The 48,001-nt window shown below is 41.7% G+C and carries 33 protein-coding genes and 1 pseudogene; 15 read left to right on the forward strand and 19 right to left on the reverse strand.

The features are described 5' to 3' along the window. Window positions 1–66: 66 nt before the first annotated feature. Entirely contained in the window at window positions 67–1,206 is a 1,140-nt protein-coding gene (locus HWQ39_RS02325; RefSeq protein WP_292840993.1) for a hypothetical protein, read from the reverse strand. A gap of 68 nt (window positions 1,207–1,274) precedes the next feature. Then, on the reverse strand, window positions 1,275–4,820 hold the full coding sequence (locus HWQ39_RS02330) for a response regulator (protein WP_292840996.1): 3,546 nt from the start codon (window positions 4,818–4,820) through the stop codon (window positions 1,275–1,277). A gap of 1,321 nt (window positions 4,821–6,141) precedes the next feature. On the opposite strand from HWQ39_RS02330, the gene HWQ39_RS02335 reads away from it, so the two are divergent. Next, window positions 6,142–6,747 (forward strand): GNAT family N-acetyltransferase, encoded by a 606-nt coding sequence (locus tag HWQ39_RS02335; RefSeq protein WP_292840999.1) that lies wholly within the window; start codon window positions 6,142–6,144, stop codon window positions 6,745–6,747. Between the two features lie 938 nt (window positions 6,748–7,685). Next, complete coding sequence (locus tag HWQ39_RS02340) at window positions 7,686–8,240, forward strand: hypothetical protein (RefSeq protein ID WP_292841077.1); 555 nt, start codon at window positions 7,686–7,688, stop codon at window positions 8,238–8,240. 8 nt (window positions 8,241–8,248) lie between these two features. On the opposite strand, the gene HWQ39_RS02345 is transcribed toward HWQ39_RS02340, so the two are convergent. From HWQ39_RS02345 to HWQ39_RS02360, 4 genes are all read right to left on the reverse strand, one after another. After that, the gene (locus tag HWQ39_RS02345; protein WP_292841080.1) at window positions 8,249–9,397 is read right to left on the reverse strand and encodes a histidinol-phosphate transaminase; all 1,149 of its coding nucleotides are present in this window, start codon (window positions 9,395–9,397) and stop codon (window positions 8,249–8,251) included. 105 nt (window positions 9,398–9,502) lie between these two features. Then, window positions 9,503–10,138: a YqiA/YcfP family alpha/beta fold hydrolase gene (locus HWQ39_RS02350; RefSeq protein WP_292841002.1), complete on the reverse strand. Its 636-nt coding sequence runs from the start codon at window positions 10,136–10,138 to the stop codon at window positions 9,503–9,505. Window positions 10,139–10,215: 77 nt separating this feature from the next. Further along, window positions 10,216–11,592: a glutathione-disulfide reductase gene (gene gor / locus HWQ39_RS02355; protein WP_292841005.1), complete on the reverse strand. Its 1,377-nt coding sequence runs from the start codon at window positions 11,590–11,592 to the stop codon at window positions 10,216–10,218. A 232-nt stretch (window positions 11,593–11,824) separates the two neighbouring features. After that, window positions 11,825–13,171: a FecR family protein gene (locus HWQ39_RS02360; protein WP_292841008.1), complete on the reverse strand. Its 1,347-nt coding sequence runs from the start codon at window positions 13,169–13,171 to the stop codon at window positions 11,825–11,827. Window positions 13,172–13,972: 801 nt separating this feature from the next. Between HWQ39_RS02360 and HWQ39_RS02365 the strand changes: the two genes are divergently transcribed. Further along, the gene (locus tag HWQ39_RS02365) at window positions 13,973–15,148 is read left to right on the forward strand and encodes a hypothetical protein (protein WP_292841011.1); all 1,176 of its coding nucleotides are present in this window, start codon (window positions 13,973–13,975) and stop codon (window positions 15,146–15,148) included. A 165-nt stretch (window positions 15,149–15,313) separates the two neighbouring features. Here the strand turns inward: HWQ39_RS02365 and HWQ39_RS02370 are convergent, their stop codons facing one another. After that, window positions 15,314–16,135 (reverse strand): sulfurtransferase, encoded by an 822-nt coding sequence (locus HWQ39_RS02370; protein ID WP_292841014.1) that lies wholly within the window; start codon window positions 16,133–16,135, stop codon window positions 15,314–15,316. A 44-nt stretch (window positions 16,136–16,179) separates the two neighbouring features. Between HWQ39_RS02370 and HWQ39_RS02375 the strand changes: the two are divergent. The 5 genes and pseudogenes from HWQ39_RS02375 to HWQ39_RS02395 all read left to right on the forward strand — a co-directional run bounded on the left by HWQ39_RS02375 (window position 16,180) and on the right by HWQ39_RS02395 (window position 22,815). Continuing rightward, window positions 16,180–16,964: pseudogene (locus tag HWQ39_RS02375) on the forward strand (MnmC family methyltransferase). A gap of 656 nt (window positions 16,965–17,620) precedes the next feature. Next, complete coding sequence (locus tag HWQ39_RS02380; RefSeq protein ID WP_292841017.1) at window positions 17,621–18,850, forward strand: two-component system response regulator; 1,230 nt, start codon at window positions 17,621–17,623, stop codon at window positions 18,848–18,850. A gap of 200 nt (window positions 18,851–19,050) precedes the next feature. After that, a complete protein-coding gene (gene glmU, locus HWQ39_RS02385; protein ID WP_292841020.1) occupies window positions 19,051–20,400 on the forward strand; it encodes a bifunctional UDP-N-acetylglucosamine diphosphorylase/glucosamine-1-phosphate N-acetyltransferase GlmU in 1,350 nt (449 codons plus the stop codon). A gap of 396 nt (window positions 20,401–20,796) precedes the next feature. Continuing rightward, on the forward strand, window positions 20,797–21,759 hold the full coding sequence (locus HWQ39_RS02390) for an ABC transporter permease (protein ID WP_292841023.1): 963 nt from the start codon (window positions 20,797–20,799) through the stop codon (window positions 21,757–21,759). A 102-nt stretch (window positions 21,760–21,861) separates the two neighbouring features. Further along, complete coding sequence (locus HWQ39_RS02395) at window positions 21,862–22,815, forward strand: ABC transporter permease (RefSeq protein ID WP_292841026.1); 954 nt, start codon at window positions 21,862–21,864, stop codon at window positions 22,813–22,815. Window positions 22,816–22,987: 172 nt separating this feature from the next. Here HWQ39_RS02395 and HWQ39_RS02400 read toward each other — a convergent pair whose 3' ends face one another. The 5 genes from HWQ39_RS02400 to HWQ39_RS02420 all read right to left on the reverse strand — a co-directional run bounded on the left by HWQ39_RS02400 (window position 22,988) and on the right by HWQ39_RS02420 (window position 30,578). Then, on the reverse strand, window positions 22,988–24,733 hold the full coding sequence (locus tag HWQ39_RS02400; protein ID WP_292841029.1) for a peptide ABC transporter substrate-binding protein: 1,746 nt from the start codon (window positions 24,731–24,733) through the stop codon (window positions 22,988–22,990). Between the two features lie 258 nt (window positions 24,734–24,991). After that, window positions 24,992–25,597: a nitroreductase family protein gene (locus HWQ39_RS02405; protein ID WP_292841032.1), complete on the reverse strand. Its 606-nt coding sequence runs from the start codon at window positions 25,595–25,597 to the stop codon at window positions 24,992–24,994. Window positions 25,598–25,955: 358 nt separating this feature from the next. Then, complete coding sequence (locus HWQ39_RS02410; RefSeq protein WP_292841035.1) at window positions 25,956–26,909, reverse strand: isoaspartyl peptidase/L-asparaginase; 954 nt, start codon at window positions 26,907–26,909, stop codon at window positions 25,956–25,958. 169 nt (window positions 26,910–27,078) lie between these two features. Continuing rightward, window positions 27,079–27,234, reverse strand: a complete 156-nt coding sequence (locus HWQ39_RS02415) for a DUF2256 domain-containing protein (RefSeq protein WP_181932485.1) — start codon at window positions 27,232–27,234, stop codon at window positions 27,079–27,081. A gap of 422 nt (window positions 27,235–27,656) precedes the next feature. After that, entirely contained in the window at window positions 27,657–30,578 is a 2,922-nt protein-coding gene (locus tag HWQ39_RS02420; RefSeq protein WP_292841041.1) for a GAF domain-containing protein, read from the reverse strand. Between the two features lie 456 nt (window positions 30,579–31,034). On the opposite strand from HWQ39_RS02420, the gene HWQ39_RS02425 reads away from it, so the two are divergent. After that, entirely contained in the window at window positions 31,035–32,177 is a 1,143-nt protein-coding gene (locus tag HWQ39_RS02425) for a quinone-dependent dihydroorotate dehydrogenase (protein ID WP_292841044.1), read from the forward strand. Window positions 32,178–32,314: 137 nt separating this feature from the next. Here the strand turns inward: HWQ39_RS02425 and HWQ39_RS02430 are convergent, their stop codons facing one another. The 5 genes from HWQ39_RS02430 to HWQ39_RS02450 all read right to left on the reverse strand — a co-directional run bounded on the left by HWQ39_RS02430 (window position 32,315) and on the right by HWQ39_RS02450 (window position 38,435). After that, window positions 32,315–33,037 carry a hypothetical protein gene (locus HWQ39_RS02430; protein WP_292841047.1) on the reverse strand — a complete coding sequence of 241 codons (723 nt, stop codon included), beginning with the start codon at window positions 33,035–33,037 and terminating at the stop codon, window positions 32,315–32,317. A 302-nt stretch (window positions 33,038–33,339) separates the two neighbouring features. Then, on the reverse strand, window positions 33,340–36,303 hold the full coding sequence (locus tag HWQ39_RS02435) for a DUF3769 domain-containing protein (protein ID WP_292841050.1): 2,964 nt from the start codon (window positions 36,301–36,303) through the stop codon (window positions 33,340–33,342). 136 nt (window positions 36,304–36,439) lie between these two features. Then, window positions 36,440–36,556: a photosystem II reaction center protein I gene (locus HWQ39_RS02440; RefSeq protein WP_041566417.1), complete on the reverse strand. Its 117-nt coding sequence runs from the start codon at window positions 36,554–36,556 to the stop codon at window positions 36,440–36,442. Between the two features lie 349 nt (window positions 36,557–36,905). Next, entirely contained in the window at window positions 36,906–37,607 is a 702-nt protein-coding gene (locus HWQ39_RS02445) for an acyltransferase (protein WP_292841053.1), read from the reverse strand. A gap of 663 nt (window positions 37,608–38,270) precedes the next feature. Next, window positions 38,271–38,435, reverse strand: a complete 165-nt coding sequence (locus HWQ39_RS02450; protein ID WP_179063512.1) for a hypothetical protein — start codon at window positions 38,433–38,435, stop codon at window positions 38,271–38,273. 538 nt (window positions 38,436–38,973) lie between these two features. Between HWQ39_RS02450 and HWQ39_RS02455 the strand changes: the two genes are divergently transcribed. The 4 genes from HWQ39_RS02455 to HWQ39_RS02470 all read left to right on the forward strand — a co-directional run bounded on the left by HWQ39_RS02455 (window position 38,974) and on the right by HWQ39_RS02470 (window position 43,058). Next, window positions 38,974–39,297, forward strand: a complete 324-nt coding sequence (locus tag HWQ39_RS02455; protein WP_292841056.1) for a hypothetical protein — start codon at window positions 38,974–38,976, stop codon at window positions 39,295–39,297. A gap of 516 nt (window positions 39,298–39,813) precedes the next feature. Beyond that, a complete protein-coding gene (gene glgP / locus HWQ39_RS02460) occupies window positions 39,814–42,378 on the forward strand; it encodes an alpha-glucan family phosphorylase (RefSeq protein ID WP_292841059.1) in 2,565 nt (854 codons plus the stop codon). Window positions 42,379–42,508: 130 nt separating this feature from the next. Further along, window positions 42,509–42,784, forward strand: coding sequence for a hypothetical protein (locus HWQ39_RS02465; protein WP_292841062.1), 276 nt, complete (start codon window positions 42,509–42,511; stop codon window positions 42,782–42,784). Then, window positions 42,765–43,058 (forward strand): hypothetical protein, encoded by a 294-nt coding sequence (locus HWQ39_RS02470; protein ID WP_292841065.1) that lies wholly within the window; start codon window positions 42,765–42,767, stop codon window positions 43,056–43,058. The genes HWQ39_RS02465 and HWQ39_RS02470 overlap by 20 nt, the downstream gene beginning before the upstream one ends. A gap of 65 nt (window positions 43,059–43,123) precedes the next feature. Here HWQ39_RS02470 and HWQ39_RS02475 read toward each other — a convergent pair whose 3' ends face one another. Next, window positions 43,124–43,876, reverse strand: coding sequence for a DUF429 domain-containing protein (locus tag HWQ39_RS02475; RefSeq protein ID WP_292841083.1), 753 nt, complete (start codon window positions 43,874–43,876; stop codon window positions 43,124–43,126). A gap of 151 nt (window positions 43,877–44,027) precedes the next feature. Between HWQ39_RS02475 and HWQ39_RS02480 the strand changes: the two genes are divergently transcribed. After that, window positions 44,028–45,287 carry a glycosyltransferase family 4 protein gene (locus tag HWQ39_RS02480; RefSeq protein ID WP_292841068.1) on the forward strand — a complete coding sequence of 420 codons (1,260 nt, stop codon included), beginning with the start codon at window positions 44,028–44,030 and terminating at the stop codon, window positions 45,285–45,287. A 170-nt stretch (window positions 45,288–45,457) separates the two neighbouring features. Continuing rightward, window positions 45,458–46,324: a calcium-binding protein gene (locus HWQ39_RS02485; protein ID WP_292841071.1), complete on the forward strand. Its 867-nt coding sequence runs from the start codon at window positions 45,458–45,460 to the stop codon at window positions 46,322–46,324. A 135-nt stretch (window positions 46,325–46,459) separates the two neighbouring features. Here the strand turns inward: HWQ39_RS02485 and HWQ39_RS02490 are convergent, their stop codons facing one another. Beyond that, the gene (locus tag HWQ39_RS02490; RefSeq protein ID WP_292841074.1) at window positions 46,460–47,362 is read right to left on the reverse strand and encodes an XDD3 family exosortase-dependent surface protein; all 903 of its coding nucleotides are present in this window, start codon (window positions 47,360–47,362) and stop codon (window positions 46,460–46,462) included. Window positions 47,363–48,001: the final 639 nt, after the last annotated feature.

Genomic DNA, 48,001 nt, shown 5'->3' on the forward strand with positions numbered 1-48,001 from the left:
AATTTTGCATAGCCTTGAATGATAACGACAATTATTCTCATAATGAGAATTGCTGAGCATTCAGTTTTAATTGGCAGTTTGGATTGTGACTCTGATATACAGATTACTCAAGTCTGGTTTTTTGCCATTGTTATTGTGAGCAGGAAGAAAGTTTTCTGTTTTGAAAACTTCATTGAGGACTTTCTCGTATATGCTTTTTTCACTTTGCAGTGCTGCTGGTTGTATTTCTAGAACTACAGCCTGTTTAAAGTTACCATTGCGATCAATTATTAAGCTAGCCAAGAGCTGTGCTGGTTTAAGTCCAGAATTCTGGACAAGAAAACTTGAGTCTAATTGTTTTGTGTTACTTCCCTTGTATAAAGCGATAACGTCGGGTAAAGCATCTTGTCGAAATCCTCTTGATTGTATCAAGCTAATCACTTCATCTCTAGATAAAGGAGCTACTATTGCTACCGATGCTCCCCCAGTAGAAGCTGGTGGAGTTTCCCTAGTCGGAGCTGCTGGAGTTTCTCTGTTTTCAGGTTCCGAAACTGGCAGATTTGATGGAATAGTTGTTGGTAGCGGCGTTCCGTTCCCCAAGTTGATGGGTGGACGTGGTTTCCAAGGTAGATTACCGACCGCAACTGTCGGTGTCGGTCTAGGTGTGGATGTCGGTATCGGTCTAGGTGTGGATGTCGGCGTCGGTCTGGGTCTGGGTGTGGATGTCGGTCTAGGTGTAGATGTCGGTGTCGGTATGGGTGTAGATGTCGGTGTCGCTATGGGTGTAGATGTCGGTCTGGGTGTAGGAACTCTCTGTTGTCTAAAGGGTTGGCTATTAGGTTTAGAGGCGACCTTACGCCTCTTTCGCTGGGGATTATCCGCAGAATCTATTACGCCAAAATCTTCATTTCTGGGCGTAGTTCGTCCTGTTTGTAGTGGACGTGTTGCTGGTACAGACTTTTGAGGTGAAGATAGTGGCTTTGATGAAGCTATTTTGGCTGTTGATTGTGTTTCGGGAGCAATGTCTATCAATTCAATGGGAACAGCAGATTGACTTTGCTGGGGAAACCACAGACTAAAGGCATTAGATGAGCGCATCAGCCAGAACACCAGCAAGTGCAGAGAGACTGAACCGACAACAACAGCAATCCACAAACCTGGGGGATCAGTGTGTCGTCTCCAGACCTTGGCTGGAATTGGAGTTTTGTCTGCAACCGATGGTGTCATATTATATAAACTGGATATGATTAGGCACTCTTACTCATTGATAATGCTTTCAAATACCAGTCTAAATTTTAGCGATTAACCATTACCTCTGGTGTAACAGCGAAAGTCAAAACTGTTTCATCTACTCCTTTAAGTTCTAGCGGACTACCTTTAGTAATTTCTTCTTCCTGCAAATAATCTGCCACGGCAGCAGAAACCAGGATTGTACCGGGAACAGCGGCAGCTTGCAACCTGGCAGCGATATTTACACTTGGGCCAATAGCAGTATAATCGGCACGTTCCGCGCTACCAAACATCCCCACAACAGCAGTACCTTGGTGGATACCACACCGAAACTGGACACTAGTAAGTCTGTCACCATCGAATACACCTTGGTCTCGCCAGCGCTGATTCAAGTCAGCCAATGAGCGGTGCATTGCTCTGGCTGTATTGATGGCACGACGCACTTGTTCGTTGGGGGTTAGCTCTTCCGGCGCTCCGTATAAAGCTAAGATAGCATCTCCCATAAATTTATCTACAGTGCCGCCATTGCCAAATACAACCTTGGTCATGGCTTCTAAATATTCATTTAGCAATTCTGCAACTCGTCGGGATCTCAGAGTATTTGATAACTGTGTAAAACCCACGATGTCACTAAACAAAACTGTAATTAAGCGTGGTTCTGGGCGCAAATCTAACGTTAAATTTCCGGTTGCGGCTTTTTGCACCAATACAGCAGGCAAAAAGCGTTTTAGCACCGATTCTGTTAAATAAGTATTTAACTCCACAATTCGCCGTTCATTTTCTTTCAATGCCAAAAGATTCCGAACTTCCGCCAAAAGTTCCCGATCGTTAAATGGTTTTGCTAAATAAGCATCAGCCCCATGTTCTGTACCTTCGATGCGGGTTTCCTCGTCAACTTTTGCTGTCAGCAGAATGATTGGTATTCCTTTCAACTTCTCCTCATTGCGGATTAGCTGAATCATTTCAAGTCCGCTTACCAAGGGCATCATTAAGTCAGTCACAATCAAGCTGGGTATAATTTCCTTAGCTCTACTGTACCCTTCAGAACCGTTGCGAGCTGTTTGCACATGATAGCCGTTGCGGCGGAAAATCTCAGATACATAGGTTCGCAAATCTGGATTGTCATCTACAACTAAAATTGAGTGCTGAGTCTTATGTGCTGAGTCTTGAGTATCAATACTGGGGGGGAAGTTTATTGTAATATCTTCAATATTGTCTGTTGTTGACTCTACTAGTTCTAAATCAGCCAATTCTACGCTAGCGCGGCTCGTATTCAGTTCGGTAGGCGTTTCTAGTACTTGCTGTGGGGGTAAATGAGCATTTCCACTTACAAGCCATAAACTAAAGGTAGTGCCTTGACCGTAAACTGATTCCACGGTGACTTGACCACCATGTAATTCGACCAATTCTTTAACTAAAGCTAAACCTAAACCACTGCCTTCATAGGAGCGGTTTGCTGAACCTTCTGCTTGGCGGAAGCGCTCAAATAGGTGGGGAATTTGTTCTTTAACAATGCCAATTCCAGTATCTTGTACTTGCAAGACGCAGCGATCGCGCTCAGATTTTAGTCTGACACTAATCGTCCCACCTTCGGGAGTAAACTTCATGGCATTTGACAGGAGGTTGTAAACCACCTTGTCAAATTTTTCCATGTCCAAGTACACGGTAGAACATTCATCTAACTGGGTGATGAGATGCAGTCTCTTTTTCTCACAGTAGGGACGAAAAGATTCCACAATTTGGCTGACAAACTCCACTAAATCGCAGGGATGGAAGCTAGGCTGCATTCTCCCCGCATTCAGGCGTTGTAAATCCAGGAGTTGATTTACCAGTCGCAGCAGGCGACGGGAGTTACGCAGGGCGATCGCACATTGAGAGTAAGATAATCCTTCGCCAGCCGCTACCGCCGACTCTAAAGGCCCTTGAATCAAGGTGATCGGTGTGCGAAACTCATGGGAAATATTTTGAAAAAATTCGGTTTTTTGTTTGTCTAATTCCAGCAAGCGTTCAGCTTGTTGGCGAGTTTTTTGATACAAGTGTGACTGCTGCACAGCGATCGCTGCTTGAGCTGCTACTGCTTTCGCCAAATCGATATCAGATGGGAGCCATTGACGGACTTTTTTACCTTCATGTAACGTAATACTACCAATGCATTTACCATCAGCTAATAATGGTACAAACATTAGCGATCGCGCTGGCATTTTTAAAGGCAAATCAAAACCCCGCACGTCTGAGGGAGAATGGCTCACATTACCAATTACCACAGGTTCATGGGTCTGTAGCATTTGTTGGAGGATGGGATTCTCCTGTATGGATGCTTGAGAATAGGGTAATCTCTGAGTCGGTACGTGATTATTGCCACTTGAATGATTATCTGGGGCTGGCAAGCGTAAATTTTCTAGATGTTGAAAACTGTCATACAAGGCCACACACTCGACAAACTCATCTTCCTCAGTCCACAAAGACAGGACACAGCCATCAACTTGTAAAGCTTGTCCCAATTGCTGGGTGATGGCCGCAAAGATATCTTGCGGATCTAGGCTAGAGCGAATCGCGCTCGTAATCGTATTAATTAGGGCTTCTCGCTTGGCAAGGGCACGTACTTGTTCGTAAGCATAAGCTTGAGATAAAGCTAAGGCTGCCTGATCTGCTACGATCAAAACTAACTGCACCTCATCCTCGCCCCAAAACCGAGGCAGAAAACACTGGTGCAGTGCTAATACTGCCATCAGTTCTTGTTGGCAGATCAGTGGCACAATTAAACTAGAACGAATATTAGCAGCAGCAAAAGCTTCCCCACGCTCGTGCAGTTCGGCACTATTACCATGAATCCGCTCATCATCGATGGCATCGTGAATTACTTGGACTTCGCGGGTTTCCCACACCGTCTGAGCCAAAAGAGGCTGAGGGGAAACAAGAGGATGGGGAGCAGAAGAGATGCGGGGCAGAGGAGAAAGATTTAGTGCTACTTCCCCTCCGATCCCCTGCACCTCTGCTTCTTCAGAAAGAGGCTTCTGATAAATAAATCCTTTATCCGCCAACTGGTCATCTTGGAAGGGACGCAACAGACAGACATCCACCTCCAACATGTGACCCACTGTGTCTACAATTGCTTGCAAAATTTGTCTGTAGTCTAAAGCACTGCGAATCGTATTTGTAACGGTATTCAGCAGTGATTCTTGACGGAGTGTGCGGGTAAGTTCGCGGGTTCTGGCTTTGAGAACATTGTGGGTATCCAAAGCTTGGCGTACCACTGCTTTAAGTTCTTCAGCTTCCCACGGTTTAGTGACATATTTGAATACCTTACCAGCGTTGATTGCTTCCACCAAGTCTTCGACATCGGTGTAGCCAGTTAAAATAATCCGAATAATATCTGGATATTGAGTTGCTGTGAGGCTTAAAAATTCTGTACCGCTCATCATCGGCATCCGCTGATCGGAGATGATCACCGCGACCTCTCCCTCTTGAGCCAGCAGATCGAGGGCTGCAGGGCCAGAGGTTGCCCTTAGCACCTTATAGTCCCGATAGAAAGTGCGGTAAAGCAAGTCAAGGTTGTCTGGTTCATCATCGACAACCAAAATTTTAGGCTTACTGTTTGCTTGGGATTTCATGCACCGCTTTCCTGCTGCAACGGCAGTCGGATAAAGAATAATCTGATCAGGTAAGGATTTTTCTGAGTCAGGTGAGAGCAGAGCATTTCGACCAATAAGGCTGGTTGGCTACATGACTGCTGAGTGTAGAAGCAAATGCTGACAGTAATTCGTCTCAATGGCTTGTGCCGATTACTGTTTGCTTTGGTGCAGTGTAATTGCTTTCATAGTCTGTTTTAGTGTTACAGAGTCGATGCTTGCTTGCCAAATGTTCCTTCACCTCCTGTGAGCAATGTCTGATACCACACACAGCGCTCATAGCTAGCTTAAAAATCCAGATGAAGCTGCATATTAAGTTTTCCCTCCGCAGCAGTTGTACTAACACTTGCAGGTAAATTTTATTTATGATAATCATGATGGAGTCAGCAAAATCAACAACATAAGATTGAAAGCCAAAGTATACTATTAGACAAATACCTCTTTCTAATTTAGCAATCAGAACTATCATTCAGACAAGTTATAGTGGTTGGAGAGCTAGAGATTAGGGATTAGGGAACCTTAAGATTCTTGTACCAGTATATGTATAACCCATTCATATAATTTCGTAGCAAAGTAGTGTAAGTGTAGCAGCAAGTGCAAAAAAAGTTCAGTACTGCAACCAAGGGTAATTTGAAACCAGAGTTTAGCGATGGTGTACTTACTTAACAATTTTGTAGGTGCTGCCTACGGGCAAGTTATGCTATTTCTCTACCCACTCAGCCAAGGCTATATCACTTTACAGATTTTTTTGTGGTAATCAGTCTGATATCCTAGCTACCTAAAACAAGGGATGCACCAGAACCTACTGAATTTAAGTTTATAGATTTATGAAGCTGTAATTCCTAAGACTCTTTCAAAATGCAGGTTATAAGAGAAAGTAAGAATATGTTTGGCGATCGCTTAGTCGAACCGCAAAGGGCAGTGATTGTTGAAGGAAAGAAGTGAATGAAATGAAAACTCTCCTTCTTTACTAGAGGCTGCGCCAATGACAAGCTCAAAAAAAAGAATTGTATTGTATCGTAAGCGTTGCGTTAGCGACGTAGGAGCGTCGCAGAAAGTGCAGTAAGATACAAAGCAAAGCTTTCACAACCTAAGTTTTACGCTTTTAAGCGTGCTTTGCTCTTGCCTCCTGAAAAAACCTCAAACTAAAGTATAAAACTTTGTTTGATCCACAAGCAAAAGCTAATTAGCGATGTTGTGTCACTTCAATCTTCTGAGCAGCAATTAAGTTTTCATTTAGTTAAAATGGTGTTTTCGGATATTTGAGAAATTTTCTTAGAATAAAATCAATACTAAACTAGCCTTGAAATATCGGTTTTTTCACCCATACCACCAACAGCCAATCGATCCAGCTTCCTACCAATTCCAAATTCGGACGGCTACACCTGCTGATTTGATTGGTGTTGCCCAAATTATTACTGAAAGCTTTCACTCCCACAAGGGTATATGGGGATGGGCTTTTCCATTGCTACGTCTGGGTATTTACGAAGATTTAAGGCATCGCATGGCATCACCTCCGCCTCGTCATGTTTGTTTAGTCGCTTTTGAAGCTACTACTGGTGAGGCTAATAATTTAGTAGGAAGTGTGGAACTGGGTGTACGGTACAGTGATTCCTGGAGCCAGGTTGGCGTAGGTTTTCCTTACTTATCTAATTTAGCGGTTCACCCAAAATACCGTAGACATGGTGTGGCTTCAGGATTACTTACTAGCTGTGAAAAAGTTTCTCGCGAGTGGGGATTTAAAGACTTATATCTCCATGTTTTAGAAAATAACCATCAAGCAAGACAGCTTTATTTCAAGCTGGGATATCGGGTGCATAAAGTCGAATCTAATTGGAATACATTTTTATTAAGACGCTCAAACCAGATGCTTTTGCACAAGCACTTGAGTGCTGATTCCAGCATCTAAATATTGTTTTGGTAATTGTCAAGTTTTGTGTCGCAATTAATTCGGATAGAATTTGTAACTCATAACGGTAATTAAATACAAGATAACTAGGCTAAATATCTAGTACAGTATGCCCGAAATCCAGTCACTATCTCAATCAAACAGATAGCCAGTTACTCAGGCAATTTGTTAATGGTAGACAAATTTCTGCCATAATGTACTAAATAAAAACTCAGAAGCATGAATTGATAAATTGAATAAATAGCTTTTTTAATTCTTTTTAGGAAGAATATTCTCATCAGACTTGTTCCGAAAAATCTTATTGATTATTGAAAAAAATTCTATTTTTGGCAAAGATTTTTAACATTATAAAATATTAAGTTTTGCCTTTTGGGATTTATCGTTAACAAATATTTTGGCTCTTCAGTAATTGTTATGCTAGATACGTCTGTAAATTAACTTAAAACCCTTACTGGGTAATAATAACAGCCATCAGTCTTAGCGCTTGAGGCAAGATTTTTGAAATTGAAGCTATAACTCCCTGTAAGGCTTGATTTTCAAGGCAAGTGACACACTTTGAATTAAAAGTTCAGCATAATACGTACTGAAGAACCAATATTTTTAAGTATTCGATATAGATAAATAAATGGTTTACAATGGGGATATACGCGAAAATACGCTTAAAAAAATTATCAGTTCATCATAATAACTTTGTAATTAAGATATTCATCTTTATAAAAACTTTAAGAAAACACTCCTAGAGTTTACAGACAAATCTAGTTATATCTCATAAAATATAATCACTCAATTGCTTAAACAACGTCTATACACCGCTGTTTTGGTTAATTTGACTAAAAAACTCTTGATAATAAAAGACATTCAAAAACCTGATTTGACACAACACTTATTTAAGTTTTGAAGTGCATACTACCACCACATTCGTTGAAACTTTAAAAAACATGGATAGCGAACAGCATCAACGCTATCAGAAGTCTATGGTATCAACTTATTACCCTGAAACAAGTTTCCTTGATTCTATTGTCATGTCAGATGGAACTGAGCAGTCACAAGGCTCGGATATCCTTACACGTTTGCATAGCGGAGAAGTTTTTATCGTCAATAGTCGTAGGAGAAATGGATTACTACTCTTTAAACGCTACCATGCAGAGTTTGCTGGGCCTGGGGCTGCTGTGGGTGGGGATTACGATTGTGATTGCCAAAGGGCACTGCCTATAGGTAATCTGTCTTTATTAATTCCCGAATCTAATGAAGAACGTCAGAAAGCTTACTTGATTAGGCGACAGTGGATTCGATTAATCAAACAAATAACTGAAAATCCACTGCCTGGACAGCGTGTTCAGAAGATTCTTGATCAATTTGAACAATACTTTCCACCAGAAATAGTGGCTCTTTTACCGGATGTTGCCTTTGCTCTTTTGGTGGGTGTGCTGCCACAAACAGTAGGAATAGTGCGCCGTTTGGGCAGTGATATGAACAGCAGATCTAATTACTGAGTGAATTGCTAAGATTCCAAATTTGCCAAAACAGCTTGGACTCGATTTATGGTGCGGGCGTTTTCCTCTGTGGTTCCGACGGTAATTCGCAATCCTCCGCTAATGTGTCTCACGAGAGTACCCAGCGTCCTAAGTTTCTGGTGGAAAGTTTTTAATACAGCGTCTTGTGAACTAAAGCTATTTGGTTGAAGACGCAGGTAAATAAAGTTGGCAGCACTTGGGGTAATTTGTAGTTCTGGTTGCTGGGATAGAATTTCGATGAGTTTAGCTCGTTCGCTCAGAGTTTGAGGAATTGATTCCAGCAAGAGTGTACGGTTTTGTAAAGCAACTAATGCTGCTGCGATGGAAAAGCTGGGGAGATTGTAAGGTAAGCGAACTTTTTCTAAAATGGCGATCGCTTCTGTATGAGCAACGCAATAACCAACACGGAGAGATGCTAACCGGAAGGCTTTAGAAAAAGTACGTAATATTACCCAATTAGGATGCTGTGCTAATTCATCTACTAAGGTAGTTTGGCTGAATTCAAAATAAGCTTCATCAATTACTACCAAAATATGCTGTGGCAAACTTCTTAACCATGTCAACTCTGCCGCAGTTAAGCTGTTGGCAGTCGGCGAATTGGGATGCACTACGAAAACTACGCGAATGGGGGGATTTTGAGTTTGTTCGATCGCAGACTGTGCGGCGCTGATGTCAATTTCAAAATTTGTTTCATTTCTACCCACCGCCACTACAGGAATGCCTAAAGTTTGCGCCAAAATCCCGTACATCGAGAAAGTGGGATTGGCAACGAGAATTGAACCTTCTCCTCCTAGACAGGTGGCGATTAATAAAGAGCGGATAATTTCATCTGAACCATTACCAACAGAAATATTGGCAGCAGTAAACAAGGATGATGAGAGAGCGGCTGATTCATTGACATACTGTGCGATCGCATCTTTAAGTGTTTCATGTCCACCATCAGGATAACGATTTGTTTCAATTACTTGCTGATACGTCCACGCCAGCTTCTCTTTTAACTCAGGTGGTAAATCGTAGGGGCTTTCATTTGTATCTAGCCGATCAAACTGTGTGGTGACAGAATTGGCTGTATCGCTGCTGGGGTGAGGTTTATAGGCGGTGAATTGGGCTAAATCTGACCGGATGAAGGGAAGCATAGTTTTAGTCATTAGTCATTGGTCATTAGTCATTGGTCATTAGTAACTAACAAAGGACAAATGACTCAGAATATTAGTTATATGTGAGTCTAATATTCTACAGCTTTAAGCTAATTGGCAAAAGAGGTGAATTGCCTGCCAAATTTCTTCCATAACATTACCCAAGGCGTGGTCACTGTCGAGTTCGACTAACTCCACCCAAGGACGAGAACGCGCAAACTCACGACTAGCTTCGATTGGAATGACCTCATCCTTTTTGCCGTGCAAAATTAGCGTGGGGATAGGACGTTGCAAAAGTTTTTCTTGGTATTGGGCAGCATCTATGACGAAATCGTAACTTAAAGGAATTAATCGCTCTTCCCCGTAGTGGTAGACCATGATATATTTTTCTTGCTGCCAGCGCTGTACTTCTTCATCCCCTAGCTTGGGCAACCAATGGGATAAAAATCCAAAAGCTGGAGCTAGCAAAACTAAGCGTTGCACTTGTAAATTTTGCTGTCCCAAGTGGGCGGCGGTTAAACCACCCAAACTTGAGCCAATCAGTGTTACTGGTGTAGAATCATTGTTGAATTCTGCGGCAATTTGAGCGATTTGACGAGTGATTGTCAACTGGGAAAAATCGCCAGCATTGAGATCAGGAATTTTCAGCTTTGTGTGAATTTGAGTAAAGCGATCGCTTATATCCCGCGCTTTGGCAGAATGAGGACTAGAAGCAAAACCGTGAAGATAGATGTAGTGCAAGGCTGTAAATAGTTAGGAGTGAGGAGTTAGGAGTTAGGAATTTCTTTCTTCAACTCATAACTCATAACTCTTATGTATTACCGCATTGTGACAAATTCCTCTGCGGATGAGGGATGGATACCCACGGTGGCATCAAAGTCTTTTTTAGTTGCGCCCATCTTGACTGCGATCGCTACACCTTGGATAATTTCAGCTGCACCTTCACCTACCATGTGAGCGCCTAGAATTTTATCGGTGTTGCTATCAACCACCAACTTCATCATTGTCTTTTCTTGCTTACCAGTCAAACTATAGTACATGGGGCGAAAGCGAGTGCGAAAAACTTTTACGGCATCACCGAGTTTTTCTCGTGCTTCGGCTTCTGTCAACCCTACTGTCGCGGCTTCTGGGCTAGAAAATATGGCTGTAGGAACAGTTGCGTGACTGAATTCGCGGCGGTTATTCCCGAACTCGCTATCGGCAAAGGCGCGACCTTCGCCAATGGCCACGGGAGTTAAATTGATTCTGTCTGTGACATCACCAACAGCAAAAATATTCGGTTGACTAGTTTGACTATATTCATTAACTGCGATCGCATTTGTGGTATTGTACCCTGGCCCTTCCATAGAAGTAGCGACAACATCAACCCCAGCATTTTTTAAACCTAGTCCATCTACATTAGGAGTTCGACCAGTCGCCACTAAAAACACATCAGCAATTAGTGGTTTTTGGTCATCTCCTGATAAAGTCAGTTTCAACCCTTCTGGGACACGTTCAATTGCTTTCACCACATTATTCTTAATCAAGCGAATTCCGTGGTTCGTCATACCCTCTTCAATTTCTGTACGGACATCTTCATCAAACCCATTTAAAATCTTTTCACCTCTGGTAATTTGTGTCACATCCGAACCCAAACCGCGCATAATACAAGCAAATTCTGTGCCGATATAACCAGCGCCAATAATGACGATGTGTTTTGGTTGTTCTTTGAGATGAAAGATTTCGTTAGAGGTAATGCCATGTTCCATTCCTGGTAAATCTGGCTTGAGAGGACGCCCACCAACAGCAATTAAAATTTTGTCTGCTGTAATTTTACGTCCATCAACTTCTACAGTGTGGGAATCTACCAATGTGGCGCGACCAGAAATTAGTGCTACTCCGGCTTTTTCTAAGAAGCTGATGTGTAGTTGCGACAGTCGCCGAACTTCCTTATCAATAGATGTAATAAAATATTCCCAGTCAAACTCTACATTGCCCACTTTCCAGCCATAGCCTGAAGCTTCACTGAATAGTGCGGGAAAGTGAGAACCATAGACCATGAGTTTTTTGGGAACGCAACCGCGAATCACACAAGTGCCACCAACTAAATCATATTCAGCGATCGCTACTTTTGCGCCGTAGCTAGCCGCTCGTTTGGAAGCCGCCAAACCTCCCGAACCCGCACCAATTACAAACAGGTCGTAATCAAAAGTCATAAATTTATGTTCTCTCTAGCAAAAAGTTAGTTCCTGGGAGCTTACACACAGAATCTAATGGAACTATATAAGGATATCTGGTGAACCCTGTATAAGTCCTGTCCTTGATTTAATCTAGCGTTAGCAGATGCTATCTGGTCGTAGGGAATATCACTTTTTGCTTTAGTGGCTGTAGAGGCAAGAGTTAACACTTGTTATAATTCTGCCCCTAGTATTGGGTATAAATTTACTTTTATGTGGTTGGTCTTGTCGGTGTAGGTACTGGAGTTGGAGTAGGTATTGGAGTTGGTTCTACTGGAGTTGGAGTAGGTATTGGAGTTGGCTCTACTGGAGTTGGAGTAGGTATTGGAGTTGGCTCTACTGGAGTTGGAGTAGGTATTGGAGTTGGCTCTACTGGAGTTGGAGTAGGTATTGGAGTTGGTTCTACTGGAGTTGGAGTAGGTATTGGAGTTGGTTCTACTGGAGTTGGAGTAATTACTGGAGTTGGTGTAGGAACTACTGGAGTTGGTGTAGGAACTACTGGAGTTGGTATAGGAACTACTGGAGTTGGAGTGATTACTGGAGTTGGTGTAGAAACTACTGGAGTTATTAATGTATGCACCGGAGTTGGTGTAGAAACTACTGAAGTTGGTGTAGGAACTACGTTATTATTCTGGGTGCTTACATTGTTATTGTTACTATTTCTCCCAGATCGCCGCTGCTCAGTATTTGACAGGACTTGTCCTATATCCTTAAATAAATTTAATGGTGAATCATCTTTGATGGGGTCTACTGAGGAATTGTCTGTAATAATGTCGTCGCTAGAGGAAGTTGAAATACTACTAGTTAGGTCAGCAAAAGATGGGTTTTCAACCACTCCCTCACCTGTTATCGGCGTCTGTGCGTTCAAAGCTGCAACAGTTTCAGCTTGAACACTAGCGATCGCCGGGTCGGCTGTAGGTGTAAGATTTTGCTTAGTTAAATCAAGCCCCCGCACCATCTCGCTGGTTTCATAAAAATTTCTGAGATCAAAATCGTATAAACCCTGAAATTTGCCTTTAACTATAACTATCATCTGTCCTGCTTGCAGCACTTGAGTTTGAGAGGCTTCTTTATTAGAAACTTCAATGCCGCTATTGGTCAGGGCCCCCACAATTGTGGTATCTGTTTCTTGGTTGTAGCGTACAAATAATGCTGAACCACGAATTGCTGCTGCTGCACTTGGCGTTTGTATAAGTGTTTGTCCTCTTCCAGGTGGAATCAGTAGCAATGCAGTTCCGTTTGACAGTCTAAAGCTGCGAGTCTTTGGTAAAAATTGAAATATAGCCTGTTCCCCAACTCGTGCTAAAGAACCGTCGTTAAAGCGCAAGTCTGCTAAAGAAGCCCGACCGGTTGACAAACCATCACCAGGAGTCATTGCATCTGATTTGCGTGCAGGACGTTTCTTCTCTCTATTTCTAGGTATCAGTTGTACCAAGTTGCGGAGGTTCTGAATCTCTGCTCGCGTCAGAGGAGTTATGGCATTTACCTGATTTGGCAAAGGCAATACTGCAACTCCCCATAAAGCAATTACTAATAGTGGAAACGATTTATGAAACATAGTTTGAGAATTTGAGAACTTCAACTAGTACCAAAACAGCTAAAAGGATGTCTGAGAAGTATCAAATATTTCTTGATCCCCCCTAACCCCCTTAAAAATGGGGAATAAGAGTCTTAAAGTCCCCCTTTTTAAGGGGGATTTAGGGGGATCTCCAAGGGTTAGATGTATACAAAAAAACTTTTCAGACATCCTCTAAAGGTTTAAGCTAGTGCTAAATTGTTATGTAGCAATCCGATTTGATTTTTGAACTTATTTGTGTAGATAGGGAGTAGGGAATCAGGCTTTTTGAGTTGCACAGGGTTTTTTCAAAAATCAAATAGAAGTCTTAGAGAAAGTTTTTTTAAGTAAACTTATCTGGATTTGAGTCTACATTTACATACATAAAATAAATCATAAATAAACTATATGTTTAGTTTCTTAAAAATTTTATTCCGAAACTGACATTGTGTGTATTAAAGTCTGTGGAAGATTTAAAAGCTAGTAATTGATATAAACAATCAAATCAGGAGTACTTTACAGATAATCCTTTCTAATTAGATCAGCCACAGAGTCATTAGTTATTTAAGGCAAGAAGTTGCTACGGATATATTATGAAATTGCTCACTAATCGTATTTCATTAAATTCCATCAAAAATTTTCTCGGAATATCTCAGTTTTTTAGAGAAAATCCGGGAGAAAATCTGAAAAGCAGCAATTTTAGTTTGTAAATTAAGTATATACCTACAAAGCTCAGATAGATGCACTCAATTGTATCTTTTGAGTCGGAACTTCCGATGCAGCTTGTAGGACTACATTTGCTAAATGCGATCAAACCAGATGCGACTCAAGAACTGGAAGAATTTGTTTTTTTGTATTTTGTTAGCGTCCAGTGGTGGAAGCTGTTGTTGCATTCGAGTAGAGGCGGCAGAATCTACAAATACGTTAATTCTGGCACAGCAAAAACTAGAAACTACTCAAACCCCAGGCCAAACCAAAGAACCGGAAGATACTCAAAAGCAAAATGATCCGCCACCGCTAGAGTCGCAGCCAAGTAATTTGCCTACTTCAGACTCAAAAGAGCAAATATTAAATACGCCGGAGATAAATCAGTCTCAAAGGCTAGAGAGGCTAATGCAGCTGCTACGATCGCCAAAACGGCCACCTAAGTCTGATCGCGATCGCGAATTAGGATTACGGGTGCGGTTACTACCCCTAGAACAGCAGCCACCACCACCGAAAGAACAACCCGTAGTTAAGTTTAAACCTATCGGCTATCTACAGGCCCATGTAGGCTACTTCCAGACGAATAACATTTTTTCATCAAATGATAGTCCCATCGAAGATGGTTTAATTTTTTCTGGACTGACACTAGCCTCAGCATATTTCCCTTTGGGATCTAAGACTTATTTAAACGGCTCAATTGATGGCAATCTCATTCGTTATATAAATCAGTCACAATATCATTACAACCAGGTAAGATTTAATCTCAGTATTTACCAGCAGTTATCGCGGCGAATGTACGGAGAAATCAGTTGGAACAATCAACAGTTATTTTATGCCAACAACAGCGATCGCCTCGATAGCTTTAAAGCAGGCGATCGCTTTTTAAATGAGAATTCCCTACAACTGTCTTTAGGACGGCGAGATCCCTTGACTCCAAAATTAACCCTAGATAGCTTTTACGAATTGAGTCTAAATCTTTCTGATCCCCAAAGTCGTAATCGGATCATCAATTCCTTTTGGGTTTCTCTAAACTACTACTTGCAAAAGCCTCTCCAGGTTGGTATTGACTACCAAATGAACTTATCAGACTTTACCCGGCGCGATCGAGAAGACGAATTTTATCGATTGTTTGGCCACTTAAATTACCAAATATCCGATACCGTTAATATGAATATGCAGGCTGGAGTAAGTTTCGGTAGTTCAACCGCCGAAAACATTGATTTTGATGGTTGGTTCTTCAGTATTAATTACAATTTCCAATTAGGTCGCTTTTGAGAAGAGTTAGGAGTTAGGAGTTAGGAGTTTTAATTCTTAACTTCTCACTCCCATAACGTTTCCCGACCTAGTAAGGTACAGCCGTAGGGGCACGGCATGCCGTGCCCCTACACCTTGCGATATAATGTTGTACCTCATCTGAATGGGAACCGCCATAACTCATAACTATAAATAAGAAATCCAATCACTCCAACTGCCAGGATAAAGTTTACCCTTGCTAATGCCAGCTAATTCTAAAGATAGTAAATTCACACAAGCAGTAACGCCAGAACCGCAATAAACCAAGACTTCTTCAGCTGTTTCTAGCTTTTCCCAGCGACGACGTTGTTCTTCTTGAGGAAGTAGGTAGCCAGAAGAGTCTGTAACTTCTTGCCAAGGATAATTGACTGCACCGGGAATATGTCCGGCGATTTTATCAATTGGCTCTCGTTCTCCTCGGTAGCGATCGCTCTCTCTCGAATCTACCAATACTACCTCATTGCTGTCTTTCCGGCTTTTCACCTCTGTAATATCTACCACCTTTTCTGTTTGTACTTGAGCTACAAACTCACCCTTTCGCGGATGAGGAATAATATCTGTAACAGAATACCCAGCTTTTTGCCATCCAGCAAAGCCGCCATCTAGTACTGCTACTTGCTCATGTCCAAGATAGCGCAACAGCCACCATAAACGAGCCGCAAAAGCAAAGCGCGAATCATCATAAGCTACAACTAAAGTTTTTTGGTAATCTACCCCAATTGCTGCCAATTTGTTAGCTATATCATTGGGGTTAGGTAAAGGATGTCTCCCACCATGCTTACTCACTGGACTGGAAAGATCCTGATTCAAATCTAAGTAATAAGAACCTTCTATATGACTCGTTTGATACTGGTGTTGTCCTAATTGTGGATTGGCTAAAGAAAAGCGACAATCCACAATAACGACTTGCGGATCTTCTAGATGTTCAAACAGCCAAGCTGGCGAAACAAAAAATTGAGTATTGGGCATGGGACATGGGGCAAAGGGGTAGAGGTGAGAATGACAAATGACCAATGACAAACTTAGAAAATTTTACACCTAAGCTAACAGCAGATGGTTCTCTCACCTTTGTCTCTCAAGAGTTTGGTGAATCTTTTCACAGCCATCATGGAGCGATGCAGGAGAGTTTTTGCAAGTTTGTGGAACCTACTCAACTAGCTACAGCCGCTCAAAAACCAGTCTTGCGACTATTGGATGTTTGTTATGGTCTAGGATATAACACAGCTGCGGCTTTGCAGACAATTTGGGCAGCGAATCCTAGTTGTTTTGTTGAAGTAATCGGTTTAGAGGCGATGCCAGAAATACGATTGGGCTAGTACATCAATCGGGTTTCTGGGCAGATGCAATTTTCCTCGATCCCTTTTCACCACCTCAATGCCCTCAATTATGGACTGTTGAATTTATTAAACAAGTGTCATTGTGTTTACATCCAGATGGTTTGTTAGCCACTTATTCTTGTTCTGGTGCTGTACGCACAGCACTTTTGTCTGCTCGCTTGGTGATATATTCTACCCCACCGATGAGAAGGCGATCGCCTGGTACTATGGCAACACATTCTCGGATTGCTGAGTCTAAAGACCATTCAGCACTCACAACTCTCTCGCAAGCTGAAAAAGAACACTTACTAACTCGTGCTGCTATTCCCTATCACGATCCTCAATTAAGCGATCCAACTGAAGTAATAGTGATGCGGCGACAACAAGAGCAACAAGCTTCTTGCCTGGAATCTACCTCTCGTTGGCGAAAAAGGTGGCTGTTGGGAACACAAGGCAGGGATTTTATGGGAAATAGTTTGTAGTTTGGTTGCAATGTTTACCACAGGCTACGCCTACACAATTGTAAGCCTGATTATCAGTCCTTACAGCAGTTTTCATGTATTTGAACCACATCTGTCGTAAGGGCACAGCATTACTGTTGCCCGTACTTACATGAAAATACCTATAATTTCAGAAAATTTAGACTTTTTTTTGCCAAAATTTCTGATTTCGTTTCCAGATACTTAGGTAACAAGTTTTTACGAGCCAAATAGCTTGATTATATGATAGTATTCAAGATCACATCCGACTCAACAGTACTTGAGTATTGCTATAAATAAGTAAGTAAAAACATATATACCTAATGATTACCATAAAAATTTAAAGCTCAAAACCCGATATCTGGCATAGAACAGGCAAATATAAAGCTTTATGACGCAACTAGGTTAAAAAATCTCCGTAAAAAACCTGATTTAACATTTGTGCCGATTCATCATACTGGAATTAGAAGCAAAAAATGTAACAATAAGATACACCTTGTTCGTAACATAAAAGATACATGCTGCGAAAAACTTAGATAGGCAGCTTGACATCAAGCATAATCTATATCGAAACTCTGGCTCAGATATAGTCGAATCTTAAATTTGTTTGTTGTTGAAATCTGACACTGTTAACTTGTGCAAAAACCTGGAGTGCCTTTGTGATTCAATGGAAATCCAACCATACAGGCTTTACAGAACAAATTGTTAGTGGGTTAAACGCCATTAGCATAGTGAAGAGTATTGGTTCAAATCATGCCGTAGGGTCGCAAAATGTGGAGAGTTCTTTAATCTTATCTCAAGAAGACCTGATATTTGAAAATAGTCAAGCAGCGTCTTCTTGGATAAAAGCTGATGTTAATTGTGGTGATAGTTTATTAGTCTCTAGAACACTACAAGCTAAAGGTTCTAAGGTGAATGGGTTTGACTTAGATCCGCCGAAGGTTTTAGTAGTTGACGATCATGCCGCCAGTCGGATGACTGCTGTTGCTTTCTTGGGGATGGAAGGATACGAAGTCATTGAGGCAGACAGTGGTTCCATTGTTGTGGAATTGGTAACTCAAAAACAACCAGATTTGATTTTGCTGGATGTGATGATGCCAGGAATGGATGGATTTGAAGTGTGCCAATTGCTCAAACAGGATGAGCAAACTAGGCTAATTCCGGTAATTTTTATTACAGCGTTAAATGACAGGCGATCGCGCATTCGCGGAATTGAAGTTGGAGCAGATGATTTTCTCACCAAACCCTTTGATCGTGTGGAACTAGCGGCGCGTGTAAAGTCCTTAGTACGGCAGAAGCGTCTAAACGAAGATTTAGACCATGCCGAACAAGTACTATTTTCTATTGCCATGTCTATTGAGAGTCGCGATCCAAATACGGGCAATCATTGTGAACGCTTAGTACAACTGGGACAAGTTTTTGGTGAATATCTCAACCTGTCACGCTACCAACTTAGAGATTTGAGATGGGGTAGTTATCTCCACGATATCGGTAAAGTTGGTATTCCCGATGCAGTGCTGTTGAAAAAAGGCGAACTCACCTCTGAAGATTGGCAGATCATGCAGCAGCACGTTTTGATTGGAGAAAAAATTTGCCAGCCATTACGCAGTATGCGGGGTGTAATTCCCATTATTCGCCATCACCACGAACGTTGGGATGGCTCAGGCTACCCTGATAGACTCCAGGGGAATGATATCCCCTATCTGGCGCAAGTATTTCAGTTAATTGATATTTACGATGCCCTAACCAGCGAACGACCTTATAAAAGATCTTTTCCTTCAGTAGAAGCACTTTCGGTCATGCAACAAGAAACTGATTCCGGTTGGCGTAATCCCAAACTGATGCAGCAGTTTGTAGAGTTTATTCGCTCCTGTCAAGGAAAAGAGTAGGCAGTACGCGGTAGGGAGTAACGATTTGTCGCTGCTGTAATGAGTGCGAAATAGTATTATAATCTCCAACTTTTATCAAAGCAGTTGTCTTAACTACTTTGATATTTTACTCTTCTATGATTAGCTGGTATGATTTGAACCTATATTTTAAAGTACCAAAAGCATTAATTATAATTTCACTGATAGCTAATAGCTAATTTATGGTAGTTGTAGCAATTCTAGCGGCAGGACGCGGCACACGGATGAAATCACGCTTACCCAAGGTTTTACATCCTTTGGGTGGGCGATCGCTAGTAGAGAGAGTTCTCGAAAGTGTAGAACCACTTGCGCCCTCACGGCGAATCGTGATTGTGGGATATCAGTCTGAAGAAGTGCAAGTTGCCATGCATTCAATTCCCAATTTGGAGTTTGTCGAACAGACTGTGCAATTGGGGACAGGTCATGCTATCCAGCAATTACTTCCTCACTTAGAAGGTTATACCAGAGATTTGCTGATACTTAACGGTGATTTACCGTTAATACGTAGCGAAACCCTCAAGCAGATGTTACAAACTCATGCCCAAAATCAGAATGCTGCCACCATTCTTACCTCGCACCTACACGATCCCACAGGCTACGGGCGCGTTTTTTGTAACGATGAAAATATTGTGCAGCAAATGGTCGAACACAAGGATTGTACTGCTGCTCAAAGACAAAATAACCGCATTAACGCTGGAGTTTATTGCTTCCGCTGGCCAGATTTGGCAAAGGTGCTTCCCCATCTACAGGCAAACAATGCCCAAAAAGAATACTATCTCACTGATGCCGTGACTCAAGTCGGAAAAGTGATGGCAGTAGATGTGGAAGATTACCAAGAAATTCTCGGCATCAACGATCGCCTACAACTAGCAACAGCATCCGAAATTTTGCAAAAACGAGTCAAGGAAAAATGGATGCTGGCTGGTGTCACCCTCGTCGACCCCACAAGTATTACCATTGATGAAACCGTAGAATTACAGCCTGATGTAATTATTGAACCCCAAACTCACCTGCGAGGAAATACGGTAATTAAAACAGGAAGTCATATTGGGCCGGGATGTTTCATTGAAAATAGCCAGTTAGCCGAAAATGTTACTGTGCAGTATTCAGTGGTGACAGATAGCACTGTGCAGGCGGGAAGTCGAATTGGCCCTTATGCTCATTTACGCGGTCACGTGGAGGTGGGTGCTGGTTGCCGTGTAGGGAATTTTGTGGAATTGAAAAATACGCAATTAGGCGATCGCACCAATGCAGCACATTTGTCGTATCTAGGTGATAGCGTTGTCGGCAATCACGTAAATATTGGTGCCGGTACAATTACTGCCAATTATGACGGCGTGAAAAAACATCGCACCAAAATAGGCGATCGCACAAAAACTGGTGCCAATAGCGTTTTAGTAGCTCCACTAACCTTGGGAGATGATGTCTATATTGCGGCTGGTTCTACAGTCACAGAAGATGTACCTGATGATTCTCTGGTAATTGCCCGTAGTCGTCAAGTAGTGAAACCAGCTTGGAAGAAGAAAAGTTAGAAATGCAATTCTTTTTTCTACTTCAGCTTCGAGAGAATACAACGTTTTTTGACAGGCAACCCTAGTTTGCCTGTCATTTCCCTCTGATAATAATTTCAGATAAGCCCAAAACACTTGTAGAGACGGCGATTTATCGCGTCTTCTCTAGACCAATTATTTACACCAATAACCCTTAACTGAGCCGTAATGCCTCATAATGATTATTATTCCTATGAATAATTACCAATTATTTTGTTTCTTGTCTAAATCCTACTAATCTACCGTTGTTTTTAAAGATAAATTTTTTGTATCCGTGATGCTATCTTGCAAGTTTCTGATCTACTAAACTGAACAATAAACCTGATTTTATCAGTTGTTGTCTCGTTTTGAAGAGTAAGGCAGATTTTGTAATAGCTAATGGATAAATACTTAATTAATCGTCTACTAATTGCTATTCCCACCTTAATTGCCATCAGTGTTGTCATATTTACTATTCTGGCATTAGCACCCGGCGATCCAATGGGAGAATTTGCGCTCAATCCCTCTATCACAGCTGAAGTTCGGGAAAATATTAAAATATCTTTAGGTTTAGACCAACCGCTCCATATCCGCTATATCAAATGGGTTACAGCTTTTATTAGTGGAGATATGGGCTATTCTTTTACTAGTCGCAGTCCGGTAATTGGTTTAATTCTCCAACGCTTACCTACGACATTATGGGTGGTTGGTTCTGCCTACCTTTTTGGCATACTGCTGGCTATTCCTTTGGGAGTAATTTCGGCTCTCAAACGTCATTCTCTGATTGATACAATTTTGACTACTTTAGTTTTTTTTGGGTTTTCTCTGCCAACATTTTTTACAGGCTTACTATTTATTATTATCTTCAGTATCCAATTGAAATGGTTGCCTTTTATCTATAACAGCACATTACAAGTGACAGATTGGCAGAGTTTTATCGCTCAAGTTAAACAATCAATTATGCCGATTTGCGTATTAGGACTCTGGCAGACAGCAATGCTGATGCGCTTTGTGCGTTCAGAGATTTTAGAAAATATCCATCAAGACTATGTGCGTACTGCTTATGCCAAAGGATTACCCAAATTTTTAGTTATCAATCGTCATGTTTTGCGGAATGCGTTAATTCCTGTAGTTACATTGGTAGCCTTGGATATTCCAAGTGTTTTTACAGGTGCTTTAGTTACAGAAAAAGTTTTTCGTGTTCCGGGAATTGGTGCTCTATTAATTGACTCTATTTATAAGAATGATACACCAGTTGTTATGGCAATTACTTTTATATATGCAATTTTAATTGTGATTTTTAATCTCGTTGCAGACATTCTTTATAGTTTATTAGATCCTCGTGTCAAATACACGAACTAGCTAAACAATTAAAAATTACATATGAAGAAAAAACTAGATTCAGTACTCTGGTTGGAAATTGTATAAAAATTAAATATATAACATCTGAAAAACTAGATACTTATGTTGAAACGATCGCCTAATCAAAGTTCAGAACTATCCAAACTCTCAGTTTCTCCAGCATCAACAAGTTTTGTTTCCAAGCCAGAAACGCCTACAAAAGAAGCATGGCGGAAGTTTCGTCGTAATCGTCAGGCGATGTTTGGTATTGTAGTCTTGCTGATTATAGTGTTAAGTGTTTTGTTGGGGCCATTTATTTATAATATTCCTATCAACAAAATTGACTTTGCTAAATCTACTCTTGCTCCCAGCTGGGCGCATCCATTTGGTACTAATGATTTAGGTCAAGATATATTAGCAAGGGTGTTGTATGGCGGACGAATATCGATAGCAGTGGGAATTTTTTCGATGTCAGTAGCCATAACTCTCGGTACACTCATCGGCGCACTCTCTGGTTTCTATGGCGGCTGGCTGGATATTGCTTTGATGCGCTTGACAGATTTGTGTTTAGCTTTACCACGGCTACCATTATTATTACTAGTAATATTTTTGTTTCGGGATGCGATTAAAGCGATCGCAGGCCCAGAACTAGGTATATTTGTATTGATAGTAATAGTAATTGGTGGACTTAACTGGATGTCTGTAGCCAGATTAGTCCGAGCCGGTTTTTTGACAGTGCGGGAGTTAGAATTTGTCACAGCAGCACGTGCCCTTGGTGCTTCTCCTAGTCGATTGATTTGGATTCATATTTTGCCCAACGTGATTAGTCCAGTACTAGTTGCTGCTACTCTTTCAGTAAGTACTGCGATCGTTACCGAATCAACCCTGAGCTTTTTTGGTCTAGGTTTTCCCCCTGATGTCCCAACTTGGGGACGAATGCTCTATGAAGCGCAAAACTTTTTAGAATTTGCTCCCCACATGGTTATTTTTCCTGGCACAGCAATATTTCTTACTGTGCTAAGTATCAACTATATAGGTGATGCTTTACGAGATGCTCTCGATCCTCGACTATCGTAAAGGGGACTGGGGACTAGGGATTAATAGTCTGTCAATAAATTGATAGATAAATTTTCTGTAGAGACGGCGATTTATCGCGTCTTTCTAACCATCAAAATGAATTTGACAGACCACTAGGAAAAAAGATTAAAAACACTATTTTCCCAATACCCAATCCCCAATACCCAGCCACTTACTGTAGCCGCCAATCCTTAATATTCCAGGTACGGTCATCCCAAGGTGTTGCATCTATACCAGTGAGTCTGTTACTTACTCCATTAACATTAGCGCGAGAAATTAGAGGAATTACAGCTTGCTCTTTAATTAACAAATCATTCATTTGAATAAATAATTGCCGACGTTTTTGTGGGTCTAACTCTGTATTAGACTGTTGCCAAAGCTTATCGTATTCAGGGTTGCAGTAACGAGAACTATTCGGTTTCGACCAATTATTTTTCTTCTGCGAAATTTCATTACAAGTCCATGCCTTTAGATAAGTACCTGGATCTGGATTACTATTGCCACCACTAAACATTTGTAAATCAGCGTTAAAGTGAGCAAGAGTATCTGGGTTAGCTGGGTCACTAGAAAAGAAAATACTTGAATCGATACTTTTGAGTTCTACCCCCACGCCAATAGAGGTTAGCGATTGTTTAATGATTTCCTGTGTTTTCTGGCGGACTGGGTTGACAGAAGTCTGAAATAAAACCTTTAGTTCTACACCATTTTTATCCCGAATGCCGTTTCCATTGCTGTCTTTCCATCCAGCTTCCTCGAGTAAATCAGCAGCTTTTTTCAGATTAAATTCGTACTTGGTATTAGGTGAATTATAGATATCTGGTGCTACTAAGATATTTGTCACAGCACGACCACTTTGACCATATAACTGTTGGTTAATAGTGTCACGGTCAATGGTATAATTAAAAGCCTGACGCACTTTCAAGTCTTTAAAAAAGGGATGGGGGAACTCTAAGCTAGAACGTTCACCATCTTTTGTTTGCTTGTTAGGATCAGTCTGATTAATCGCAATCCGCTCCAAAAAAGATCCGAAGCTGATATCTAATCTTCCTTTTCCTGCTGCCTCCAGCTGCTTAAGGATTGGAGCTTCCACTTGGAGATTCCAAGCAAAATCTACATCTCCAGTCTGCAATACGGCTCTGGCAGCAGAAACAGCATCCCCACCACCTTTAAGTTCTACTCGCTTAAAGAAAGGTTTATTAGGTTCTCGGAAAAAGGAATTAGCTTCATAGATAACAATGTCGCCAGGTTTAAAGTCCACTACTTTATAAGGGCCAGTACCAACAGGAATCAAATTAGCTGGAGCTTCCCTAGCTTTGCTACCACTGTATGGCTCAAAGATATGACGAGGTAGGATTGGCCCATTGGAACCAATAAACGGCAGCGACCAAGCCGGGTTAGGATTTTGGAAATTGATTTTAACGGTGTAGTCGTCAATAGCTTCGACGCTTTTGATAGCTTGATAATTTGCAGCAGTAGTTGCACCCACTGCTGGATTACTAACAAATTGGTAAGTAAACACCACATCCGCAGCAGTGAAAGGTTTACCATCAGACCATTTGACTCCTTGTTTGAGTTTCCAAGTTACTGATTTACCATCTTTGGCGACTCCACCATTCTCTAAAGATGGGATGTCTGCTGCTAGAAAAGCAATTAGCTTACCATCTTTATCAAAGCTGGCTAGGGGTTCATAAGTGATTCGACTGGCTTCAAAATCTTTGCTACCTTGAGCCAAATGGGGATTGAGAATAGTTGGTGCTTGCCAATAGAGAAGCCGTAAGGTATCGCTAGCAGCACTACTCGTCGCTGCTTGAGTAGAGGTAGTTGGAGATTCAGCCTTTGGCGTAGAACAAGCACTTAGCAACAAGATACTAAGCAACGACCCAGCAAAAATCTGACCCCTACTGAATTTATTATTCATAATTTTAGGGAGCTAAAATAGTAAAACTATTGCTTGAAGAAGAATTCAGAAATCAGAATGGGCTAAACGCCCCGCTATCGCTAACAGGAGTCAGAATCAAGATGCGATGCTCTCTACATTCGCGCAGCGTGTCGCAGACAGATGCTAAAACCCTGAAAGGGTATTCTGACTCCTGATTCCTGAATTCTGTTTTGATAAATTTTTTAATCGTAGAGACACGAAGTTTTCCCAAGGAAATTTCGCATCTCTACAACCTAATTAATTATTCAATAAAGGTGAACTATTTCCCCACTGTCCAGTAAAGACAAATTCCTTTAAAGGTTTGCGGATACGGGCTGCTAGTTCCCGTTCGCGCAGTCCCTCAGAAAGAGTCTCTGGATCGCCAGGATAGCCAACTGTGACAACCGTAGCAGGTTCGTAGTCATCTGGAATTTGGTATAGTTCCCTGGCGCTGTCTGCATTAAATCCGGCTATTTGATGGGCAAACAAACCAAAAGAAGTTGCTTGAAGAATGAGGTTTTCTAATGCTAGACCAACATCGTGAAACGCGTGTCGATTGGCTTTGCCATCTTCAGAGCGGACTTTAGCAACAGCCAGGATTAGGATGGGAGCATTTTTCGCCCACCCTTGATTAAACTCAACCAGAGTACTGAGTAGACGGTTATATTCCGTCGGTTCGTCTTTGGTAGCAACAATAAAACTCCAAGGCTGATAATTGTAGGAAGAAGGGGCCCAACGAGCGGCTTCTAGCAGAGATAGAAGCTTATCTTGCTCTACGGGATGGTCGGCAAAGGCTCTAGGACTCCAGCGACTACGGATGAAGTCATGAACAGGATATTGCGTTTGTGCAAGTTTCTCAGTCATGTTAATGGATTTCCTCGTTTTTACTCGTAATGCACTACTGATTGCTCATAAATAGCCTTCAACGGCTGGCAACCGTCAAAAAAAGCTTTTTTCAGATAATGAAGTTTATACTACGATAAATCGATAGAAAATTAGTAGTTTGTTTATATAAAAATTATGGTGCGTAAAATCAATAAAATAAACAAGCGCCGCCAATCCGGTGATTTTTACTTGAATAAGGCAGAATTAATGGATATTCTGCAATAGCAAGTAGCACTGAAAAGAGCGGTGCTATGAGCTTGTAAGGGTGTTATAAAACCCAATAATTAGCTGCAATGGCTGACTGGCAAGAAACTTTAGCCTCAGCGCTGGAATTGATTCAACAATAGCCGATCAATTCACTATCATTCCATTCCAAGGTGTCACCAATTTTTTCGCCATCGTGATAGGCGGCGAGTAAGATTTCGCTAGTTTTACCCCAAGCGATCGCTCCACTAGCATCTAAGGCGATCGCTCCTAAATCCCGTTTGTTCTGGTGCGCTTCTCCCAGCGATCGCTGCATAGCATCCTTCAGAGACATCCCATCAGTAACACGCACTACAATCCGTGCGGCTAAACACTCATCAATAATATCTTCGCCAATGCCAGTACAACTTACACCAGCATTACTAGTAGCATAATTACCTGCGGGCATCGCAGAATCACTTACCCGTCCAATCCGTTCAAAGCCCTTACCACCAGTGGAAGTGCCAGCAGATAGCTTACCATAAGTATCTAAAGCTACCACACCGATAGTGCCGCGTCCGGCATTGCTGGTTTCTAAAAGTTCGGGTTCTGCTACCACGTTAGCCATTGTGCTTTTAAAATTATCTTGGCGTTCTTGTATCCACTCTTGTAACCGCAAATCGGTTAAAGCGTTATAGCTGGGAATTTGCATTTCCCGCGCCAACTCAGCTGAACCGAAATCTGATAGCACTCGGTCTGGCGAACTTTGCAAAAATTGCGCTAAATCAATGGGATTTTTCACCCGTGAGATATTAATCACACCACTAAAGCGCCCTGATGCACCATCCATCAGGGAAGCACTCATACGGATTTGACCATCAGATTGCAATACTGAACCAGTACCAGCATTAAAGCGGGGGTTGTCTTCAAGCATTTGGCAACCATGCACCACTGCCTCTGAGGCAGTCGATCCTGACAATAGCAGAGAATAGATTTCTTCTATTACTGTATGGAGCGATCGGCGCACCGCCTCTAATCCTCCTTTACCGTGGAGAGAACTACCAGCCCCTCCATGAATAATTAATTTAGGTTGCACCTGTAACTCCATTAATATCTTGCGCTATTTGCGTCTGTGTTGCAGTTGGTTTTATTAGGGATTGGGTATCGGGAATTGAGTATCGGGAATTGAGTATTGGAAAGAATTCATTCCCCATTCTCTAGTCCCCAGTTCCCAGTCCCCAGTTCCCAGTCCCCATTACCCCTTATCCCCAGTCCCTTTAAGTTTGCGCTTCAGAACGGCGACGACGACAACGTTCTGAGCAGTATTTCACATCCTCCCAGCAATCTTGCCACTTTTTACGCCATGTGAAAGGACGTTGACATACCGGACAGATTTTTGTGGGTAGGTCAGATTTAGAACGAACACGTCCCATATAAATACTGTGTAGATGAGAATTTCATTTCTGAAGGAGATGGAAGATAATTATAACCAGTTTGCTACGAAGGGTGGATACTTTTGGCGAATAAATGTGTTGTCAATCTCTCCTTGGACTTATTCCTGAGTCACCTATCTGAAAGGATGGGACTTTAAGCAGTGGGGAAAGAGCGATCATCAAAGCCTTTGGGCAGCGATCGCTGTTTAAGTTATCTGTGAGGGCAAATCCACGAGGTTACTTGTTTGCACTCAGCAATCTAGTTCAATAATGTTTGTCTGTGTGATCACGCAATTTAGCTGATCTGCACTAGCAATCTGAAACCTTTACAAATAAGGTATTTTGAGCAAATCAGTAAATTTCCAGAACTTAATTTTTTCTTAACTCAAGCTTATTTACAGACACTTTTTTTGAAAAAAGTACTAAGAATCATTACCAGCTAACGGCAACAGCAAGCGACTGACTACCCGATTATCTGGTAATTGATAAAAATTCAACTCTCCTCCTAATTCCTGTATGAGGTTTTGGCAGATGACTAGATGCAAAGCTGGTGGTTGATCGAGGTTGGAGGGAGCGAGTATATCTTTTGGTGTATTATCATGTAGTTCCGTGAGTAACTGTGGTTCGATCGCACCGTTATATGTGATCGACAGTTCTAGGGATGTCTGACGATCAGCCCCTCCAGTTGTAGAAGAATGCTTTGTATCTGAAGGTTTTGACGCATCTAAACGGCGACACCAAATATCAATTCTGCCGCCGATTTGAGAACGGTTACAGGCAGTAACCAATAATTCATGGATAACTAATTCAATTTTGACAATATCACCAGCGATCGCCATTGCAGATTGAGTGCTGGAGGTAGGAACTCCTCTGACTAATGAAGAATTTTTGGGCGATTCTTGCTCGTCAATTGATTGTCCCAAGCCATGTACGCCAATCCACAGCTTTTGTTGTTTAAGTAAATTGTCGATGCGTTCGAGCGATCGCTTCAGTAAACTGGCTATGGACATAGTTTCCCAACTTATATGTAGCTGCCAGTTCTCAAGTTTTAGCATTCCACTCATAGAGGTGGCTGTGTGGTCTAACTGCCGCAGCAATAGCTGGTAGCGCATCTGAGTTAGTTCATTAGCAGGAATGCCCAAATCATGTATTTGCTTCAGGGAGTGGGCTGTTATTCTTTGAATTTCTTCTAGGCGACGATGTTTGTACCAATTAAGTTGTCGTAATTCTTCTGTTTTAGATTCTAAAAGTCGAGTAATTTGCTTTTCACGACGCCACCAGGCTAATTGAGAAATCAGAGTTGCTGTTGCACTGAGGTTTTGTTCTGACCAGCGACGCTCTTGATAGTCTACTAACAAAACTACACCAGTGATTTCATAATCAGCAGTTGTACGTAATGCCATCACAAAAATTTGACTTTTTTCTGGAACATTCAACCATTTCCGGGTTTCCGGGGGTAAATTATTCGCCTTCAAAGTCAGGTAATTCTCTGTAGCAAGTGCCCACTGAATTAAGGCTTCAGACTGGATCAGAATAGATGCCTCAGAAAAAATCCCAAAATGGCTATTGTCAACCACTCCAGGGATAATTTCTGCCCAACTTTGACCAGGTGCCCAGGATAGCATTATCGCTAGAGGACAACTCAAAATTGATGCTATTTGTTCGAGTGCTGCACGTTCTAAATGCTTTTTTTCGACCTCGATGCTGTTCTGAGATTGTGTCAGGATGCGTAAGCATTGCTCAAAAGCCTGGGAAGTTTTTTGCTGTTGGGTGGTGCGGTTATGTAATTGCCACTGACGAACAATTACTCCAATCTGTTGACTGACGACCCACAGCAATTCTTTTTCCAGAGTTGTCCAAGAACGATGAGTTTCTTGAGTGATGATCAAAAGAGGTGCTGGTATTTGACCGTGAGTGCATTTACAAATAAGTAGTGATCGCACACCATTTTCTAACAATGAGGGTCGCCAGTTAAAAAAGCGTAAATCTTCATCTAAGTTTTCAATTTCTACCGCTTGAGTTGAACGTTGCAAAAGTTGCCCATCTAATTCTTTAAGGGTATTGAGGGTAAATGTCAACGGTCGGCGATTATGGGGCTGGCTTTGATAAATAAATTGATAATTATTTTGCTCAGAGTCATACTGCAACAGCAAAAAGCGGGTGGCAGTTAGTCGAGCTAAAACTCTTTTAGCACAACTTTGTAAAGTTTCCTGGAGGTCATTGTCGCTATAAATACCTTGGGCAACTTGTCCAGTCAGCTGGGCGTCTTCTTGAATCTGTTTGATCGTGCCTTCCATGTTTTCAGTAGGTGCAACGAGGGAAATTAAACCAGCAACACCCTGGACGAAATTTCTGTCTGTGTCCGTCCAGATGCGAGGTTCATTGCTTTCTACCGCCAGAAAACCGACTAAATTCTTTTGCCAAATAATTGGAGCTGCCAAAAGCGATCGCACCTTCAATCGTTGCAGCAATTTTGCCGTCAAATGGCTCTTTAAGGAACTGCGGGCATCACCAATGGAGACAATTTGGTTAACTGCCAAAGCATAATAAAAGTCGCTCAACTCCTGTACAGTAATTCCTGCTGATTGCTGAGTGCTAGAATTGCGATCGATTTTAACCAGCTGATTGCTCATCCGACACCAAAAGTAGCGCCCTTCCCGCTCAAACCAATAAACATTTGTCCGGCTGGGGGAGACAAATTTATGAGTTGCTTGTACTGCTGCTTCAAGTCTTTGATTCAGGTTGCTGAGGGTGCGTAAATTTTCTAGCAGTTCTAATAATGGCTCGTCGCTTCGCGTGGTTTGCTTTTGCTGCTTATGCATTTCATTTTGATAAAGCACTGCCCCCAGTTCACCTAAAACCATCATCAAACGTGCTTTTGTTTCTCCTGTCAGCAAGTAGCCCCAACGTTCTGAACCCAATAACACCAAGCCTAAGCAACGGTCTTTATAGCGAATTGGTAAAATGACCGTTCCCTGGATGTGGAGTTTTTCGGCAACTTTGTGCCATTCGGTGGCGCGGATTTCTGTTTGTAAATCAGCTACGCCCAAAGGATGCTGTTCAATTACTACTTGCTCTAATAAATCCCCAGGACTGAGAACAACCCTTTGCCGTAAAAAGCTCTGATCGCGATCGGGTGTGATGCCCCCTTGGCCAAATAATATGTGATTCAGGCGATCGTAAAGAGCAATCCAAATCAGTTTGTAGTCAAACTCTTCCTTGAGATAAGAAATAGTAGTTTCAATCAGAACGTCAACATCATCTTCTTCTCTGAGGCTCTGGAGGACGCGCCCCAAAGAAAGGATTTGCTGTTCGGCGGCTATAGGTTTTTGCGGCTGCCCCATCTGATTTATTGGTTAACATAACTTGTAATATATAAGATGCCCAAAAAAGCACCCTGAGTAATATTGCCACAAGTGTTTAATATTGAACCTGAACAGCTTAATAGAGGGTTATGTACCCACCAGTACCGACAGCAAAACAAACCTTTGAATTTTTCTTAATTTGCGTCAGATTAAGTAATGTACTTCTGCCAATTAATGCAGTCAGACTAGATGAGAGAACCAACCAAATCTATGTCTTGGCTGGCGAGGAGATAGAAGTGCTGATTTAGCCAAACGGGAAAGTGAGGCTTTTATGACTGATATCAATCTTGCCGCAATGAGCAGAGAGCAATTGAGAGACTACAAGATGAACCTGGCATTGAAATCACTTCAATCGATCAATTTGAGCAACTAGTACGCGAGAAAATTAGACAATCTCAACCAGATGATCTGCAATAGCTCCAAAAATAACAGTTAATGGATATTTATAAATTTGCCATTCGTCCGCTTTTCTTCAATGTGGTAAAAACCGATGCGGAGTGGTTACACCAGCAGACGATTCGCAGTTTTAGCTGGCTATCGCAAAGGAATATTAGCCCTCCTGCTAGTTGGGTAAACCGCCGCTTACAAAAATCCCTGTGCTTGTACGATTCACGTTTAGAACAAAATTTGTTTGGGCTAAATTTCCCAAATCCCGTAGGTTTAGCAGCCGGCTTTGACAAGAATGGAGTTGCTGCTGGCATTTGGTCTAACCTGGGTTTTGGCTTTGCAGAATTAGGAACTGTAACTTTTCACGCACAGCCAGGAAATCCGCGTCCTCGTTTGTTTCGCTTGCCGTTAGATAAAGCTGCTCTCAATCGAATGGGCTTTAATAACGGTGGTGCAGCAGTGATGGCAGCACGATTAGCACAGGAAAAACAGGAGTTAACCCACTCAATACCCATAGGGATAAATTTGGGTAAATCGAAGGTAACTCTCCTAGAAGCAGCCGCACAGGATTATCTCGATAGTTTTCGTTTACTCAAGGATTTGGGAGACTATTTTGTTGTTAATGTTTCTTCTCCCAATACACCGGGGTTACGATCGCTCCAAGATGCTTCTATGCTCGGTGCCATCTTGAATTTATTACAACAAGAGAATACTACACAAAAACCAATTTTTGTCAAGATAGCACCAGATTTATCATGGGAAGCGATCGCTGACATTATAACTCTTGCTAAAACCTACCAACTGGCAGGAATTATCGCCACTAACACCACCATCAGCCGTGATGGACTGAAAACTCAGGTAATTGACCAAACAGGCAAATCACCCCAGGATGAAGCAGGCGGAATTAGTGGTGAACCATTGCGCGATCGCTCCACTGAGGTAATTCGTTTTATTTGGCAGCAAACCCAAGGACAAATCCCGATTATTGGTGTTGGTGGTATTTTTTCCTCAGAGGATGCTTGGGAAAAAATTACTGCTGGTGCTAGCTTAATCCAGGTTTATACAGGCTGGATTTACGAAGGCCCACTGATGGTACGCCGTATTCTAGCTGGTTTACTTTCCAAACTAGAACAAAGCGGATTAAATTCCATTAACCAAGCTGTGGGTTTAGAATTCAAAAATCAAAAATAATTAATATTTTTGGTGTTGCTGAATCGAGGGATGAATTTGGATGTAGAGACGTTGCATTGCAACGTCTCTAGAAGGATTTTGAAATAACGCAAAATTATTTTTCATACCGCACTCAGCAACGCCATATTTTTGAATTATTATCCTTCTTCTTCCAGTGGAAAGAATTCTTTAGTTTTTTCCGAGTATGACCAGGCAATGCCATCAGGGTCTTTGCTACGACTCCACTCAGGAAACTCTGGATCGTTTCGCCGTTTATAAACTGTGCTGGAATAGACATTTAGCCGTTTAGCAAGTTCAGATTGGATGAGAGAGCCAAAAATTAATTGTTTTTCTAGCGATCGTTGAGCTTCCTTATGTGTTTGCTGTGGGAGTGATTCGGTTTCTGGTTCTTCTTGTGGGGTTGGTGGTGGTGCTAAAAGCGATCGCGCAGTTTTAGTAACCGTTTGAGCCGGAAGTTCTTTAACAGGCTCACTACTGTCAAGAATATTGCCGAGAATACTGGCAGTTATAAAGTAATAAGATTGCCCCGACTCTTCGGAGTTCACTATACTGGCACCAAATTCCGAGGCTTTACCATCCAAGTAGCGTTTTGCCGTTGTTCCGGGAAAATTCCCCTTAATTGCCAAGTCCATTGGCGTAAGTCTGCCTTGATTTTCGCGAACTAATTGATGAAAAATTGGGTTAACTCGTACAGTCCACTGTTGCCATTGATATTCCTGCCAAAGCTTGAAGGCAATTGCCAGCACAATTAGCGCTAGTAAAATTCTCCAAGTGGCAACTAGGAAAATAATCAAAAACGATATGGGCAAAAGTAGAACGAGAAAAGCCTTGCCGTTATCTTCTATGGGTTTCTCACTCATGCCGATTTTTGCCAAGTGAATTTTGGGAAATAATATTATTATATTGGCAAAAATTGAGACACTTTTTTGTATCTTTTGGCAAAGTTGCGGCAAATGTGTCGGCAAAACCTTTATTCGGCATGTGTTATAAGCTTATTACCTTTCTGCTTATCTAAGTATTGGTCTGCGATGCCTACGGCGGTAAACTACGCACTAAAGTTTTTTCCCGGAGAAAATTAGAGGGTTTTAACTCATCCCCTTGCCTTGAAGCCGGGGGAAATCGAAGTCATTAGTAATTAGCACCAATGACTAATGACTAATGACTAATTACCCTGTTCTACACCGTTCACTACTGGCTTAACTTCCGAAAAAGGATCAGTGCCGCCACCCCAGTTAAAATCGCTAATTCTGACGCTGAAGCCGCCTAACTCCAGTACGGGATTGTAACGCAAGGTGATGCCATAGGTACGACGGCTATATTCCAAAATGTAGTCGGTACTAGATTCTCTACCAGTATCCAAGTTCACAGATGTTTGAAAGCCTAAGCGAAAAGGGCCGTAGATTTGTTGTGATATTCCAGCGGTTAAAACTTTATTATCAACGGAGCGATCAAACAAAAAAGGTGATAATCCGTTATTTAAGCCTTGAGAAAAACTGATATTAAAGGCGGTATAGTCTAAGAAAGGTCGAGAAAAATGACCAATTTGCCCTTGTAAGCCGATTGTACCTGTTAAGGTGCTTTGATTATCACCATTGCTGTAATAACTGCTAGTGCCTGTAAGTCCACCGATCGCTAGTAAGTAAGGAACTACAGGGTTAGCTGTGTATCGTAATCCCTCGGTGGCAGTGGGTGGTAATGGTTTTCCCTGCCATAGCAATATCCCAGTACTGAGGGCAACGCTACCTTGTAAACGACCTAGTGAGATGCGATCGTTTTCGCGCACTGGTTGTAGTAAGTCTTGGCGATCGGTGTTGGCATCAATATACTGGGCACTTGCCTGATAGCTGAGGTTAATACCACTTTTTCCTAAAGGAATCACAGGAGAGGTAATAATGCCGCCAAAACTGCTCTGGACAGTTTGAAAACCCAAAGTACCGTTGTAGAGGCGATCGCGATAGTTATATTGCACATTCAATGTGTGGGGAAGAGAAGTGCCTATTGTCTGGCGCAATCCCAAATTCACCCGCAAATTGTCTTCCACGTTGTCCAAGTTAAAACTAGTTAACTCCCCAGTTCCCTGAACTACCGTCCGTGGACTCAAAACAGAATTTATCTTGGTCTTCACAGCAAACAGTGAGCTTAAGTCACTAGTGCCATCTTGCACGGCTCTCTGTACTAATAACTGGGGCGTAATTGTCCAGGTAGTATTGTCTGTAGCGATCACTGGAAAGCCACGCTCAATATACAAACCACCCCGCTTATCTCCATCATAGCCAGGGGAGACTATTGCAGGTGAAACATCCCGCTCGCGGCGGTCAATAGTCTGCTCATCCACCGGAATTGGTAAGGAGATTCTTTGATCCAATACCAAACGCTGCTTCTGCGTCCTGATGCGGTCTACTAAAGGTGTCTCTCGCGTCAGAGTTACTTTATCTGCGCGTAATTCTAGTTCTGGCGGCGAAAAAGGATCGTTAGTGATGCGGACATCTCTTGCTTGCCAGCCTTGCGGATAAAAGTCAATGTGTTCAGCTTCAAACCTAAGCCGATTGACTACACCTCCTGTTTTCGGTGGCGTTAGATTACTAGCATCTGCCTGACCACCAAATGACACATCAATTCCTCCAGGGCTGCTGACACCGGAAATCGGCTGATTGGCTCTAATGCGAGCGCTTGGCGGACGTTTTGGGACTCCACCAGCACTTACATCGGTGGGTAAGAAAGCAAAATCTGTTTGGGTTGAGGGTACGTAAATTTCGCCTCTACCATTTTCCAGTTCCCCACTATCTTGAACAAAGTTATAGGTAAAGCGTTGTCCTCGCAGTACTTGATCGCCCCGTGTTAAAGTGACGTTACCTTCCCCCGCAGCGATCAAGTTGTCCAAACTGACTTGCAAGCGATCGGCATCCACCACCGCCCCATCAAATCGCACAACTACATTACCAACAGCTGTAATAATTCGCTGTTTCTCGTTATACTCTTGCCGATCTGAAGTCACTTCTACAATTCTCGGCCCTGCTGGCCGTGTGGTAGCTGGCGCAGTTATTGTACCAGATGGTTGAGCTTGCGGCTGATTAGTCCTATCTACCTGTGGTACTTGGCTTTGTTGTTGGGCTTGAGACTTGAATTCGACAGTAATGGGTACTGAGAGTTGGTTTGTAGGCTTACGAGACTTAAATGTTATAAAATTTTGTACTGATTGAGAACTCGGTGCAAGATCAGCAGCAGATACAGAGATATTGTCTCTTTTTGGAGACTGTTGTGCAGTAATATCACGTTGCTGTTTTTGTTGGCTTAACTTCTCAACTAAAATTTCTGCCTTGGAATTGGCTAACTTGTTGCTGTTGGTGACACTTGGGACAATTTGCAGACGGGGTGGAGATTGGGCAATAAAGTGACTGGGAGAAACCTTATAGCTAAAGCTAGAAGATTCCAAAAAGGTTTGTTTTCCTCCAGCACTAGAGTTTGGATCTAGCGTAGACGCGGAGCGGCTTGTCGTTAGATATCGCTGTCCGACTTTTTGAGAAGGTTCACTTTTTGCATCTTGCTCAGAAGCCTCTACTGCAACTTTTATTGGCAATGCAGCGGCTTCTCTTTGCATCTCCCGTTTACGCAGCGCTGAAATGAGAAGAAGTTGCGATCGCTGGATGCCGCCACTCGAACTTGTTTTTGTATCTTCTTGATTTTGGCGATTGGAGGTTGTAACCTTCAGCGTGGGATAACCAATTACCTGCGGTTGCCCCAAAAGCCCAGCGGTTCCAAAACCAGTGGATGGGGAACTTTCTGGTGGTAAGGTTTCTGGTGAATGAGATATAGAGGAAGTTTTGGCAACTACCAAGTCATCCTGAGTTGAGTTGATCGGAATTGGAAATGAAGGATCGCTCTTAGCGTTACCCGCCACTGCCAACTGAGCCAAAACCTTAGGCTGCTTGGATTTATCTGTTTTTTCGTGTATTCCAGTATCTATACCTGAAAGAAATTTTGTATGACTAGCAGATGAGTCGGAATTTACAGGTTGTAAAGATTCGAGGATAGGAGGTGGATCGGGTGGCAGAACTGGATGAAGCATAAGTGAGCAAAATCGGGCTAACAAACAGCCAAATGTCGGACGGAAGGATAAACTATACATTCTGCCTTCCGACTGTCGCCTTCTGCTACTTACAGCAAGCTACCTGGAGGAAGAAACTTACTAATTTTCTCTTAGTAAGTTTCCGTGGCGTTTAGTATTTTCCGCCTTCCAAAGTCGCGGATGATTTATCGCCCTTTTACTCTAAGTCCCGACGGCCGGGGTTACGAGCGGGATCGTTCGACAAAAATCCGAAGATGAAGATAGTTACGAAGAAGGCAACAACAATATAAACAGCGATTTTTAAAGTCAGCATAGAAATATCTCCAATGGGTAAAACAAAGAAAGCTTTTCTTTTAGGATCTGCCATGCAGAAAAGATAGCTACTTTATATTACCCAAATCTCGTCCCTTTTTTAGAGGACTTCAGGGACGACTGGGGACTGGGGACTAGCAGTGTCTATCCTATCCTACGCTTATTGAGAATAGTGCAAGATATGATATCAGTTGTCTGACTTTTAGATGACCCTAAGAAATAACTCAGAGGACTATTGACTCTTCTGACGTTGACTGATGGCAAAGGTTTCCCAAAAAAAGGTTAGAGGTTGCAGGAAATAATCCCCATTGCCCCTTATCCCCAGAGGGGGCCCCACCATCCCCAATCCCCTATTTCTGAGCTTGAACTTTTGCTATATCTTTGCCAATTCGGTTTTTAATTACTCGTGCAGGTATGCCTACAGCAACAGAGAAAGGAGGAATATCTCTATTAACAACTGCTCCCGCACCAATAACACTGCCTTTGCCGATAGTAACGCCATCTAATACTGTTACTCCGTGTCCTAACCAGCAATCATCCTCAATCACGATTCCCTTGCGAGTAACACCTTGGTATTTAATCGGCTCTATCGGATCGGCAAAATTATGATTATTGGCATATATCCCTGAATGGGCAGCAATCAAGCAGTGTTTACCAATTTTAATGTTTCCTGGCCCCTCAATAGACACATTAGGAGCAATGAAGGTATCTTCATCAATTTGTATACACGTATCTTCCAAAGAGCCGATATCAACGTTACGCTCAATAGCGACTCTATTTCCTAGGTGAATTCTATTATTTTTGTGCCCTCTAGCATCCATCCGCACACCCTTGAAAATATAGACTCCACTGCCGATCTCAATACAAGAAGTACCGTTAAATTCAACACCATTTTGAATATACACTGAGTTGCCTATCTGTCCAAAAATACTGCGATACCCCAAATTACGCAACTTTGGCCCCAGAATAAGTGTTGGAATATCTCCTAACACAGTTGTTACTAAAAGTTCTTGCGCGCGCTGCAATTTTGAAAAATTTTGCTCGTTCTGCATGGCTACATATCTCTTTAATCAATTGTTGTTGAGAGTGTTTAAAGTTGTTTTGGCTGTATCCTAATTTTCTGCCAATACCAATAGGCTCTGTCTGTATTAATACATGAGCTAAGGTAGCAGTATCACAAAAATTTCCCAAGATTTTTAGGTGGGTTTCCAACATTTGAAAAACCAGAGTCTAGCTTTTACTATGTGAGCAATTATTGAGGTTAGGTGTGTAGAATTACTCAAGTAATATGCACAATTGCGTTAAGTCGCTAGAAGTTTTTGTACTATGATGTACGTAAAACTTTAGCTCCTTTGTCACAAAATCAATTAACAAAGCAATTTCAGGGCATTGCCAAGTCAAAACTCAGACTCTTAAATTGTCTGATGGGAAAATTTTCTGGTTTAAATAGGCTACTGTTTTGGTTCTCGGTCAAATTTGAAAAGCTTGCTACCGCTAACAGCACTACTGAAGTAAATAGGGATAGTGTTGTCTATCTTGAGGCTATTTCCTCTCAAGCGGTTTTAGTCTTTTGAAACAACTCAGTTTCAAAAGCTATTTGGCAACAAAAAATACATTTAACTAGACTATATTCAAAGTTTAGATAAAATTTCTGCCTAGCATAACAATGTAATTATTGTTGGATTTTATGGGTATTTTGCCCAAATAAAATCCAATTAGGGTGGATTATCTCCCACATCAGCCATCACATTGAAGTTAACCATCGGTGCAAACAAGTAAGCGCTTCCCCGACTGCTATGACGGCTTTCTTGCAACGAATTTCTAGAGTATGCTGCTCCAATCATGTTGCACACGGATGATTTACAGACTAACCAGTTCATGTTGGTAATTACATGAATGATTTTTAATAACAATTGTTTTTAACGATAACACATTTTATTTTGAGTGGAACACTCTCAAAAAATAAGTTGATTTTCAAGTTGCTTGTTGATGAAAATTCGGAAAATTAGTTATTTTTGTTACTTGAATGATTGCTACTCTGAAATATTTTTATACACTTAGATAAAATCCATTGAGAAGAGAGAGTTGAAAAATGCTGTCAAGGGTTACTTAGAATTTATGTCTATATTTCTACATTTGCTTGTCCAAGTAATTTTATGATTGGATGTTAAACTCAGAATGATATCTACTATACTTGTGACGTTCACAATATTCTTTTTCTCCATATACTTATATCTAAAAATTTGTAAATCACCCATTCGGGTGAGCCAAGCGGGTGATGCGTACTTGACATTACTTATTATAAATTCTATTGAAAGAAAGCTAAAACGTAGCTTAGTTTCGAGGATAAATCCCCAAAAAAACATCAAAGTTCCCAAGTTGAGGTATCGGTTTTAACTCACACACGTGGTTCAAATTATGGCTTTAATTAAAGAAATTGTACAAGAAGCTCTAACTATCGGCTATTTGAGTGTTGTAGCCGAAGATCAAGTGCGATCGCAGCTTCAAGGTAATTATGATTCAGAAGACCTAGATGCCTGGATCATTTTACAGCGAGCGATCGCAGCAGGTGATGTAAAACTTGAGTCGCGCCGAAAAAAAGCTTCTCTCTCTCCTAAAGCCAAAGACGCTTCATCGAGTATCAAACTTGCTTATCAAATGGCAGCGGAACTCGCCTATGCAGCAGCTCTAGCTTTAACAATGACAAAAAATACTAAAGATCAGCCTTCATTAGGTGCGTAAAGTAACACGTCACTAAGTTATTTTCCTGATTTAGTATCAAAACTTAATACCAAGTAGTTAGCGCTCGCTTTTCCTGGTTAGCTGCTTGGTAAGGTTTTCATCCGATTCTTATTTATAGCCTTTAGCTCGCAGTTCTTTGTCAGCACAATTTTATTAAGAAATAATTAAAAATTTAACTTTCCTGGACACAGCTATGGGAAATTTTTACCTTCAGCCAAGAGCCTAAATTGATCCCCGAAAGCAATACTAAAATAAATATAAATTATTTATTCAGAACTAGATTTTTTTAAGTGATACATGCCAGTAAATGATTAAATCTTAATATACCAAGTACATGGCTGAAAGTAAGGCATAGAATTAGAAACACCTTGGTGTAAACTTTAGCAACGAGGTTAAAAATAATTCTCAATGTTTAACAAAGTCATCGCTTTTTCACAAAATACAGTATGAAGAATTGGCAACATTGGTAAAGAGAGTAAACAATAACCATAGCTAAACTTGGAGTTTTGCCAACCTATGCAGCCAATTCGCACATTTAACGTATCCCCTTCACTACCGCCACGACTCGAACCACTACGGCGGCTAGCATATAACTTGCACTGGGATTGGAACGTTGATACTAAAGATTTATTTCGTCGCTTAGACTCTGACTTGTGGGAGTCTAGCCATCATAATCCAGTGTTAATGTTGGGTACGATCGCTCAATCGCGGCTTCTGGAAGTTGTCGAAGATGAAGGCTTTCTAGCGCAAATGGATCGCGCTGACCGTCAGTTAGAAGATTATTTGCAAGAGCGCACCTGGTATCAGAAACAACGCGAGCAGAAACCAAAGGAATGCTACGCCTATTTTTCGGCAGAATTTGGACTGGTAGATTGTTTGCCGGTCTATTCTGGGGGCTTGGGCGTTTTGGCGGGGGATCACCTCAAATCTGCCAGTGACCTGGGATTACCACTTGTCGGTGTAGGTTTACTATATCAGCAAGGCTATTTTGCTCAGTATCTCAATGCCGATGGTTGGCAGCAAGAACGCTACCTGAGCAATGATTTCTACAATATGCCCTTGCATCTAGAGCGCAATGCCGATGGTTCAGAACTGCGGATTGCGGTAGATTATCCTGGACGCAAGGTGTATGCCAGAGTTTGGCGCGTACAGGTAGGAACGGTTCCCCTGTATCTAATGGACACCAACGTTGAACCCAACAATGTTTACGACCACGACATCACAGATCAGCTGTACGGTGGCGACATCGATATGCGTATCCACCAGGAAATCATGCTGGGGATCGGTGGTGTGCAAATGCTCAAGGCTTTGGGGCTGAAAGTCACCGCCTACCACATGAATGAAGGCCACGCCGCCTTCTCTGCCCTAGAGCGCATCCGCTTGCTGATTCAGGAAGAGGGACTGAATTATCCCCAAGCTAAACAGGTGGTGGCTTCCAGTAATATCTTTACTACCCACACGCCAGTACCAGCAGGGATTGACTTGTTCGCTCCCGACAAAATGCTCCACTACTTGGGGTACTATGCAGAGATATTTGGGTTGCCCAAAGAGCAATTTTTAGGACTGGGGCGCGAGAATACAGGCGATTTATCTGGGCCTTTCAGTATGGCGGTGCTGGCGCTGAAAATGGCAACATTTTCTAACGGTGTAGCACAACTGCACGGTGTAGTGTCGCGGCAAATGTTCCAGGGTTTATGGCAGAAAGTGCCAGTAGAAGAAGTACCGATCGCCGCAATTACCAACGGTGTCCATGCTCGGAGTTGTGTTGCGAAATCGACTCAAGAGTTATACGATCGCTACCTGGGGCCAAATTGGTCATCAGCACCGCCAGATAGCCCATTGTGGGAGCGGATGGAAGCCATACCCGACGAGGAATTGTGGCGCAATCACGAACGTTGCCGCTTAGATATGGTTTTGTATGTGCGAGAGCATTTGGTTAAGCATTTGACCGATCGCGGCGCTTCGGCTTCCGAAATTGTCCAAGCCCAAGAAGTTTTAGATCCTTACGCTTTCACCATTGGCTTTGCCCGTCGCTTTGCCACCTACAAGCGCGCCACTCTCTGGATGCGTGATTTGGATCGGATTAAGCGGCTTCTGCTGGCTAACAAAGACCGGAAAGTGCAATTTGTCATAGCAGGTAAAGCGCATCCCAAAGATATACCAGGTAAAGAACTGATCCGCGATATCAATCACTTTATCCGCGAACAGCATTTAGAAAAACAGGTAGTGTTTGTTCCCAATTACGACATTTACATCTCTCGGTTGATGGTTGCGGGTTGCGATATCTGGTTAAATACACCGCGTCGTCCACGCGAAGCCTCTGGTACTAGTGGCATGAAAGCCGCCATGAATGGATTGCCGAATTTAAGTGTACTAGATGGCTGGTGGGATGAAGCTGATTACGTCCGCACGGGTTGGGCGATTGGACATGGAGAGAATTATGACGATCCCAACTACCAAGATGAAGTAGAAGCTAACGCTCTCTACGAGTTGTTAGAAAAGGAAGTTGTTCCGCTATTTTATGACCACCGCGATACTGATGGCTTACCCCGTCCCTGGGTTGCCAAAATGAAGGATGCAATTCGGTTGAATTGTCCATTCTTTAATACCGCGCGCATGGTAGGAGAATATGCACAGCGAGCTTATTTCCCAGCTAGCGATCGCTATCATACCCTGACTGTTGATAACTATGCCCCAGCCAAAGAACTAGCTGCTTGGAAAGAAAAACTGGGCGAACACTGGTTCAACATCAGAATCAAAGATGTTGACATATCGGCAGTTTCGGACATTGAGGTTAACCAAACCGTTGCTGTTAAAGCCAAGGTTGACTTAGCAACTTTGAACAATAATGATGTGCAGGTGGAGTTATATCAAGGTGCGATCGATGCCAATGGTGAGATTGTCAACGCTGTATCGGTGGTGATGGATTACCAAGGTGAGGATGCACAGCAATTGAGTATTTACACAGGTAATATCACTTATACCGCTTCTGGTTTGCAAGGCTTGTCTTTGCGCGTATTGCCGAAAAATAAAAATCTGGCTAATCCTTATGAACCAAGGTTGATTGCTTGGGCAGAATAAGAATGCTGAGTAGTTTTTGAATACTCAAAACGAGGCGTTGCTGATTTAAGTTGAGCAACGCCTTTTTTTGTGCGATACAGTCAGACCCCAAAAATAATTATTGCTAGAATGATGAGGAATTATAAGAGAAATGCGATTTGACTGGGATAATCACAAAAGTCAGCTTCTTAAGCAAAATAGGGGATACTCCTTGGAAGAGGTTGCTACTATTTTAGCAGGCGACTATGTAGAACAAATAAAACGAGATGATCCAGAACAATTTATTGCTATTGGATATCTAGGAAACAGCCTTTTATCGGTCATTTACGAAGTTCGTTCTGATGATGAAGGGGAATATATTTGGTTAATTACTTATTGGACAAGTACAAGACGGGAGAGAGAAATCTATGAACAATATTTCTATTGAAGAACTTGAGGAGAAAATTGAGTTAGGAGAGGAAGTCATCGATCGTTATTTTGACTCCACGACAACAAGAGTCGGAACGCCTCATCAAATGACTTCACGAAGAGGACAGGATATAGTGACAACAAACCTTGAAATTCCTAGTCCAATGCTAAACGAACTGGACAACATGGCAACTGAACTCAATATTAGCCGTCAAGCTGTAATTAAAATGATGCTAAGATGCGCTCTTGATGAATACTATCTAGACAAGAACCAGATTAAATCAGAAATTTGATTGCGTAGCTTCAGGCAGGTACAGTAATCTAAATTCCTCTGAAGCAGCATACGCGAAGCCTTATCTCAAATTCTTTGAGGAATGACAATATAGCCAGTGGTGCGATCGCCTAATACTAAGTTACGTTCTTCTCCCCAATACCACCAATATGCAGCAATGTAAGCACAAACTAGACTATCTAGTTTATCTTCAGTTGCTTTGAGGGCTGCGCCTGTGGTGGGGATTTTAAGAAGGAACGTAGAGGCATCAGGGAATTGCTGTAGACTACCGCAGAGACGCAGAGGAGGGGAGAATAAGGGGAGGATATCGAGAAGATAATTTTGGAGTTTGATTAGTTCTAGGCGGCGATCGCTGAGGCGTCCTTTTTTGTATTTGAGGATGCGTTCTAAGTTGAATAGGTTAACGATTGCTGGGTGGGGGAATACTTCTATTTGATATCTGCCAAGTTTTTGCGGTTCGATGGTGGGTGCGTGTAGATAGCCGCGTGATTCTAATTCTAAGCCAAAGTTGATAGTGCGATCGGCAAAGGGTAGGTTTTGATTAGCTGGGTAGCATCCTGCATGATATTTACCAAAGTACTTGTGGCTGAGTTTGTCGGGGAGACGACTCCCACTAGCGTTAGGTATGAGGGTAGGCGCATCTACGGCGATGATAGCTGGTTCATCTAATTTGACAGTGCAATCGATCCAGGTGAGGATGTCTGCAATGGCATCTTTGCGGTCTAAATCAAGTAGTTGCAGTTGTCCATCTATCCATTCTAAACAGCATAATCCACTTGGTTGCGATCGCCAGCCTAAATCAATGCCAATAAATTTCATGGTCATAACACGAATTTGCGATTATTTTCGCATTTTCGGGCAACCATTTACCTAAATTTACTTGCTAAAAATTGTAATGAATAATCTTATAATCTTAGGCAGCTTGTCTTAATTTATTTTATTCGGCAATAAGTTAATCAAGATTATTCCCATGAAAATTTTATTTTTACATCCCAACTTTCCCTCACAATTTCGCAACCTAGCGATAGTTTTAGGTAAAGATCCTAATTACCAAGTCGTCTTTGGGACAAATCGTCGTGAAGGTGAAATAGCTGGCGTTTATAAAGCTATTTATACTCCTTCTCGTGAAGCGGCTCCCCAAACCCATCACTACGTTCGTAATCTGGAAAATGCTGTTCTGACTGCTCAGGCTGTTTATCGTGTGGCAGAAAAATTAAAAGCTGAGGGTTTTATTCCAGATATAGTTTATGGTCATTCTGGTTGGGGGCCAACTTTATTTATGAAAGATGTTTTCCCCAAAGCAGAATTATTGTGTTATTTTGAGTGGTTTTATCATGCTCACGGTTCCGATGCAGATTTTGATCCGCATGAACCACTGAATGCTGATGATGAATGCCGCATCCGTGTGAAAAATGCGCCGATTTTGACTGATTTATATAGCTGCGATCGCGGTCTTTCTCCGACGAATTGGCAGCGGCAGCAGTTTCCTAAAGAATATCATCGGAAACTCACTGTAATTCATGATGGTGTTGATACCCAATATTTTGTTCCTAAACCAGGAGCAAAGTTAGTTTTACCAAGAATAAATCTGGATCTTTCCGATGTCGAAGAGTTGGTAACTTATGTAGGACGGGGGATGGAACCTTATAGAGGTTTTCCGCAGTTTATGGAAACAGTGGCGCTACTTCAGCAGCGACGACCTAAGTGCCATGTAGTAATTGTGGGAGAAGATCGGGTTGCTTATGGTAAAAATCTCCCTGATGGAAAGACTTATAAACAATTAATGCTAGAAAAATTATCTTTGGATTTATCGAGGCTGCACTTTACAGATAGGCTTCCTTACAATGAATATCTTCAGGTTTTACAAGCTTCTTCTGTTCATGTTTATTTAACCCGTCCTTTTGTATTATCTTGGTCAATGTTAGAGGTAATGGCAGCAGGATGTTTACTTGTAGCTTCTAAGACTTCGCCAGTATTAGAAGTTGTACAGGATAATGTGAATGGACTGTTAGTAGATTTCTTTTCTCCCGATAATATTGCTAATCGCGTTGAAGAGGCGCTGAATAATCCCCAAGAGATGAGTGCAATTCGTGTAAATGCGCGAGAAACAATTCTGAAGCGTTATGATTTAGCAAAACTGTTACCACAACATTTGCAATGGATGTTCGCTGGCAAGAATTCTGATAGTTTGAAAAAGCGCCCAATTTCTAAAGGATTTGGCAGAAATTAAGTAAATTCGTCATTAGTCATTAGCCTCTTGTATAAATATTTTTGTTTCAAACAAAGGCGCAAAGAAAAGCCTGAAAATAACGACTTTTGTAAGAAGCATATTAATTATTTATTCGTTATTGGGAAATAACTAATGACTAATGACTAATAAATACAAAAGCGATATTTAAAATGCGAATTATTTTCACCATTGCCCATTTTTTCAAACCTAGCGGTGAGGGTCGTCATGCTTCCCAACGCAAAGACCCACAACCTCGTTTGCAGGCATTAACTACGAGCCTTACTACCTTACACCAATTATTTGGTAAATCTCAAAGTATCATCAATATCGCTCAACGGCTAGCTTTGCCTGCCAATCAGCCACAATCTCACGAAATCGATATTGTTATTTGTACAACTAAAGATAATCATCTTCTGAATCAGCTTGCCTTACCATCCCATTTATATAGGCATCATTCTAGCAATGCAGAACCTATGCTTTTAGCATTTGAATGTCAAGCTGTTCTGCAAAGTTGTCTTGGTCAATATGATTACTACTGTTTTCTTGAAGATGATTTAATTATTCATGATCCTTGGTTTTTTATAAAATTAGATTGGTTTACCCAACAAACGGGTGATTTAAATTTGCTCCAGCCAAATCGTTATGAAGTGTCCTCCCATGCTTTGGTTCACAAAGCTTACGTTGATGGAGATTTGGCTTTACGAGTAACTGCTCCTTTTCAAAATGTACAACAGCAACAGGAACTCAATGGCGCAATTATGAATGCACGAATTACCTTTCGTCGTGCCCTCAATCCTCACGCAGGCTGCTACTTTTTAAATGCAAATCAGATGGCTCAATGGGCTAGTCAAGCCTATTTTCTCGACCGGGATGTTAGCTTTGTTGGGCCTTTAGAAAGCGCTGCTACTTTAGGAATTATGAAGACGTTTCAGATTTATAAAACCTCACCAGAGCAAGCAAGCTTTTTGGAGATTCAGCACTTTGGCACAGGATTTTTGGGGCTAATTGGCGGACAAGTAGGTTTGGTAGAAAGGTAGATTTAATTTAAGAGTTTGACTATTTTATAAGTAAAAATTTAAATATATTTTTACCTGCTATTTTATAGTTTTTATATGAATAAAAAAATAGGGTGAGCATTGCAATGCCCACCCTACTAATAGCTACAAACTTATTTAAGCCTCTTGTTTTTTCTTGCGAAGCTGTGGAAGTTGGCTGGCCATAAAACTCAAACCTGTTAAGAGTAAACCAATTGTCCCGGCTGATTCTGGTACTGACTTGAGATCGCCTTTGAGAGCTACTCCATCATTACCGCACTCCAAGAAGATATTACTAACATAATTACCCTCGCCTATTAAAGCTTTATCAAAGGAAAAGCCAAGTGTGTATTGCCCAGTAGCAGAAAAGTTACTAAAATTTAGTCCAGCAGCATTGAGTTGCTGATCGTTGAGCATGGAGATATTGCCAACTTTCGTACCTGACCCAATGGCGTTGAGAATCGGTGTATTATCCCAAGTAGGATTCTGAGCGACATTAGAGCCGTAGTAATAGTTGTAAACGTCTTGTGTAGTCGCTAGGTCTGTGCCTTGAGTATTATTCTGACCCCAGCCCCAGTCGTAATACCACTTCAAGTTGCTGTAACCTCCATGTTGGGTAGTGATACTCTTTGCTTGGACTCCTTGGTAAACTCCTGTTGTCAAGCTACTATCATAGTCAGCAAACCTCACACCAAATAGCTGACCACTTTGACTAGCTGTTTGGAAGTCTTTACCTGAGAAATTGAAGAATAAATCGCTCCAACCAATATGGACTGAATGACCTGGATTCCAGTAGTCATCGGAATCGGTTGTGCCACTCAGAGGCATCCCGCCAGTAAGAGCAACATAGATTTTGTCACCTGAGTCTTTGACCGCCATGCCTTTGATATCAAAAACCGAACCTCCAGAACCATCTTGGAAGGAATCAATACTATAGTTCCATCCATTGACGAGTTGTCCGGCACTTGCTTGTTGATTAGATAGACTCAGGAGGCTTACGCTGATGGCTGTAGTGGCAAGAAGAACTTTTAGAGTTTTCATATTTATGAGAATATCTCCGATTAGGCAATGATTTTTTATCTGTGAAAAGCCTAACCAAACTTATGTAAATTCTGTAGTGTTCAAGATGATTTGTTTTGAAAAAATCTCGTGAATTATTTTGCTTATTTATCTCTAAAAACTCAGTATTGTACTTAGCTACTCAGATTGTAGTAATTTGGTTTTTTCATCTCTGAGATAATTTAATATCTGGTTAATAACGTGGAAATATGTAAGGTTATGATATAAAAATATGTGTTTTTAATAAATCATTAATTATTTTATTGTTATATCCTTGATTTCAATTAGATTGGTATGTTTTATTAAATAGGGTCTTTTGGGTTTATACGTAGAATCAACTGCCGTCTGGAAGGTTAGGACGCAAAGAGAACCTAAGTTCGGCAAATTATATAGCGTCCATCTAATTGTCCGTAAAAACAGACCACTAAGAGATTTTACTAAGCAAAACTTCCCTCTGCGAGTTGGGGCTACGGTGTACACACAAGTTGTATCTGCAAAAGTTTCAAGCTTTTTAGACCCAATAAAATTGTCATTACGAGCGGAGCGATCGCAATGACATAGTTAGGACCAGCCCTTTCAAGGTGTCTGTTTTTAGGTACTATTTTTGGGATAGAATTTTAG

Origin of the sequence: Nostoc sp. NMS8 (genome assembly GCF_017115045.1) — a bacterium.
Taxonomy (GTDB): Bacteria; Cyanobacteriota; Cyanobacteriia; order Cyanobacteriales; family Nostocaceae; genus Nostoc.

Coding starts and splice junctions, on each gene's coding strand:
- HWQ39_RS02325 (WP_292840993.1), bottom strand. CDS start 1,206: ATGACACCATCGGTTGCAGACAAAACTCCAATTCCAGCCAAGGTCTGG.
- HWQ39_RS02330 (WP_292840996.1), bottom strand. CDS start 4,820: ATGAAATCCCAAGCAAACAGTAAGCCTAAAATTTTGGTTGTCGATGAT.
- HWQ39_RS02340 (WP_292841077.1), top strand. CDS start 7,686: ATGGATAGCGAACAGCATCAACGCTATCAGAAGTCTATGGTATCAACT.
- HWQ39_RS02345 (WP_292841080.1), bottom strand. CDS start 9,397: ATGCTTCCCTTCATCCGGTCAGATTTAGCCCAATTCACCGCCTATAAA.
- gor (WP_292841005.1), bottom strand. CDS start 11,592: ATGACTTTTGATTACGACCTGTTTGTAATTGGTGCGGGTTCGGGAGGT.
- HWQ39_RS02360 (WP_292841008.1), bottom strand. CDS start 13,171: ATGTTTCATAAATCGTTTCCACTATTAGTAATTGCTTTATGGGGAGTT.
- HWQ39_RS02365 (WP_292841011.1), top strand. CDS start 13,973: ATGCGATCAAACCAGATGCGACTCAAGAACTGGAAGAATTTGTTTTTT.
- HWQ39_RS02370 (WP_292841014.1), bottom strand. CDS start 16,135: ATGCCCAATACTCAATTTTTTGTTTCGCCAGCTTGGCTGTTTGAACAT.
- glmU (WP_292841020.1), top strand. CDS start 19,051: ATGGTAGTTGTAGCAATTCTAGCGGCAGGACGCGGCACACGGATGAAA.
- HWQ39_RS02390 (WP_292841023.1), top strand. CDS start 20,797: ATGGATAAATACTTAATTAATCGTCTACTAATTGCTATTCCCACCTTA.
- HWQ39_RS02395 (WP_292841026.1), top strand. CDS start 21,862: ATGTTGAAACGATCGCCTAATCAAAGTTCAGAACTATCCAAACTCTCA.
- HWQ39_RS02400 (WP_292841029.1), bottom strand. CDS start 24,733: ATGAATAATAAATTCAGTAGGGGTCAGATTTTTGCTGGGTCGTTGCTT.
- HWQ39_RS02405 (WP_292841032.1), bottom strand. CDS start 25,597: ATGACTGAGAAACTTGCACAAACGCAATATCCTGTTCATGACTTCATC.
- HWQ39_RS02410 (WP_292841035.1), bottom strand. CDS start 26,909: ATGGAGTTACAGGTGCAACCTAAATTAATTATTCATGGAGGGGCTGGT.
- HWQ39_RS02415 (WP_181932485.1), bottom strand. CDS start 27,234: ATGGGACGTGTTCGTTCTAAATCTGACCTACCCACAAAAATCTGTCCG.
- HWQ39_RS02420 (WP_292841041.1), bottom strand. CDS start 30,578: ATGGGGCAGCCGCAAAAACCTATAGCCGCCGAACAGCAAATCCTTTCT.
- HWQ39_RS02425 (WP_292841044.1), top strand. CDS start 31,035: ATGGATATTTATAAATTTGCCATTCGTCCGCTTTTCTTCAATGTGGTA.
- HWQ39_RS02430 (WP_292841047.1), bottom strand. CDS start 33,037: ATGAGTGAGAAACCCATAGAAGATAACGGCAAGGCTTTTCTCGTTCTA.
- HWQ39_RS02435 (WP_292841050.1), bottom strand. CDS start 36,303: ATGTATAGTTTATCCTTCCGTCCGACATTTGGCTGTTTGTTAGCCCGA.
- HWQ39_RS02440 (WP_041566417.1), bottom strand. CDS start 36,556: ATGCTGACTTTAAAAATCGCTGTTTATATTGTTGTTGCCTTCTTCGTA.
- HWQ39_RS02445 (WP_292841053.1), bottom strand. CDS start 37,607: ATGCAGAACGAGCAAAATTTTTCAAAATTGCAGCGCGCGCAAGAACTT.
- HWQ39_RS02450 (WP_179063512.1), bottom strand. CDS start 38,435: ATGAACTGGTTAGTCTGTAAATCATCCGTGTGCAACATGATTGGAGCA.
- HWQ39_RS02455 (WP_292841056.1), top strand. CDS start 38,974: ATGGCTTTAATTAAAGAAATTGTACAAGAAGCTCTAACTATCGGCTAT.
- glgP (WP_292841059.1), top strand. CDS start 39,814: ATGCAGCCAATTCGCACATTTAACGTATCCCCTTCACTACCGCCACGA.
- HWQ39_RS02465 (WP_292841062.1), top strand. CDS start 42,509: ATGCGATTTGACTGGGATAATCACAAAAGTCAGCTTCTTAAGCAAAAT.
- HWQ39_RS02470 (WP_292841065.1), top strand. CDS start 42,765: ATGAACAATATTTCTATTGAAGAACTTGAGGAGAAAATTGAGTTAGGA.
- HWQ39_RS02475 (WP_292841083.1), bottom strand. CDS start 43,876: ATGAAATTTATTGGCATTGATTTAGGCTGGCGATCGCAACCAAGTGGA.
- HWQ39_RS02480 (WP_292841068.1), top strand. CDS start 44,028: ATGAAAATTTTATTTTTACATCCCAACTTTCCCTCACAATTTCGCAAC.
- HWQ39_RS02485 (WP_292841071.1), top strand. CDS start 45,458: ATGCGAATTATTTTCACCATTGCCCATTTTTTCAAACCTAGCGGTGAG.
- HWQ39_RS02490 (WP_292841074.1), bottom strand. CDS start 47,362: ATGAAAACTCTAAAAGTTCTTCTTGCCACTACAGCCATCAGCGTAAGC.